This is a genomic window from Halopseudomonas xiamenensis, from assembly GCF_014219065.1.
GTDB classification, from domain to species: domain Bacteria; phylum Pseudomonadota; class Gammaproteobacteria; order Pseudomonadales; family Pseudomonadaceae; genus Halopseudomonas; species Halopseudomonas xiamenensis.
Map to the genome: position 1 here is coordinate 1 of NZ_JACLGO010000015.1, position 57327 is coordinate 57327.

Here is a 57327-nt window from a genome sequence, read left to right on the forward strand (position 1 = left end):
CTTTGCGCGGCGAATCGTTGGCTGGCGGGTAAGCAACAGCATGAAAACGGATTTCGTTCTGGATGCCTTGGAGCAAGCCCTCTACGCTCGTCAGCCGGGACAAATGGGCGGTCTGGTTCACCATAGCGATAGGGGCAGCCAATACGTCTCTATCCGTTATACGGAACGCCTCGCTGAAGCTGGAATAGAGCCCTCTGTTGGCAGCAAGGGAGACAGCTACGACAACGCCTTGGCTGAAACCATCAACGGGTTGTACAAAACTGAGCTGATTTACCGCCAGTCCTGGCGCAGCCGAGAAGCAGTGGAAATCGCAACCTTGAAATGGGTTCACTGGTTCAACCACCAGCGCCTACTGGGTTCGATCGGATATATACCGCTGGCAGAAGCTGAGGCAAACTTCTACCAGCAACACATCGGTCAGGCCATGGCTGCCTGACTTAAACGAAATAGCCTCCATAAAACGCGGTGCGATTCAGTCATGATAGAGTACAGGGAGTGTGAATGTGTTTTATCCGACTATGCGGGGTCATAGAAAACCGACCCTGCCCGCTCAAAACATTGACACTTTGCCTACTTGTGTGCAATAAGAAGAAAATCCATCACTTAATAGGTTAGGTATAAATGCGTACATGGCTCATAACAGGTGCGAATAGAGGCCTTGGCTGGCATATAGCTAACGCCGCCATTGCAGCAGGTGACAACGTAGTAGTAACCGGACGAAACCTTGAGAAAATAACTGAAGCATTTAGTGGCTATGACGCTAAGAAGGTCGTTACCCTTGCACTCGATATCGCCGAAGAAGATCAGATCAGGAATGTAGTGCAATCCGCCGTCGCCATTTTTGGGAAAATCGACATCCTGGTTAATAACGCCGGTTACGGTCAGCTGGGCCCCTTTGAGAACAACAGCCCTGCCGATATAGACAATCAATTCTCCACTAACGTATTTGGCATGTTCAACATGTGCAGGGCAGTACTACCCATAATGCGCAAAGAAACTCACGGACATATATTCAACATTGCTTCGATTGCCGGACTTGTCGGAATGCCTGGTGCCAGCGTGTACTGCGCTTCAAAATTTGCGGTAGTGGGGTTCTCAGAATCACTGGCACAGGAAGTTGCAGATTTTGACATCAAGGTCACTGTGGTGTCACCCGGCTCATTCCGTACCGATTTTCTGGATGCCAGCTCGGCTCACTTTGGCAGCGCAGATATTCCGGAGTACGCCGAGTTTTCCAGGAAAATACGGGATTCGTCCGAAAGGAACAATCATACTCAACAAGGCGACCCAGCGAAGCTTGGCAGCGTCATTGAGCAATTAGCTCTTGATCCGCAGGCACCCACTCATTTCGTCGTGGGCTCCGACGCCGTACAAATTGCGTCCGGCAGGCTGAATAGCAGAAAACTGGAGCTTGAAGCATGGCGGGAACTGGCGACGTCTACCGATACTCCGAACCAAGGGTAACCGTTACTATTTCCCAATCAGCTGCAGAAACTCCTGGCGTGTATTACCGGACTCACGGAATGCACCAAGCATAACCGAGGTATACATGCTGGAGTTCTGTTTCTCCACTCCCCGCATCATCATACACATGTGCTTGGCTTCAATAACTACCGCGACACCTCCAGCATCGGTCACCTCTTGTATAGCTTCGGCAATCTGGCGAGTCAGGTTTTCCTGTATTTGCAAACGACGAGCAAACATGTCAACAATACGTGCGATCTTGGACAATCCTATTACTTTACCTGTCGGCATATAGGCCACATGCGCCTTGCCTATAAAGGGCAACATATGGTGCTCGCAAAGAGAGTAAAGTTCGATATCCTTGACGATCACCATTTCGTCGCTATCTGACTCGAACAGCGCATTATTGACTATCTCTCCAAGGGAAAGTTTATAACCCAGGCAAAGAAACTGCATAGCTTTTGCTGCTCTTAGCGGAGTGTCCAGCAGACCACCGCGCTTTGGATTTTCTCCAAGATTCAGCAGTATTGACTCATAATTCTGTGTCAGGTTTTCAAGGCTCATCAATATTTTCTCTTACGCAAGTTTCAACATACCGCCGCCATTAAGATCCAGGCAAGTACCCGTTACATACGGATTATCCATAAGGTATCTAATTGCCTGATAAACAACCTCCGGGCCAGGCTCCACACCAAGTCCGGAACGGGAGAGAATCTGTTTCTTGAATGCCTGACTGTCACCTTCGTTGAACATGATCAGGGCCGGAGCAATGCTGTTGACTTTGATTTCTGGGGCCAAGCGCGCGGCAAAAGACCGAGTCATATTCTCCAGGCCTGCCTTGGTGGAAAGGTACGCAACATGATCGGGACTACCACCGAGCGCATCGTGATCAGTGATATGGATGATGTCGGCACCGCCCTGCCCGAACCACTTCGTGGAGGCCATATTGATCATGTACGGGGCCTGCATGTGCACCATATACATGCTCTGAAAGCCTCCGGCAGTTAACCCCTCATCCTCCAGCCAGAGAGACGCGTTATGAACAATGGCACGCAGGTGGATCGTCTTCTCTGCCAGGGTTTCAATAAATTGGGTGATGCCCTGCACACTGGAAAAATCGGCTAGCATGGCCTCAATACCTTCGTCCTGCCAATCTGGCCTGAGCCAGCGACAGGTAACGATGACATGAAAGCCGTCCTCAACCAGGCGGCGTGCGCAATGCAAGCCTACCCGTTGAGCGCCGCCAGTGATAAGCACCACCGGCTTGGTCTTGAGTCGGGCATTCTCGGGCATATCAATCGTCCTTCACTCCGCCCAGGTAGTAACCCACCGCCACGATATAGTTCTTCCGGGTTTCGAATAAAGTGACTTTCTGCTCGTTTTTACGGGTTACCGGGTTTGGCCACAGGTAGGTAATGCTGCCACTTCCGTCGCTGTCCGATGCGTCGAGGATCTGTTGGCCAATCGGATGGTTATCCGCCGAGTGCAGCTTGCGAAAATCGCTGCTGACCAGTCGCATATTGTATCCGTGAGCAACGAAACGTTGCGTGTCACGATCAATGACGAAGGCATAGAGGTCGTCCCTGAGAAACGCTGCATCCAGCTCATTGATTCGCTCGAACGTCTGCTGAGGAGCTTCATCGACAGCACCGGAAACATAGCTCAACAGTGTTTTCGCTTCTTCGATGCTTGAACGTTGTATGTAATAGCCCACCGAAAATATCTTGTCGTCCACTCGCTGATAAAACACGCGCTTGCGCTCTTCTCCACCGCCCTGCCAGTTCAGCCAGCGGTAATCGGCATAATGAATCTCATCACTTTCCGGCAACGCCAACGCCGCCTTGAACCCCTTGTTCAAGTGATCATTCAGTGCGCCGCTGACGTCCCGACCAATGAGGTTGGCCGAAGGGCCGCCGCTGGCGAGCATGATGCCTTGGGTGTCGATCACGTAAACGTAAAGCTCGTCTTCGATAAACGCGCCCTGGCGGCTGAAGGCAGCAAAGGCACGGTCTCCATTTTCCTGATAGTAATCGACAGCCTTGCGCAAAAGTGATTTAGCGCGATCGGCCTCTTCAGCGTAGCGATCTTCCGGGATGCCTTGACCAAATACGTTGGCAACAAGGAATATTGCGACAACCAGGATGATATTTCTAAAGACCAATAACACAGGCTATCTCCTTTCTTGTTTTTTTTAGCCGGCAAGCCCTGAAGAGTCCGCCCTTTTTCAAAGATTCCTGCTGATGATCTCTTTCATGATCTCCGAGGTACCACCGTAGATTCGCGCAACACGGGCATCAACCCAGGCACGCCCTATCTTGTACTCGCTCATGAAACCGTAACCACCGTGTAACTGGAGCAACTCGTCAAGCATCTTTCCCTGCATCTCGGAGCCGAGCAGTTTTGCCATCGCCGCTACATCGGCGGTCAACTCACCGGCCATGACCTTTTCCAGACAGTCGTCCACGAATACCCGCAACATTGTCGCGTTGGCTTTCACTTCAGCCAGCTTGAACCGAGTATTCTGGAAATCAAATACAGTATTACCGAACACCTTGCGCTCACGGGTATAGGTAATTGTTTCTTCGAGCAGTGTTTCAATCGACTGTGCCGCGCGCAACGCAATGATCAATCTTTCCCAAGCAAGCTGATGGGTAAGGTACTTGAATCCCCGATTCTCTTCGCCGAGCCTGTTGCTTACGGGTACACGCACGTCATCGAAAAACAGCTCGGCGGTGTCCTGACCTTTAAGACCGATCTTGTCGAGCAGTCGGCCCTTGGAAAAGCCGGTCCGGTCTGCCTCCACGCACACCAGTGTAAGATCCTTGCCGGCAGGATCCAGCTTGGTAGCCGTTACCACCAGGTCGGCGTTACCGCCATTGGTAATAAAGGTCTTCTGACCAGACACTACGTATTCATCACCTTCCTGGCGTAGTACGGTGCGCATGGATCGCAGGTCACTGCCGATTCCCGGCTCGCTCATGGCAATCACGCCGATCATCTCGCCGCTGACCATTTTGGGCAGCCATTTATGTTTCTGCTCTTCTGAACCGTAGGCGACCAGATAAGGGGCGACGATCTCCGAATGGGTAGTGAAACCCACAGCGGTGGCGTTGACACGTGCCAGTTCTTCGATCATCACTGCCGAATGCCCGAAATCACCACCCGCACCGCCGTATTCTTCAGGCACAGTTGAGCACAGCAAGCCCATTTCGCCGGCTTTCAGCCATACCGCCTTGGGCACGATACCGACCGTTTCCCATTCGTGCAGATTCGGAACGATTTCCCGCTCGATAAAGCGACGAGCCTGCTCTCTGAACATGTTGTGGTCTTCACGAAATACTCTTCGCATCGTGACGCTCTCCTTGACGGTGTGTTACTGATCTTTGTAATCGGGCTTGCGCCTTTCCACGAAAGCGTTGACCGCCTCCTGATGATCGGCGGTGTGGTGCGCCAGCGATTGATACGCGGCGGACAGCTCCAGCAACGAATCCAGCCGCATATGCTGACCCTCGCGCAACAATCGCTTGCACAGGCGCAGGGCATGGCCGGGATTCGCAGCGATGCGCTCGGCCAGCGCCAGAACCTCGGACTCGAGATCCTCGGGAGCACAGACCTTCTCCACAAGCCCCCATTCAAGCGCCTGTGCCGCATCAATGGTATCCCCGGTAAACGCCATCAGACTCGCCTTGGGAATACCGATAATCCGGGGCAGCAGCCAGGCACCGCCATCACCGGGAACAATACCGAGTTTGACGAAGCTCTCAGCGAACAGCGCCTTGCTGCTGGCATAACGAATGTCGCACATGCAGGCCAGATCCAGCCCGGCACCGATAGCAGGCCCGTTGACGGCCGCAATGATCGGAATATCCAGCTCGTAGAGCGCCAGCGGGATTTGCTGAATACCATTGCGGTAGGTATCACGCAGTTGATACGGCGAACCACCGAAAATGCCCTCTCGGCTCTGCATGTCCTTGATGTTGCCACCGGCGCAGAACGCCTTGCCGTTGCCGGTCAACACCATCACCCTGGCGCTCTGGTCACGCCTGAGCTGCGCACAGAGATCGACGAATTCCTGCATCTGCGCAGGGTCGGACAGCGCGTTGCGGGTATCCGGACTGTTCATCCTCACCACTACTACACCGCCGTTTCTTTCAACTCGAAGAAATTGCTCCATGGGTGTAATCCTTATTCTGAAATAGGAAGCTGTTCGTTGTGTGATTGCGTAATGAGCGGCCAGAAGCCTTCCGCACCGGCATTGCACACAGCCTCTCCGAGCAACTTGCTCCAATAGGTGGACGAGCCAAATTCGCTGCGCCAGGCCCACAATCTGCGGGTCAGCAAATGGAGCGAGTATTCCTGCGTAAAGCCAATCGCACCGTGCACTGAATGCCCGATACTGGTGGCCTGGCTGGCCGCATCGGAGGTGCTGACCTTGGCCGCAGCGATGCTGAACGTCGCCAACGCTGTATCAGACTGCGCAAATGCTGCTTCGGCTGCAATATTCGCAGCAGCAGCCTGTTCAGCCAGTACCGCAAGCTGTTGCTGGATGGCCTGAAACGCGGAAATGGGACGACCAAACTGTTTTCGCTCGCCTGCATAGGCCGAGGTAAGCGTCATTATTGCCGTCAAGGCACCAGCAATCTGCGCAGAGCGCAGCATCGCACCACCAGCCAACAGCACCGAAGGCGACAACCTGGCAGGCAATGGCGCCGAAGCCAAGGGCAGCGCGGCGGAAAAGTGCAATATATCGCGCGGCTCACCAGCAACGTTCACACCCTCCACAATACGTTCTGCGGCGGCCGGCTCCAGCAACACCACGTCATACCCCGCGTCGCTGGTCACGACAGTAACCACCAGTTCGGCGTTACGTCCCCAGGGGACATAACGCAGTTCACCTGACAGCGCACCAGCAGAACATGTCAGGGTGGAGTCAGTGGCAACAGTCAGGATTCCGCTGCGCGAACCGATACCGCATTGCTCGAGCAACCAGTTACCCAGCAGCATTTCGACCAGCGGCACTGGTGCGGCATGCTGACCGGCCGCACGCACGATAACAAAAAGGTCAGCCCAGCTGGCCTCGGCACCACCCGCTTCCTCCGGCGCTCCGGCAAGCGTAATGCCGTTTTCCTCGAGCGCTCGCCAAAGATCGGCTGGCCACACGTCCTGTTCGGCCGCGCGGACATATTCCGGCGTAGCGATATCACTCAACAGACGCTCTGTAGTCGACTCAAAAAGTTCTCTCATTATCGAAGCCCCAGTCCACGTGCAATGATCCCGCGGAGGATTTCACGAGTCCCCCCACGCAGCGAGAAAGAAGGAGCCATCTGGGTCAGATACGCCAGCACCTGCGCGTGGTCGGATCCTCCTCCCACCTGCGGCTGATCTTCAACCAGCAACTGCAGTATTTCGGGGAGATCCTGTTCAAACACGTTGCCCAGATCCTTGACGCAGGAAGCGGCCCAGGCCGGATTCTGCCCTTCGCTGAGTTGCTGCGTGACGGCCAGGGACATATTGCGCAAGGTGACCAATCGTGCGGTGATGCGCCCGATATCGCGCGCCTGCAACGCATCAGGCTGTTTGCCGATGGCGGCAATGGCCGTGTGTATGAGGGCGATACTGCTCAGGAAACGCTCCGGGCCGCTGCGCTCGAATGCCAGCTCGGCGGTCACCTGGCCCCAGCCGTTGCCTTCCGCGCCAATCAGCGCATCGTTATCAAGCTGGACGTTATCGAAGAACACTTCATTGAAATGCTCGTTGCCGGACAGGTCGGCAATCGGTCGTATCGTAACGCCGGGCAGGGAAAGGTCGATAATGAACTGCGACATGCCGCCGTGCCGACCGCTCTCCTCTTTGTCGCCCGTACGCACTAGGGCAATCATGTAATGCGAATGCTGGGCGTTGGTAGTCCAGACTTTTTGCCCATTGAGCAACCAGCCAGCGTCAGTCTTCTTGGCATTTGACTTGATCGACGCCAGGTCGGAGCCGGAGTTGGGCTCGCTCATACCGATACAGAAGTAGCTCTCTCCGCGGCAGATCGGCGGCAGGTATTTCTCTCTCTGCGCTTCGGTACCAAAACGCAGTATCAAGGGGGCACTCTGGCGATCCGCGATCCAGTGCGCCGAAACCGGCGCCCCAGCGGCGAGCAATTCCTCGATGATCACGTAACGGGCAAAGGGTGACGCTTCGCCACCACCGTACTGCTTCGGCAGGGCCATCCCCAACCAGCCTCTGGAACCGAGCAAACGACTGAACTGCGCGTCAAATCCCATCCAGGAGTAGGCACGCTTCACTGCGGGATAACCCTTCAGCGCTTCTGCCAGAAACGCTCTGACTTCCCGGCGAAGGGCTTCTGCCTCATCGGGAATAGTGCTGTATTTAAACTGGGAGATACTCATCAACAAGTCACTCTTGGCTACTCAAAGCACCTCGGGCGACAACCGGTGGGGCAGCCCGCTGCCACTCCAGCGAGCGCCCCGCTGGAGTGGCAATATCAGCTGCCGGTTAGATTGCCGTTTTTGCGTCTGCTGCGTTGAACATCGCATTGATGTCGCCGGATGTAACTGGCTTGCCATCCTTGCGCGTTACCTCTGCACCACCCAATCCCAGCGCGGGCTCGATGCTGACATGCGTAGCCTGAGCACGCAGAGCAGCAACCGTGCAGTTCTCACGACCCAGAATCGAGAACGGATCATAAGAAAACTCCCGCATGGCGTTGAGGTGAGTGACCTTGTCGATCTGCTGACGGGTCAGGTGCTTGAGGCCCGCCCAAACAGTCTCGGGCGACTCAGGCCAGGTGCAGTCGGAGTGCGGGTAATCGCTTTCCCAGGTGACCATGTCTTCATTCATGAAGTGCAGGTTCTGCAGGCCGAAGTTGTCTTCAATGAAGCAGGTAATGAAATGCTTGTAGAAGATATCGCTCGGCATCTTTCCACCGAAATCCGCGTTGGTCCAGGCCTTATGGTGACGGTGAGTAAAGTCAGCGCGCTCGAGCAGGTACGGCACCCAGCCAATGCTGCCCTCGGACAACGCCATACGCAGCGTGGGGAACTTCTTCCACATGGGTGCCCAGATCCAGTCAGCCGCCGCGTTGGCGATGGAGATCGGCATGGTAGTGATCCAGGCATCAATAGGCGACAGGTCCGAAGCATGCTCAGCCTTGCCCCCGGAGCCGATATGGCAGCAGATCACTACATTGTTATCTGCGCAAGCCTTCCACATTGGATCCCAATACTCATCGTGGATCGATGGATAACCCAGGCGGGCAGGATTGTCGGAGAAGGACAGCGCGTGCACACCTTGCGCTGACAGCCGCTTGATCTCTGCAACGGCTGCGTTCATGTCCCAATAGGGCACCAGCATCAGGGGGATGAAACGGCCCGGCATGGCATTACACCAGTCATACAAGTGCCAGTCGTTATAGGCGCGAATCGCCGCCAGAGCGACATCTCTGTTCGAGTGGGCCTGGAAGCGCTGTCCGGCAAAGCCGGGAAAGGTCGGAAAACACAGAGAGCCCAGCACTCCGTTAGCATTCATGTCATCCACCCGGGCCTTGACGTCCCATGTGCCACGGCGCATCTGGTCGTAGCCAAGCGGCTCCATCCCGTACTCTTCCTTCGGACGTCCTACAACGGAATTAAGCCCCATGTAACCGGTGGCTTCGTCCTCGAACACCCACACATCGCGCTCCCCCCGCTTCTCAACGCGCGGCTCGCGACCTTTGAATTTTTCTGGCATGTGGTGCTTGAACGCGTCCGGCGGCTCAATGGCGTGGTCGTCCACACTTACGAGGATGAGGTCGTCGAGTTTCATGGTTGTTCCCCTTCGCTTTTCGCGGATTGTGATTGTTGATTCATGATAGACCAAGACACATAAAACTTAAACACTTTTTTGATTTGTGTATATATAGAATTTTTGCGGGACTGGCAGCGGAGCCGGCCGGCTGCAGAAAAGGGGTAAGAATGGGAATCTGAACGAAAAAAAGGCCGCCAGCAGAGCTGGACGGCCTGTTCAAGCCTCTAGAAAGAGAGCATCAATCCCAGATAACGTGCAACTGATGCGGGCCGCGCAATTGCGCACCGGTGATCTCGGGGGCAGGCTTCAACGGGTCGAGCCGTATATTAGGCATCATGTCCAGCACAGCATTGAGCGCGCAGTTGATTTCCGTCTTGGCCACGAACTGACCGATACACATATGGGGGCCGAAACCAAAACCGAACGAGGGACGCGGACGACGGTCAATATCAAACACGTCCGCATTCTCATAGACGTCTTCATCGCGGTTGGCGGAGCTGACGATGCAGGAGACCATCGCGCCCTTTGGAATCTTGACGCCACGAATCTCGGTGTCCTCTGCGGCCTGGCGAACCTTGAACGTCGCTACTGGTTCATAGCGAATGGACTCATCGATGGCCTTGTTGACCAGGCTGCGATCATTGCGTACGCGCTCCAGCAACTCGGGATTCTCGAGCAACAACGTCATCAGGGTGCCAAACGTACGCGTGGTGGTCTCCCCGGCGGCCGGTAACAGTGAGCGCACAAAGGTAGTAATTTCGTGATCATCCAACGAGCGGCCCTCATATTCAGCCTGGATGAGACGACTGATCAGATCATCGCCTGTACCACCCTCGGCGCGACGCTCGGCGACGACCAGCTTGATCGCGTCATACAGGGCACCCACGGCTTCCATCGCTGCCTTCTTGGCAGCCTGGGCCTTGGCCGGGTCTACCTGTGGCCCAGCCAGAATGGCCAGGGCCCAAGCGGCGTACTGTTTGATCTTCTCAGGTTGGTCGTTGGGGAAGCCTATGAGCGAATAAATCACCCTGATAGGAAAATACAGAGCGAAATCCATCAGATCCGCACTCTTCTGCGGAACCAGGGGTTTGATGAATTCTTCCCGGATGACGCCGTCTATGCGATCTGCTTTCCAGCGATTGACCGTGTCCGGCATGAACACTGGCTGCAAAAGGTTGCGCATGTTCCGGTGCTGATCGCCGTCCATTGCTGTAAGGATCAGTCCGTCGAAGAACGCACCCAGACCTTCAGCGATAAACCCGCTGGTAAATTGCGAAGCGTCTCGCATTACATGCATGACGTCGTCATATTTGAACAGCGTGAAGCATGGGCGATTCGGATCCACCCCTGCTATGGATGGCACCCCCAGCTGCTCCATGAAATTACCTTCCATGACGGGGTTGGTTTTCCGCATCTTCGCGTAAACGGCGTGAAGGTCGATATCACTACCTTGATAATTGCTTGCCACATCGGCAAACACCTTCTCCAGCTCGCTTTTGGGCGCATTGGACATGATCGTCTCCCTTTAATATTCTATTAATTTTGTCAGGCTAGCTACAGGGTCTGAAATTCGGTCGCTGACTAAAGCTTAAGCTCCGCAGCAGCGTAATTGAACCCTTTTAAATATTTTGATTAACTTCCATCCCCCCACACTACCACTTGGGATTGGCTCATTCCCATAATCAATATGCCTGCTGGACATAGGTCATACGCCCGCCCGCCAGCATCAGAGCGCAATACATATTGAGCTCGGTAATCTGAGGCTCACTGAAATATGGTGCCAGCGCCACATAGTGCTTGTCGTCCAGCTCCATGTAGTCGCCGGCGAAAAGACCGGCAAATGTCAGGGCAGCCTGCTCGGCGGGAGTAAACCGATCACTGTCCGTCGCCAGGCAAGCGATATCCTCTTCGCTTACCTCCTCCGACTTTCGTGCCAGTTGGCAAACTTGGCAGGTAGTGACGCTGGCGACCTTCAGCCGCACCAGCTCGCGCACACGCTCGCTCAACAGACTGTGGAAATGAAACTGTTCTAGCAACGCGAGCCAGCCTTGCGCAAGCGCTGGACGATGCGCCCATACCTGTACTGGCACGCTGGAGCTGAGCATTCCTGACTGCAGCCCCCGCTCCAGGGTGGCTGCCAGGCTATCTGGTAAAGCCGACAGCGGAACGGGTGAAATTCGTGACATAAACCACCTCGCGCCGACCCTGGTCGGCATACTTGTCAGACCAGGCGTTCGATTAGCGTAGCGGTTCCCATGCCACCAGCGCAGCATATCGCCTGCATGGCGTAGCGACCGTTACGACGTTCCAGCTCATTCAACATTGAAGTCATGATCCGTGCGCCACTTGCACCCAGAGGGTGGCCAAGGGCAATGGCACCGCCATTTACATTCAGGCGATCTGCCGACACGCCTATTTCCCTGAGCCAGGCGATAGGTACGGATGCAAAGGCTTCGTTGATCTCGAACAGATCTACATCGTCGATCTTCAGATCGGTTTTGGCCAGAATTTTACGCGTAGCCTCAATGGGACCCGTGAGCATCAGCGTTGGATCCGCGCCCACCGTTACAGTCGCTCTGATCCGCGCCCGGGGCTTCAGGCCCAAACGGGACGCCGTCTCCGCGGACATCAGCAGCAGCGCAGCAGCACCATCAGAAATTTGCGACGAATTACCTGCCGTGACTCGCCCGTTCTCCGGACGGAAGCTGGTCTTCAGGCTAGCCAGCTTTTCAAGAGAGGTGTCGCGCCGAATAGTTTCATCGGCAGTAAGCAGCCCGGTGAAACCCTCATAGCCCTTCTCGCAGTATTCGCCTGCCGGTACTGGAACAATCTCTTGTTCGAAATACCCAGCATCCGCAGCAACGGCCGCACGACGATGGCTTTCAAGAGCGAATGCGTCCAGCTCATCACGGCTGATCTGCCATTTTTCCGCCACGCGCTCCGCTGCCTCGCCCTGGGAGGTCAGCTCGTGTCGCTCCAGCGCCATCCAGCCGAACGCTTCGCCATGTATCTCGCGGTTGCTACCCATAGGCACCCGGCTCATGCTTTCCACTCCACCGGCAATCACGATCTCTGCAGCTCCGGCTGCAATGGCGCCCACTGCAGCATGTACCGCCGCTTCACCGGAGCCGCACTTGCGGTCCAGCGTCAGGCCCGGCACAGAAGCTGGCCAACCCGCGCCCAACAGGGCCGTGCGCGCGACGTTGGCCGACTGCTCTCCGATCTGCGTCACACAACCGAAGATGACGTCATCAATATGCTCGGCGGAAAGCCCCGTGCGCTGCAACAGCTCATTGATGACCAACGAGCCCAGGTGGTCGGCACGGACGCCAGCTAGGCTGCCGCGAAAGCGGCCAACCGGCGTGCGTACTGCGTCGACAATGACGATATCATTCATAACGCACTTCCTTTGAGCCCGGAACCGGGAACTCGATTGCCTTCATGGTACTGATATACGCCGTACCCGGTCTTGCGCCCCAGCCGTCCGGCAGCGACCATCTTGATGATCAGCGGGCAAGGCCGAAACTTCTCACCCAGCGTTTCATGCAAGTAACGCAGTACGGACAGGCGCGTATCCCAGCCTGTGAGATCGCCCAGTTCGAGCGGACCCATAGGGTGATTGAAGCCCATACGGAGCGCAGTATCGATATCTTCGGCGGTAGCGGTGCCCTCCTGAAGCATATACATCGCCTCATTACCCAACAGCGCAGACATGCGACTGGTAGTCAGGCCGGGAGATTCGTTGACGATGATTGACGTCTTGCCAATCGCATCGCAAAGATCCTTGACCCTCGCGACAGTTTCATCGCTGGTAGCCAGTCCGCGAACCAGCTCGACCAGCTTCATCTTGTGCACCGGATTGAAAAAATGCATCCCTATGAAGCGCTCGGGAGCAGGAACCGATGCTGCAATTTCGGTGACACTCAGGGCCGACGTGTTACTGGCGATGATGGCGTTATCCAACATCAGACTGGCGGCCTGCATAACCACCGCCTTCTTGATTGCAAGCTGTTCGGAAACGGTCTCCACCAGCAGGTTGGCGCCTACAGCTGCCTCGGACAAGTCTGCATTGACCGTCAGCCGATCCAGGGCAGCCCGCCCCGTCTCTTCACTGACCTTGCCCAACCGGACACCATCACCCAATATTTTTTCAATACTTGCATAGGCTTTCTCGAGGGCAGCGGCATTGGTATCCACCAATACTGTCTCGAAACCTGAGCTCGCGAAGGCATGGGCAATACCGGTGCCCATCAGACCTGCGCCCACTACCACTACCTTGTTGCTTTTGTCAGCACCCATGATAAAGAGCCTCTTATACATTTTTTTCACTGACCACGTTGCGTAGCGTACCAATACCCTCGACGGAGGCTTCCACGACATCCCCTGGACTCAGGAAACGTCCGGTTCCCATGCCAACACCGGCAGGTGATCCGGTGAAGAGAATATCTCCGCAGGCGAAACTCGACCGCGCATGCACGAAAGCAATCAGCTCGCCCACATCCCAGGTCATGTCGGCCGTTGTTCCGTCCTGACGTACTTCGCCGTTTACCGCCAGTGTCAGACGCAGCTTGGGCGAGCCCTGTGGAAACTCATCCTTGGTGACAATCCACGGCCCTACACCCGTGGTGCGATCCTGGCTTTTGGCAGAAAACAGATCCATGCCAATACCTTTAGGGCCGCTACGCTGCAGATCTCGCGCACTGACGTCATTGCCCACGGTATAGCCGAGCACACAAGCAAGCGGGTTCTGCAGATCGATCTGGCTGCTGCCGATCACCGCCACAAGCTCCACCTCATGATCCAGCTCCTTGGTGAGTGGTGGGTAACGGATTGGATCATTCGCGCCAATCAAGGCACCGTAGGCCTTGAGGAAAGCGACCGGCTGGACGGGTGCGTCAAGTCCGAAATCATCCTGCAGATGCGCAAGATAGTTGGCACCCGCCACCACCACACGATTGGTCGGATCAACTGGTGGCAGGAGCACGATATCAGCCATCGTCACTGGCTTGGCAGCCAGTGACAATGCGCTGATCCCGGCACCACCGGCGACTCGGGGTGCCCATTCCTGAAAATCACCCAGGATCGGATTGACTTCGTCATGCTCGAGATCGACGACCGCCCAGAAGGGCTTGCCGCCGTTAAAAGAGCAGCGTGCCAGTTTCATCAGGCACCTACCTTACCGGCTGATTTGGCGGGGTCTCCCACCTTGCCGACCTTTGCCGGATCCAGGTGCAGCAGCTCACAGGCATTCTTCCACCGGATGCGATCCATATCTTCCTGGGAAAGCTTCAGATCCGAGGTCAGGTCATGACGTACTGCATCACTGCCGCCAAAATTGGAACCGTAAAGCACCCGGTCAGCACCAATCACTTCCACCATTGCCTGGCGCATGGGCACCTCGTGCAATTCGACGTCAAAATAGAAGTTACGCAGATACTCCAGGAAAGGCTTCTTGTTATAGGACACGTCAAGGTTCGGGTTGGTCTGCGCCATCCGACCGAGCTGATAGGGTACATAACCGCCGCCGTGCGTAATGTAGACCTTCAGGTTCGGGAAGCGATCGAATACACCACCGTTGATCATGTACCAGAAACATTTGGTTTCGTCGTAGTTCATGCCGACGATCGCGGTTGTTTCGTAACGGTCGGTATTGGCTTCCTTGCCCCAGGTCACTGACTGGTTGTAGCCGTGCACAAACATGGGCACATCCAGGTCACACAGCGCCTCCCAGACGGGATCCATTTCCGGCGAATCGAACTCCAGTCCGCCGAAGTTGGAACCACCGGCTACCAGGCCTTTGGCGCCCAGCTCGGTGACCGCCCGACGAATCTCCTTGGCCGCCTCGACGGGCACGTTCAACGGTGCATGCGCCCAGAACATAAGGCGATCAGGTGCTCCGGAGCAATACTTGGCCAGTGAGTCGTTCACCGTTCTGGCAAAGGGAACGCCAAACTCGGGTTCAGCCCAGTACATGTAGCAGTGACTTGGCACGGAGATGACCTGGGCATTCTGACCAGCGGCGTCCATCCCGGCGAGGCGGTGCTGGGGGTCAGCCCATTTGGCCATGTACTCGGCTACCTGCAGCGTTTCGCCGCGGGCGTGGGCCTCGCGCAAGGCCTTTTTCCGTTCCGGCGCGCCCAGTGTCAGAATCCATTCGCCAACACGCAGCTTTATATCGCCATCAGACTGCGATTCAAAAGCCGGCCCCCAATGCGGGTGCTGGTCGTAGTATTCCGGGTGCGGCGCATGTGCATGAAGATCGATAAGCATGAGATAAATCCCTGTTCTGATTGTTCTGGGTGAAAGCGCGCAGGCGTTGAATATCTCAATACGCCTGGCTTGCATGCGACAGCATAATACATATTGAGCATAATTCAAAAATCTGTTCAATTTTTTTGTAGTCTGAACAGGTTTCTGGCGTAAAGCATCAAGTCGATTCTACCGCTCCCAACACTGGGGGAAACCAGATAACCAATTGTTTTTTAACAGATTATTTGACCAACCATGAACAAAACGCGCAGCAGTCAGCAGCGTTTCGCGGGGAAAGGTGCAGAGAAACATACGAAAAGATTGGCGAAGCGGCTTGCTACAGATTCTGTAGCAGTGTTCAAACATCGTAAACCGGAGCACTACAGCTATAACGCAAAGCGCATTCCAGGCCCCCAGGGCCGGGGGCGGGAATGTTCCGGGGCAGCAGGTCCCCGAATTCAGCGACGGGTTCGGGAGGTGGAACCCATGATCAATGAAGCGAAAAGTCTTTTCACCCGCACGGGCAACAGCCGCCGACCAGCTCTCTCCGGAACTAGCACCTCGCTCAGCACATAACGAATAATCATTTCGCAGATCAACTCCCTGTCCAGCTTGACCCCAAGCCTCGCATCCCAGTCATCGAAGACGATATCCAGCGTATCCTGAAAACGAAGGATCGAATCATGAAAGATACGCCTGAAGAAACCCAGCGCATATTCCGGTGCCACAACCAGCAAACGCTGTGCCCGGCTTTGCTCCAGGTAGTCATCGATAAAGCTGATCAACGCATTGAGCCGCGCTTCAGGCTCCTCGACAGTGCTGATCGTATTGAGCAGAACCTGATGGAAATCATCCCGCTTGTGGCGGGAGAACGTATCAAGCAGATCCTCCTGGGAGGAAAAATAACGGTAGAAGGTACCGCGGGACACACCTGCCAGCTTGCACACCTCAAGAATGGAAATACGATCAGCACCAGAAAGCAGCACCACTTCTTCGGTGGCCCGCAAAATGCTGCTGATCGTTTCTTCAGATCGACGGTTGGGCTTCACTACCCGCGTTTTCCCCCCCGTCAGAACTGAATCCGGCCTACGCGCGGCACCCGAACGGCTTACTGACTCCCCCTTCCCCCTCATTACTTCAGTCTCTGCAGCTTCCTTATCAAGCATCATGTCCCCCTCCTGTCAGCGTCATCAAAGGCTACTCTATCAGTTTAACTGGTCACAATCAGCAATTTCTGTTCAACTCAGGCTAGAGACAACGCGAAAAATACAATATAGAATTAAATTCTGTATTAAAAATAAAACCACCAGACTCCCATAGTGAGCTGGCCGGAAGGAGATTTCGTATGAGCGGTACTGGAAATGCAGAGACGTGGTTCGTTGGAGAGCAGGACACGGTGATCGCAGCGCTGGATCGAGCTGTTGCACGCCATCCAGAACGAGTCTTCCTCGACTTTAGCGGAGAGTTATACACTTTTCGTGATGTTGATTTAATTTCTACCAAGCTTGCCCACTCCCTGTCTGAACTGGGTGTTCAGGCTGGCCATACGGTCGTCACCATGCTGGACAACAATATTGACGCTGTTGTCTGCTGGCTGGCAGTTAACAAGCTCTGCGCTGTCAGTGTGCCCATCAATACCGCCTTGCGCGGGGAGTTCCTGCGCCACCAGATAGCCGATGCCGACACCCAGCTGCTGATTTGCGAAGCGTCTTACCTGGAACGCGTAGCCGCCGTCGCCGGTCAGCTTGATGCCCTCAAGCTCGTTCTTCATCGCGATACACTTGAGACAGCTATCGACTGTGCAGTTCCCGTTGCCGCGCTTGATGAGCACAGAGGTCAGGATGCGACGCCGTTTGAAGTGAAGCCAGCGCCGTCCGATCTGTCCTGTTTGATCTACACCTCAGGCACCACCGGCCCCTCCAAAGGATGCATGGTCAGCTACAACTTCATGTGCAATCTGGCGCGCTTGCAGCTGCGTTCCGGCTCGGCAAATGAAAATGACGTCACCATCACTCCCTTGCCCCTGTTTCATATGAATGCTCTGTGCGTGACCATCATCGCCAGCATCATGGTTGGCGCCCGGGCCGCCATCCTCCCCCGCTTCTCCGTTTCCAACTTCTGGCCGGAGGTGGAACGCAGCGGTGCGACCATCGCCTCCATTCTTGGTGGCATGGGTGGGCTTCTGGCAAAAGCTCCAGACAACGATGCAATGAAGCGCTGCTACGGGCAAATTCATACTGCCCGCGGCAATCCTTACACGGAGGAAACCAAGGAAATATGGCGTTCACGCTTCGGCACACAGCTCGTTGGCGGCAACGGCTACGGCCTTACCGAAGCCTGCGTGATTACCTCGCTTGCCGCTGGCGAGTATGCCAAGCCCGGTTCATCCGGCAAGCGCATTCCGGATTTTGACGTGCGTATCGTGGACGATAATGATCATGAAGTTCCGCCCAACGTACCGGGGGAAATCGTTGTGCGCCCGCTACGCCCGGATATCATGTTCCAGGGGTACTGGCGCCGACCTGAAGCAACATTGGAACTGATGAGGAATATGTGGTTTCACACCGGAGACATCGGGAAGTTCGATGAAGACGGGTTTTTCTTCTTCGTTGATCGCAAGAAGGACTATCTGCGACGCCGTGGTGAAAACATATCCAGCTTCGAAATGGAGTCAGCCTTCGCCGTCCACCCGGCCATTTCAGAAGTGGCAGTACACGCGGTACTGTCAGACAAGGGCGAAGACGATGTGAAAGTTACCGCCATTCTGCACGAGGGCGCGCAACTCGCGGAGGAGGAGCTGTTTCACTGGGCCATGGATGCAGTGCCCTATTATGCCCTCCCCCGCTATATCGAATTTCGCAGCACCTTGCCCAAGAACCCCCAAGGCCGCGTGCTCAAATACCAGTTGCGTGATGAGGGCAAGACAGAAAACACCTGGGATCTGGAAGATACCAACATCAGCGTCAAGAAACGCTGATCTCCCCTATAGCTCTGCGCAATGCGCAGAGCTATCACTCTCATGACCGCTGCCCACAGCTCCGCAGCTGTCTGAAGCCAAGAGTATCTGAGGCATGAGTTACTACCAGGCAACAGAAGATCTGCGAGAAAGGCATTAAGGGCCTCGGATCCTTCTGATCCAGACCCTCCACACAACCGAACTCAGTACTCCTTCACGGGTATATCGGCGGGTCTTGAGTTGTAGCCCGGCAGGTGTAGGCCGCCATCCACATGAATCGACTCTCCCGTCACGAACCGCGCCATCTCGGAAGCGAGGAAGGCTACTACCGGGCCAATATCCGCTTCAGGCTCGCCGCTGCGCCCCAAGGGTCGCATGGATGCGGAGCGCTCTGCGAACCCCGGATTCTCGGCCGCCAGCTTGTGAAAGGTGGCACCCATTGCGGTCGGTGCGATGGCGTTCACTCTGATATTGAAACGCCCCCACTCGGCAGCCGCGCTGCGCGTAAGACCGAGGATCGCCGACTTGGCGGTATTATAATCGGCATGCAGCCAGGCACCGATCTCCGTATCGATGGAATAGAAATTTATGATGGCTCCACCACCCCGTTTGCGCATCAATGGCAACGCCGCGCGCATGGCCCACCAGGCTGCCCATACCGTCGTGCCCAACGTCTGCTCGAGCATCTCATCGGATTTATCTTCCATCAGCACATTGGGTGTGGGGGCAAAAGCGTTGTTGACCAGAATATCCAGCCCGCCAAAGTGCTCCTCCGCAGCCTGAACCGCATCAATTATATTCTGCTTATCCGAGACATCTGTCTTGAAGAACAAGGCCCGGCCACCCTGCGCGCGCAGATCGGAGACGACCGCTTCGCCCAGGGCCGGGTTCAGCTCGGCAACCACAACAGCCGCGCCTTGTTTGACAAAATAGCGCGCGACGCCTTCCCCGATGCCTCCGCCGGCACCGGTGATCAGGGCAACCTTGTTCTCGAGCAGTCTCATAATCAGCAGCCTTCTTAATAAACACTTTTTTTGTTAATGTTCATGTTATCCCACATTTATCGGTTCTTCCACTTCAAATCCACTTCGTTTTCCAAGGGCATATATAATGATTTTTCGTCGTCGCGTGGAAATCCACACACAGCATAACGGTGAAGTTCGAGCGGCTCTGGAAGATGACTTCCACCATTTCAGAGTCAGCATTCAACACCAGCACGGGACTGTCACCGCAGTGAAAGGTTACGCTGTCCGATACCCTTTCACAGCCTGCCCGGCCGCTGCAAAACCACTCGAGTCACTGATAGGCATGTCCCTATCCGACATAGCCCACAGCGTCACCAGGGTAACGGACAGCCGCCATCAATGTACCCATATGCTTGATCTGGCGGGACTGGCTATCGCTGCCGCAGCGCGGAGTACATTGCACCGCGTATACGACATCACCATCGCCAAACGGGTGGCTGGCCGCACGGCACCCCAGCTACTGCGGGATGGCCAGCTGGCTCTTCAATGGCAGACTCAGGGAACGCTCATAGAGAGCCCTGCCCTCTATGCCGGAGTTGATCTGAATCATGGCATGGCTGGCTGGGCGATCAAGACCCTGCCGCCGGAAGAGGCCGAAGCCGCTTTGTTATTGCGCCGCTGCACGATCATTTCACGGGGGCGTGAATTCGACCTGGACGCAGAACAACATGCCCGCAGCACCGGGCTCTGTTTTGCTCAGCAACCTGAGCGCGCCGAGCACGCCTTGCGCATGAAAGGCTCGACCCAGGATTTTACCGGCCGCGGCGATCAGCTTTGCGCCGGAGATCGGGACTGGCTCGCGGGACTTGAAGACCAGATCCGTCCTGCCACCTGACTGACCCTTCTCAAGCCGCACTTCAACCCATCAAGAAGAAGCCCGCCAAATAGGCGGGCTTCTGTACTGTCAAAGCAACCGAACAGCCTCTTACAGAAACACGGCCAGATTGGCGGTTCCGAGTACTGACTGATCCAGCAGGGCTTCACGCTTGGCCAGCTTGAAGCTACCATCCGTCTCCCGACGAATGAGATCCCGACGCTCGCAACTGATCACATCCACATGATGATCACTGAAACGACTGCGTGTCAGCAGCAGGTAGCTGGTGACGGCAAACTCATTCGGATTGGCCGTTTCACGAATCAGAACGTTGGTAATCAGGCGTCGTGTACGCGACGGTGGATCCTCAGCCCAGGCGCTCTGACCGGAAAGCCGCAGGATGCGCCCCATTACCGAACGATAATCATCATGAAAATGCATCACTGACCGCACAAAGCTCTTGGCATGATCCACGCCCAGACGGGTATGGCGTAACGGTGCGGTATAGACCAGATCGGTGGCTAGACGCGCGCCCCACTCGTTCAGGCGTAACTGGTCGAGCAGCGCCGCCTCTTCGTATAGAAAAGTGAGGATGGCACTGTATTCAGCCGATCCGACAGCTACATATTGACCCTGACTCACATCAGAGTTCTGTTCTTGAACTTGCTGCATGAGAAGCTCCTGTTCTTGTTGATCTGGGTTTATTCGGCGTTCATCAGCTCGTTCCAGTACAGCCACCAATGCCACTGAGTATCGTCCTTGGTGAAGCCTTCGTTGACGATCCCCGGGCCAGGCCAGCCTTCAGGTTTGCCGGTTTCATATACAGCCTGATACTTCAGCGTCATGTGGCGACCCATAGCCCCCTTGGCGGCCAATGTCATATGCGGCCAGGTATCAGAGTCGTCCTGTTCAACCATGCCGGAGGTGCCGAAAAGTTGAATAGTCTGCTTCAACATCTTCTCACGCAATTCTTCCGGAGCGTCTTTCTCTGCGAAAATCCAGTTGCAGAACTCAAGCTTGTTGGGGCCGCGCGGGATATAGGTATGCATGGTCATGGAGCCGACCACTGACCCATCCGGCTGTGGAATATAGACAAATCCGAAGAGAATATTCGGGAACATGCCGCCCACCTGCGGAGGCATGGACGTCAGAACCTTGAGTTGATCCTCTGTCAGGTTGTTCGACAACTGCGCGACCATATCTTTGGTCATGCCTGCAGGCGGCAGTGCATCGAGCTTCTGTTGAACGGTCAGATCGTCAGGCTCCAGGCCTGTCAGACGGCGGATTTTGCGCGCCAGGTCGATGCAGCGGAGCGCATGACCATGGGGAGAGCTGACTTCCACGCCATACATTTCTGGGGTCAGATCGGGCTCATCACTTTCCTCTTCTGCAGGCCCCTTCTTCGAATAGTTACCGACCTCTCCGAGCCAGCGGTGCAGAGTGAGCGTATGGAAACCATCCGCTGCAGACTGCTCACCGGCCGTTTTCCAGTTCGCATTGACGATAAAACGCTGTGGTGGCCCGAGAACCTCCATGCCTTTGTCGCTGCGCAGGAAAAGCATGTCGTAGTACCACTTGGCATCACCAAGAAACTCATCAAACGACGGACCATCGATATTCCAGGTGGCGAAGATCAGTCCACCATAAGAAACGGAGCGTGCTTTCTTCAGACCAAGCTCGGATTCTTCGAGTATCGTGCCGTGCATACACTCGCGCTTTACCGGTGAGCCGATAAAGTCACCGTTAGGACGGAAAGCCCAGCCGTGATAAATACATTTATGGATTGTGGCGTTACCGCAATCAGTCAGCGCTACACGCATGCCCCGGTGTGGGCAGACGTTCAGAGTGACATGAATTTCACCGTTCTTGTCACGGGCAACGATAACGGAATCGGATCCCATATCACGTACAATGAAATCATTGGGCTCAGGAATCTCTGATTCGTGACCCAACATCACCCAGGTACGACCGAAGATCTTTTCCATCTCCAACTCGTAGATTTCAGGATCAGACAACACGCGCATCTGTACTTCGCGGGTTTCCGGGTAGATTAGCTCTGAAATCTTGGTGCCGTCAGAGAGCACCGGGCTGGAATTAGTGAGCATATTCGCCTCCAATTATTAAGGATCTTATTCAGGCTTCTTCAAGCACAAAAATAAACACTTATTCAATATTTGTACACTAAATTACAGGTTCATTTGTTACGAAACTTAGTGAAATCAATTAAATCTGCGTTAACACGCACTCCCTGAGCAGCTTGAGCTACTCGTGCCGCTGCAAGCATCAGAACGGATTGCCAGGCGAGCCTACCTGTGTGCTCAGCTTACCGATGCCATCTATCTCCAGCTCCACCACATCCCCTGGCTTGAGATACCGCAACTGCTCGAGCCCGCAGCCGTTGCCTACCGTACCCGACCCCAGGAACTCGCCCACATGAAGGGTTTCGGATTGCGAGATGTGTGCAATAACGTCCTCGAACTGCCAGCGCATATCCCGGGTATTACCGCGCCCCCACTCTTCGCCGTTGACGCGTGCGATCATGTTCAGATCGTAGGGATCACCCAGCTCGTCTGCAGTGACCAGGCAAGGCCCCATGACGTTGGCCGTATCGAAATCCTTGCCCTTGGCCGGACCGAGCATGCCGCTCATCTCCTTGGCCTGGGCATCACGGGCACTGATGTCGTTGAAAATGGTGTAACCAAAGATATGTTCGCGAGCATTTTCACGCTTGATATCCTTGCCCTTCCTGCCGATGTAGCAGCCGAACTCGAGCTCGAAGTCCAGCGCCTTGCTGAAGGCGGGCCACTCGAACTGGTCATCAACGCCTACCACGGCAAACCGGTTGCATTTGTAATAGATAGGTTGACGATTAAAGGTATCAATAACCCGATCATCGGCGCTGGTACTCATCGCCTTGAGCGTCGCCTCAGGGTCAGGCGTACGCATCGCACGCAAGCGGCGCGCGGCCGCAAAACTCTGGCGCAGATGCAGCTCGAAGCAGGAACAGTCCCGCATCTGTGGCGGCGGCTGAATGGGCGCACGCAGATGCACGGCAGCCCGCTGACGTACAGCCTCGACAGGCGCTTTTGCAAGTAGCGACCGCGCCAACGACAACCCCTCCTCACCGGCCTCGGCCAGCGCCAGTACACTGCTCAGCGCGGCCGAGCGGCCACCTTTGAGAAGGGTATAGGCCTGCTGCAGATCAAGAACTGCCTGATCCTGGTCAAACAGAGCACCTGCCAGTTCCAACCCCTCGTCATTGACAAAAGTGACCAATCTCATGGGTGCAATCTCCTTGTTGTGATGCCGCTCATACCCGACCGCTCACCGGCAAACAGGCACCCGTGATGACCTGCCCTTCCGCAGTCAGCAGGAAGGCGATGACAGCGGAAAGCGCTTCAGGCGTCACCCAGCTGGAAAAGTCTTGATCCGGCATCTCCGCCCTATTGCCAGGCGTATCGATGATGCTTGGCATGACGGCATTTACCGTCACATCCCGGCTCTTGAGCTCTTCGGCCAGGGATTCGGTAAAGCGGGAAACGCCTGCCTTGGACGCTGCATAGGCCGCGACCCCACAGCCTGCCTTGAGTGCAGCGAGGGCGCTCACATTGACCACTCGCCCGTTGCTTGCCTTCAGAATATGTGGCAGCGCCGCGCGGGTACTTACCACTGCGGTTCGCACGTTCATCTGATACATGCGATCCCAGGTATCAAGCGCCCCGTCTTCAAAGGCTTCCCAGGCAAAGCCGCCCGCCACGTTGACGATCGCGTCGATATGGCCGAAGGCATCGGCAACCTGATGCATCGCTGACTCTGCTGAAGCAGGGTCGGTGAGATTGACTTCACCCAATGACAGAAAATCGGAGTGACCGGGAATGGCAGTGGGAGCCGGATTCAGATCCAGCGCGGCTACACGGGCACCGCGCTCAAGAAGCAACCTTGACAGAGCATTGCCGAGCACGCCAAAGCCGCCCGTCACGATTACTACGCGGCCTTGCAGACTAAGGTTCATCTAGAGGTCCTCTACGAGCTAATCTTATCTTTATTAACGCGAACCAAACAGCGCGGCTCGACCCAAATTATTAGAACACTTTTTTAATATATGTACAAATGATACTCTTGGCAAACTCAAGGCTGCCCCTTACAGGAACTGCGTGATGCCCAGAAAGCTGCCCGCTCTCACTGCCGATAACCACTCATTCTGGCAGGGAGGCAGGAATGGAGAATTGCTCATTCACCGATGTGAAGCGTGCAAGCGGTATTTCCATCCACCCTCCCCGATCTGCCCCACGTGCACCAGCTTTGAGGTGGCACCGCAGCGCGTATCGGGCAAGGGCGTGATAGCCAGCTTCACCATCAACCATCAGCCCTGGACACCCGAGCTCGCGGCCCCCTTTGTCATCGCCATCGTCGAGCTGCAGGAGCAGAAAGACCTCCGCTTCGTCACAAATATCGAAGACACGCCGCCCGAGCAGGTGCATATAGGAATGAAAGTGCGGGTGCGGTTCCAGCAGGAAGATGACGTCTGGTTACCCCTATTCGTGAAGGATTGAGCATGCACGACCGACAGTACGAGAAAGATGTCGCCATCACCGGCATCGGCCAATCAGAAGTGGGCCGCCCGTCTACCTTATCGGGGATGCGCCTTACTCTGGATGCCTGCCTGGAAGCAATCAATGATGCGGGCCTGCGCAAGGAGGACATAGACGGCATAGCCTGCTGGCCGGGCGACAACAATAACGGGGACAGCTTTTCGCCAGTGGGCCCGCTTGCGCTGAAAAACGCTCTCGGGCTGGAGGTCAACTGGTTTGGAGGAGGTTATGAAGGACCGGGCCCCCTGACAGGCCTGATCAATGGTGCCATGGCAATCGCCAGCGGCATGTGCCGACACGTGCTGGTGTTTCGCACCATCACTGAATCCTCAACCCGGCAACACAACAAGCAGGCCTCTGCACTGAGCAACAAGACCCTGGGCCGAGACAGCAGCTTTGCCTGGCAGTGGTATACGCCCTTCAATGTCCTGTCCGCGGCTAACCTCATGGCCATATATGCGCAGCGCCACTTTCACGACTATGGCACCACCTCCGAGCAACTGGCACAGATAGCCCTCACTTGTCGCCGCAACGCGCAGCGCAACCCCAAGGCAATCTATCGATCTCCGATGAGCATGGATGACTACATGCAGTCCCGGATGATCTCCACCCCGCTGCGCATGTTCGATTGCGACGTTCACTGCGATGCGTCGACGGCCATCATCCTGTCCCGACGGGATGTCGCCAAAGACTGCCGCAACCCCCCGATCCGTATCGAAGCTATCGGGGCAGCTCTCAATCAGCCCTGGTCATGGGATCAGATTTCCCTTACCGAAGGCGCAGCATTCGATGTGGGCCGAATGATGTGGTCTCGCACCGACCTCAAACCGAAGGATGTCGGCTCCGCTCAGTTATACGATGGTTTTTCCATCTTGACCATGATCTGGCTGGAAGCGTTGGGGTTGTGCCCAAAGGGTGAAAGCGGGCGTTTTGTAGAGGGTGGCCAGCGTATTGCGCTGGACGGGGAACTCCCGATCAATACCAACGGCGGGCAGCTCTCCGGTGGCCGCACGCACGGTCTGGGTTATGTACACGAAGCCTGCCTACAGTTGTGGAACAAGGCAGAAGGTCGGCAGATAGCCGATCATCAGGTAGCGGTAACTGCTGCCGGTGGCGGCCCGCTGGGGGGAAGTCTTCTGCTGGTGCGCGATTGAAGATTAGAACAGCACATCCTGCAATTCATTGCACAGACCGCAAAGCGCCTTGCCGAGCTCGCTGATGCCATCCTCGTCTCGCTGGCCACGGAACATGACCGCCGACACAGTGTAATCGATCGTCCTGGCCGGCGAGTATACCGGCGCGGCTACCGCCAGAATGCCAATTGAAAAATGGCCATCGTCAATTGCCCATCCGCGCTCGGCGGCGTCTGCCACCTGTTGTCGATAGGTGGCATAGGACAATTGCCCTCCCCAGCGAATTTTTTCAAACATTTCGCGTGGCTGCTCAGCATCCAGATCCAGCTCAGACGCATACAAACGACCACTCGCACCCATCAGGATGGGCACCCGCTGCCCTTCACTCATATTGATACTGACATCCGTAGGGCAGGTTGCGGAACTGACGATAACACTCCTGTCACTTCCCATCCGACGCCACAGCGTGACAGTCACTTTTGAGTCGGCTGCGAAGCTTTCCAGCAACGGCTTGGCCCGCTGCACCTTTTGCCCCTGGGTCACGAATTGCTCGACCAGACGGGCCAAGCCAAACCCCGCAGAATAGCGTTTAGAGATTGGGCTGAACTCGACCATGTCTTCGGCCACCAGCGTTCTGAGGATATTGAAGCAAGTGCTCGGGTTGATATCGAGCTTCCTGGCGATATCCACGGAGCGCGCCGGAGCGCCGGCCTGGCTCAGGAAGCGGAGTATGCGAACGGCATTGACCACCGGTTTAACAGTTACCAGGGACGATTTCGCCATATTTCTGTCACTGTCGCGTGTCACTTCAGCATCCATTTTCAAAGTTTCGCTTCTATGATTGGGGAGGTATATTGATGATGCACTGTATGACAGTATATATAATATTCTCTATCAAGAATAGAATTTTGATAACGATTTACATCAGCGCCAAATTGCTTCTACATCGGCCTGATAAATATAGCGCTTGGTTGCCGTGCCCGCGTCAACGAGGTAATGCTTGAGCGCCGCCTCCAGCGCTTGATCCGAGTGGGTAACCCTGGCTCGCTGGCGAAGATAATCCAACCAGGACTCCACGATAAAGCGCTCAACGAAACGTTCCGGGTCGGCCAGATCGCGATACAGCCGCCAATTTCGCGCCCCGTTTCGGCGTCTTGCCTTACCTACAGCGTAGGCAGCCCGGATGAACTCCGTCTGGTTTTCTGAGCCAGCCCGATAGCAGATTTCAACCGATACCGGCCCATCAGAATGCGATACTTCCCCAGCAATCAGCAGCTTGTCAGTCTGTGAAACACTCCTGTAATCGGCTTCGCTACCGAGGACGAAAATACCATTACGCGTAAGCAGCAATCCCAGAACGATGGCCGCAGCCGATATCAACAAGCTGCCGGTGGTTCCCAGATGTTCAGCCAGGAACCCCCAAACTGCGCCGCCCAGCGCCATGGCGCCCATGTACATAAGTAAATACACCGAGGCGACTCGCGCCCGAACCCAGTCAGCCGCGCAGGTCTGGATGATAGTCGCAACGGTCGCATTCACCGCCATCCAGGCAATCCCTGCGATCACCAACAGCAGCCAGACCAGCCATGCCGATTCCAGTAACGCCGCAGCAGCGGTCACCAGCGCGAAGACGAGCGCGCCCACAACCACCAGATTTCTGAGCGGGAAGTGCCTATAGAAACGAGTCAGATTGACCGCGGCAATCACCGCGCCTGCGCCCAGCGCGCCCATCAGCATGCCATAACCATCCGCCTCCATACCCAGCCGGTCTCTGGCAATCAGCGGCAGCAAAGCCCATAACGCGCTGGCGCAACTGGTAAACACGAAGACCTGTTTCAGCGAACTGGTGAGCCGCACGGAGTGGCGGATATAGCGCAGCCCGCTGCGCATACCGCCTACGAAGGTTTCAGGCGGCAGCACCTCAGGCAGCCGATGGGCCCGCCACAGCAACAGAAAGAGCATTACCGACAGAAAACACAGGACGACCAACGAGAACATGGACGCCGGGCCGGCCAATGCGATAAGCAAACCGGCCAGCGCTGGGCCTACCGCACGCGCCACGTTGGTCGAAATAGCATTCAACGCTACGGCAGCCGGGACGATATCACGCGGGATCAAGGTTAACGTCACGGCCATCCAGGCGGACATGCTCAAAGCGCTCCCCGTCCCCAGAACGAAGGTCAGTATCAGCAATGACCAGACATTGAGCGCGCCGATCAGGCTCATGACCAACAGCACGGCCGCTGCCGTCAGCATCAGTGCTTGTGTGAACAGTAGCCAGTACTTCCGGCTCACCAGATCCGCAATGACGCCACCCGGCAGACCGAAGAGAAATACCGGGAGCGTCATGGCTGTCTGGATCAGCGATACCATCCACGCTGATTCGGTCAGACCCGCCATGATCCACGCTGCGCCGACGGTATGCATCCAGATGGCGAGATTGACGACGGCGCCAGCACCCCAGAACCAACGGAACTGCGGATGCGTCAGCGGAAACCAGGTGGCCTGTTGATTCATATTTCGCTTTTTTCTCTCGTAGCAAACACCGGCGACGTCACCACGTTATGGCGTCGGAAACCCCAGTCGCCCTGCGCGTCTGGAGCTGGTCAGTTTTCGCCGGTGGCCGACCCGGTTGCGCATCAGGCCGATGCCGTCAATGGATGCTTCGACCAGATCGTCCGGCTGCAGGAACCGACCCGTCTCCAACCCCACCCCATGTGTGGAACCGGTCAGCACCACATCCCCTGGACGAAGCGCTATGCGTGCGTCCAGGTAATTGAGCAACTCATCCAGAGGAAAAATCATCTCCCGCGTATTATCTTGCTGCCGCAGCTCGCCATTCACCCGCAGCTGCATGTCCAGCTCAGGCTGACCACCACCACCGAACTCATCAAGCGTACACACCCAAGGCCCGATCGGGCTTGTAGCGTCCATGCCTTTCTGTGTGAAAAGATCCAGCCGTCCCAGTGCCCTGCCGGCGTCCCGCGCACTGACATCATTTCCGATCGTGTAGCCCATCAGACATGTCGTGGCATGTTCTGCATCGTCCAGGGGCGCACCGACAACAGCAACCAGCTCGATTTCATAATCCAGCTCGCTTGTCATCGCTGGATAGGAAATCACTCCGTCAGGATCAACGATTGCGGAATCGGGTTTCATATAGGCGAGAGGATGAGGAGGGGCGGAACTACCCAGGCGAGTCAGGTGCGATAAATAATTAAGCCCGACGCCGAAGATACGGGCACCGGGCTCGATGGGGGCTATGAGGCGAAATCTATCTGGCTCAAGCGCTGTCGGCGACAGGTCGAGGGCCCCGATATCTCCCCTGTTGACGCTGCCGGCCCAACGGGAGAACGGGGCATTTATGCGCTGACCAAAACCTGTATCAGAATGCAACAGAACCCAGTACCGCTCGCCCTTCGCATCTTCTACTCTAGCCAGTCGCACCTCTAACCCTTCTTGGCCTTGAATTCCGGATCGCCAACCTCTTCTGGCGTTTTAACGCTAGGCCCCAGAATCGGGCCAACCAGCTCGTGGCCCCACACGCTCATTTTCTCTGGATTCAGCTCGAACCCATCGTCATGCCAGGGTTCACTTTCGGCTATACATTCGAAAGCGAAGCCTGAAGGATTGAAGTGGTAGAAGGAAATATGTGGATCCTGGGAATGCTGACCCAGCGTCATCATCATCTGCAGCTCGCGCTTCTTCACGATATCGTAGGTCTCGCCCACGTCGCGCAAGCTGCCAACAAACAGACCGACGTGTTGAATCCCCATACGGCCAGGAGCGTGCCCATAGGCGATATCATGGCTGGTGAAGGTATTCAGCCTGGAGCGGAAGAACCCAGTCTTACCCTTGCCAGCACCCGAGCCATACCAATGGAAGCCCATGATATTTATAAGGAAGTCTTCCAACTCTGGTGGAAACTCGGATGTCATCAGCACGACATGGCCCAACCCTCTTCTGCCAGCAAGATAGCCGCCATGGCGACGTCCTGGCACAAAGGAATCAGGTAGCCACTTCTGCCCGTAGAACAGTTCATGCCGGAAGCCCACCGGGTCAAAGAAGCGGATCAGCTCCTTGACGCCGCGCTTCTCGCACAGCTCGGCGTCGCCCACGGTAAAGTCCACGCCGGCATCGGTAAACTTCCGGCAGGCTGCTTTGAACTCCATGCGCCCTTTGGCTTCCCAACCGAGATAGGCCAGTCGATCAACTTTGCCAGGATGAAAGGCGAGACGGTGGCGGCGATCGTCCATACGGAAATACAACGAATCCGGATCGCCTTCCGGATTCTGACCTATCGCAAAGCCCATTACCGCCGGACCATAGTCGCGCCAGGCATCAAGGTCAGTGGCTTCAAAGCCCATGTAACCCAGTCCAATAATATCCATCTGTTCCTCCTCGTTCTGCCAGGGACGGGTGGCTGGCTATATAGCCAGAAGTCCACCATCAATGACGATATCCGACCCCGTAATGAATGACGCCTCGTCCGACGCCACGAATACGGCCATCGAAACGACTTCTTCCGGCTCCCCCGGGCGATCCATCAGCACTCCGTCAAGCAGCGCCGCTCGCGCTACCGGGTTCTCCATGAACGCTGCCGTGCCTGGCGTAGCAATGAAACCGGGGCTCAGGCTCACTGCGCGGATACCTACCGGTGCGCCCTCCACTGCCAGCTGGCGGGTGAAAGAAACCACTGCGCCCTTGGCGGCGGAATGAGCAGAAATACCGGCCACCTTGGATCCACCCCACGCAGCAGTGGAGGACACGTTGATGATCACGCCCTTTTGTTCAGCCAGATGGTTCCACGCGTATTTGGTAGTGTAAAACAGCAGATCCACTTCATTGCGAATGGTAAAGTTCCAATCTTCAATGGACATGTCCTGGACAGGAGCAAAGCGGGCAGCGGAAGCGTTGTTGTACAGAATGTCGATCTTCCCACACTCGGCCACTGCGGCCTCCACCCAGGCCTTGGCCTGTTCGTGGTCGCCAAGGTCCACCGGAGCGCTACCGTACAGGGTGAAACCTTCCTCTGAAAGCAGATCGGCGGTGATCTGATGCTCGGCGGCATTGGTATCACAACCCACCACCAGGGCTCCCTCACGCGCAAAACGCAGCGCCGCAACTCTGCCCTGCCCTCCACCAGTACCCGTGATCAGAGCAACCTTACCCTTTAAACGTCCCATGAAATCTACCTCGCAACGACCATGACGGATGACCGGGCTTGCCGGTTATTCTTCAATCTTTACCAACCAGAGTGCTTCGGCTGGGCAAGCTGCAGCGCCTTCACGGGCGGCTTCCTCCAGTTCCGGCGCAATCCGGTCGTCGTCGAAATAAACCAGACCATTGTCGTCAAGCTTGTAGACTTCGGGGCAGATTGAGGCACACAGACCATAACCGCAGCAGCGACCACGATCAGCAACAGCACGGAAAACAAACTTATCTGAACTCATACCTTTATCCTCTTTATTCGTCAGGCTCAGCCAGGGACATAATGAACATAAAATTCATTTTTGTAAATTTTTAGTTAGCTAATAGTCGCCCATTTCACTAACAAAGAGGCATTCCAGCGGACCGCTACGGTTATGCCAACCAATAACCCCTTTAAAATCAGCCATTAAGCCAAATCCACTCAACATCCCTGACGACATACGCAATAAGCACAAAAACAAATAAAATGTTCATATTCCTAGGCGTCAGGGGGAGTTCTGTACTCGCTTCGCCGCATCGATAGGTGCTTGCCCGTCCGCAGGGCGAATAAACCCCTTGTCAACCGCCTCTTCGGTGGCTGCAGTCCACGCGTTCACAAATACCTGCTGAGTTGGGTACCGGGCGTCCAGCTCAGTCGCATTGTAGGGTGTGGTGGTGCCGAACAGTCCGCAGAAACCGTTACCGCCGGAGTTGCCGGTTCCACTGAGTACGGCAAGCGGTACGTCGACGAAGGGTGTACGTATGCCGCCCAGAGCATTGCCCGAAGCATCACGCTTGAGCCTCGGGCTGTAGAGAGTGAAATCGATCGCCTGCAATTGGTTCGCGGTGGCCGGAGGGTTGCCTGTTCTGCCCCACTTATCCAACGCATGGATACGAATGGATAGGGACTCCACCTACCAAACTACTGGAGGTTTCTGGGCAAAAGCAAGTTGTTCTGGATGTGTCTGCCTGGCTATTCGCGGCTGCCGAAAGGCATCGCTCACTTACCACGTCCTTCTTCAGCAATCCGTCCCAGAACATCATCCTTGCTCACCTGGAAAACATCCTCATTATCCAGGTCACAGAGCATTACCAGAAGCAGGGATCTACAGCAAAGGCCTGCACGGCGAAGTCGCAGTGCGCTGCTTCGTGGGTGCCTTGCTGGGGCTGTGGCTATGGTGGGTACGACATGGCTATCCCTGCTCTGCATTTGACGCGCTCATGAATAACGGCGTATGGCCCGCATCAACAGGCCGCATCGTCAGGCCCGAGAAGCCATAGCGACTCGGGATACAGAGCAAATCATTTAGTGAGTTCAATTGCGGCCTGATCAATTTTCAACATCGCCATGCCCAGATAACGTCCGACTCCATTGGGCATCCATCGACCACCCTGATTGAATAACTGCTCCCGGGAAAAAGCATACTGTCGTGCAGGGTCCGCAAGTTGTTTTTCCAACGCCGGATTTAGGGCGGACAAGCCGGTGAAGCTATCTAGAACCCGCTGGTCTTGATCAAGCACTTGCTGGGCAGACATGACCCACTGCTCCGCTCCAAGGCGGCTGAACGAAGCTATCTGATATCCCAGCAGCAGTTGACCTATATCACGGCTCAGAGCATGCAAACTGCTTTGCAGCTCTTCAGCATTATCGATACGCCTATAGTGCGCATCCAGTAGTTCCTGTAGGCGCGCATGGGAGTCCACCACAGGCAATAACCAGCGTGTATAGCCCGGAGACGTTCTTCGCAGTTCAACCTCCGACTGTGGTAGCTCGGCCGTGTCGGCCACGCTCGATTGCAGGCGGCTCAGTTCTGCGCTTACATCCTCAAGCCGCTGACTGGCGGCCAGGCTCTGTAAGCGGGTCATGCCCTGCAGATATGCCTGCTTATTGCGCAGCTCATAAGGGCTACCGTTTTCGTTGAAATACACCAGAATGTTGGCGCATACCGAAAAGCCCAACGAGCGCATCTCCTGTATCGCCTGCGCCGAACTCGCCTGTGTTGCATGGGCTGGCAACATCGCAACCAATAACGCAAAACCCCACGCGACCCACTTGAATCCCTTCATAAAAACCTCCAGCAAACTTGTCTGCGGCCCCTTCAGGTCCGGAAATGACTGACTGACAGCTCAAGCTCTCCTGCCAGCTCCCTTAGTGATGCCACGGCCGAGGTCACCTGATGGGAGATCAGATCCCCCTCTTCCGCCATTTTTGCGATTCGCTCTATACCCAGTGAAATATCCTTGCCGCCCTCATTCTGTATCTGCACCGCCGAAGCGATTTCACTCACCCCCGTACTGGACGCGCCGACCAGACCAGCCGCCTCCAGCAGCACATTCTCCAGTTCCTGGAGCAGCACCTGGCTGCTATCCAGTGCTGCCGCACCTTCATCCAGCACTCGCGTGACACTCCCTGACTGGCTTTCGAGTTCATCGGTAAGCTCATTGATGGAGTTGGCCGCCACGGCCGAACGCTGGGCCAGAATACGCACCTCATCAGCCACAACGCTGAAACCGCGACCACTCTCCCCCGCCCGCGCGGCCTCGATCGCGGCATTCAGTGCCAGCAGATTGGTTTGTGCGGAAAGCTCCTTGACCCGGTTGATGCTGTCAGTAATGGCAGTGGTGCTGGAGACGAAATCGCCGACCGATAGGGTGATCGCGGCGAAAGCATCCCGCACCCGGCAGATTTCATCCAGCAGCCTGGCCAAAGCTGAACGGCCATTCTCTGCCCCTCGCATACTGGCGTCGGCTGAAGACCGCAAATTTTCTGCATGCGAGGCAATGGAAGCGATACCCACGCTCATCTGCTCAACGGTGGATGAGGCCTGAATGGCCGCACCGGCCTGCTCATTGGCACCCCGTGCCACCTCATTGGAGGTGGTCACCAGCTCCTCCGCGGAGGCTCCGACCGACTCGGCAATACGCGTCACTTGCTGCACTGCCCTCTGCAGACTGATGATCAGCGCATTGAAGGCCATGGCTGTCTGGGCTATCTCGTCCCTGCCTGTCACCTCGACACGATGAGTCAGATCGCCGTCCCGCAGCTTGATAGCAGCCTGCTCGATCGCCTTGATAGAGCGCAGAATCTGATGACGCACCAGTAGCCCGACAACGAGCGCCAGTGCGATGGCGACCAGAACCGCAACCGCCAATGCCGTAGTAACTGATTTAGCAGTCGCGTCTGCCGATGTGAACGACATGCTGGCCAACTCCTTCTGCTGATCCAGATACAGGTTAAGGAGGCCGACCAAGCGCGTATAATCCGCCCTTACATAGCCTAGCTGCGATGGGGCCAGATACGGATTGTTCAGTGACGCGTCCGCGAGCTGCTCTACTCCCCCGCCAAACGCCACTGCCTGTTCCTGCAGGTTCTGGTAGAGCACCATCTCCTCTGCAGTGAGGCTCGCTGACTCAGACAGACCCTGCTCGATCCCTGCCAACATATCCTTCACACTGGCCCGCATGTCTTCCACGTAAAACTGCATTTCTTCTTCGGAGACATTACCCTCGCTCTGAATGACCTGAACCACAGCCGCGTAAGAGCCGACCATCGCTGCCTGAGAAGCGGCTGCAATGTCCAGTGCGCGCTGGTATTGACTGAAGCGGACATGCTCCACCTGGTGCAGCACAGCCTGCTGCCGCTTGAGCCCGTCATAAGCAACAGCGGAGATAACGATAAGCAGGAAAACAATCAGTGCGGGGGCAAATAAAAGCTTCGCGCCAATGGAAAAGCGGCTGAGCCATGGCATCATTATGGTACCTCGTTCCTTTTATTATTGTTGTGCTGCGGGAAAGGTGCCCGCGGTGTGGACAATCCGATCCTTATGCAATATTCTGACATCAGTATACAGTTCTGCAGTCAGAAATTGGTAGCATTTCTCCGATAAGCTGATGCCATAAAAAAAATGAAGGACAGCGTATGAATCATTCAAGCAATAGCGCCGCCATCGATTTTTCGGAATTTAGAACCAGTTGGCGGGTACTCATCCTGGCCTTGCTAGGCATTGGCATCAGCATCAATTCCTCATTGCTTTATGGCTTCGGAACCCTTGTCGTTCCGTTGGAAGAAGCCTTTGGCTGGAGCAGAAGTGCGCTGCAGGTAGCTATTACCTTTCTATTCGTGGGCGCAGTTATCTCGTTGCAACTGGTAGGCTGGTTCAATTTGCGTTTTGGGATCAAGAAAGTAACCGCAATTTCCACGTGCTTGACGGTGCTGGGTTATTTGGCGGCCACCCAGCTCGGTGAGTCGATCTGGAGCCTTTATCTGGCATTCACGATCATTCCGATATTGAGTATTGGCAACCTCGCTGTCACCTGGACTCAGTTACTCAACATGTGGTTTGAGAAGAATCGCGGTCTGGCGTTGGCTATTGGCCTCTCAGGAACCGGCCTCGCCGCAGCTACTGTCCCACCGTTGCTTTCCTGGGGCATTGGCATCTGGGGCTGGCAAGCAGCCTTTATCATGCTGGCCATGATCAACCTGCTTCTGCTGTTACCCCTCACCATCTGGTGGTTTTCGGTTCCAAAACCAAAGAGCCATAAAAGCGAAGCTGACAAGCAGGCGGCCCTGCGCAGTATTACCGGAATGACGTTCAAGGAAGGCTTCACCTCGAAGAACTTCTGGATCTGCAATATTGCCCTGGCGCTGGTGATGTCGGTGGTTATTGGGATGGTTACCAATACCATACCCATCTTGCGTGACCTCGGGCTCTCTGCAGAAGAAGCCGGCCTGGTATTCAGTGGTTTCGGTATTTCACTGGTTTTTGGACGAATCCTAGTCGGCTATCTGCTGGATCGCGTGTGGGCCCCAGGCATATCGGCCATCAGTCTGGCCATGCCTGCCATTGGCTGCCTGATCCTGCTCAGCGGAACAACCGATTTCACCTTGCTCTTGCTGGCAGCAATTGCAATTGGCTTTGGTGCAGGTGCCGAGTTCGATATTGCCGCATTTTTGGTCGCCCGCTATTTCGGGCTGAAAGAGTACGGCCGGCTGTATGGCTTTCATATCGGCTTATTGACCGCTACGGCGGCTGCGGCCCCTTTATTGTTTGCCGCCTTCTTGAGCCAGACGGGGTCGTATACAACCATGCTCGTTTACTGTCTTGTCTGCTCGATTGTGGGCCCACTGATGCTTCTGACCTTGGGTCGAGCCCCCCAATTTGAAACCCAACCCCCACTCAAGCCTGCTGTGGCCTGAAACCGTTGACTGGAGAAAAACAATGCCAACGATAACGCTGATCGAACATAACGGTACCCAACATTCCATTGTCGGTGAAGTGGGCCAATCCGTGATGCAAGCCGCCATGAATGCCATGATTCCCGGCATCCAGGGAGACTGCGGCGGTGCCTGCAGTTGCGCAACCTGCCATGCATTCGTTGACGAGGCCTGGGTGAACTCTGTACCACAAGCGGAAGAATGCGAGTCCGATATGCTTGAGTTCGCCAGTACACGCCAGGATAACAGCCGCCTTACCTGCCAGCTTGTCATTCAGGATGATATGGACGGCATAGTGCTGCGCCTGCCTGAATCTCAATACTGACGTACTCAGGAGTTGATATGTCGCTTTCGTCAGTTGTAATTGTCGGTGCCGGCCAGGCAGGTTTCCAGGTTGCCGCATCCCTGCGCCAAGGAGGCTTTTCCGGGCACATCTCGCTGATCAATAATGAACCTGGCTTGCCCTACCAACGCCCGCCGCTATCAAAAGCTTATCTACTGGGCAAAATAGCCACATCCAACCTGGCCTTTCGCCCGGAAGCTTTTTTCGATCAGCAACAGATAGAGTTGCTGCAGGACGATGCCATCACTATTGACCGGCAGAACCGGCATGTCGTTTTGGCCAGTGGCAAGAGCCTGCAATACGATCATCTGGTACTGGCTACAGGCGCGCACAACCGCCCTCTTTCGGTACCCGGCGATGACCTTCAAGGTGTATTTGGCATCAAGACCCTGGCCGACGCCGACGCGCTGGCCCCCAGGGTAAAAGACGCTCGTAACGTCGTGGTGATTGGCTCAGGCTTCATCGGTCTGGAATTTGCCGCCGTTGCCGCGGCATTGGGAGCGTCGGTTCATGTGGTGGATCTCGGGGATCGGCCCATGGCCAGGGCGGTTTCCAGCGACATGGCCGCCGTTTTCCGCCAGACACATGAATCCTGGGGCGTCCAGTTTCATTTTCATCAGGGCGTCACCCGACTCATCGGCGAAAATGGCCAGATTACCGCGATTGAAACCACTGACGGCAAGGTATTGCCCGCCGAACTCCTAGTCTACGGCATCGGTGTCATACCCAATATAACCATCGCCAATGAGGCGGGACTGGCAATCGAGAACGGTATCAAGGTCGACGCTAACCTGCTGACCTCCGATCCGCACATATCGGCCATAGGCGACGTTGCCTGTTTCCCATGCATCCAGAATGAAGGTGAGCATACCCGTATCGAATCAGTGCCTAACGCTATGGAACAGGCGCGAACCCTAGCCAGCAGGCTCTTGGGCAACGCCAAGCCATTTGATGCAGTACCCTGGTTCTGGACTGATCAAGGTAACCTGAAATTGCAGATCGCTGGCCTTTCCACCGGCTATGACAGCACGGTCAGACTGGGTTCGGAAGCAACACAGCAGTTCTCGGTACTGTGTTTCCGTAAGGGCCAGTTGGTTGCTGTCGAATCCTGCAATCGTCCCGGGGATCACCTGGCAGGAAAAAAAATTCTCTCTCGTCCACCGGAGCTTACCTCTGCCGAGGCCAGCGCACCCGGCTTCGATCTCAAAATCTGGGAACTGGCTCATCGTCCTTAGTCAGTGATTGTTTAACCCCGGACACCCACCAGGATGAAAGGGGTTTTTCAATTCAGGAGCCAGCAGTTTGGATACCCGTACCACAGCCCCTACGCAGCCCACGCTGTCGATCATTTTCATCGTCTGCTTCAACTTCATGTCATATGTGGCCAGCGGACTGCCTTTGGCGGTACTGCCCGGCTTTATCCTCAACGAACTCGAATTCGGCACTGTCTGGGCTGGTATCGTGATCGGTGCACAGTATGTGGGAACACTGCTGTCTCGACCATTGGCCGGCTTGCTTGCCGATCGCTTCGGGGCCAAATCCGCTGTCATCATTGGACTCGTCGCCCTCGTTCTTTGCGGGATACTGACCACACTGGCCATCGTGATGTATTCCTCGCCCTGGCTCAGCATTTGGCTCCTACTCGGCACCCGCGTGATCCAAGGCTTCGCTTCAGCGATGGTTTCCACTCCGTGCTGTACCTGGGCTATCGGCTTGCACGGCAAACCGCATACCGCACGGGTAATGTCTTGGAACGGCATTGCCGCCTATGGCGGTATCGCCGTCGGCGCGCCACTGGGGGTGTTGATCAGAGACCAGTTCAACCTGGCCAGCATCGGGATGTGCATCGTATTGCTCGGACTGTTTGCGCTACTGGTGGCGGTCGTCAGACGCCCCGCGCCGCTGGGGCGCGGCGAGCGACTACCCTTTCTCCACGTGTTGTGCTCGGTATTGCCCAACGGTCTGGTACTGGTCTGCAGTTCGGCCGGTTTCGGCAGTCTGACCGCCTTCATCGCGCTCTATTTTGATAGTCTCGGCTGGTCGAACGCCGCTTGGTGCCTGACGGGCTTTGGTATCGCCTTTATCTTTGCCAGGCTCGCCACGCCCAATGTGATACCACGTTTCGGTGGCTATCCTGTCGTGAAGCTATGTCTTTCAATACAAGGCTTGGGGCTGCTGCTGGTTTGGCTGGCACCCTTGCCCGAGGTCGCGATTCTCGGTGCATCCCTCACTGGGCTGGGAGTGTCCTGGGTATACCCGGGACTGGCGGTGGAAACGCTGGCACGCACCCCGGACGCCAATCGCAATTCCGCACTGAGCGCGCTTTCGCTGTTCTTCGATATAGCGGTGGGTTTGGCAGGTCCGTTGATGGGGCTGCTCGCTGCCAGTTCAGGTTTCGCCGAGGTTTTTCTCGGTTCGGCGCTGCTGGCAGGCGCCGGTTTCATACTGGTTATGGCCCTGCGCCGGGCGGCCCGCCAGCCAGTACTGACATCCTGAGCCCAAGACAGCCTGCATCCTCAGGTTCAGCAAAGAGCAAGTAGTCCACACACGTCATCTGAGTGATCGCTACGGACGCAAGTTACCGCTATATTTGGTCTTCCCTGAAAGCCTACATATCTTATCTCCCCTGCTCTCGGCTCCTGCTACGCATGGGATATGCGGCAAATAAGCCAGCACCACATATTTTCATACTCCAGCCAAAATCACTTTACAAAATAAACACAGTATATATTATGACAACATTGTCACTGTGATAAAAAATACAAGGTGAGAAATGCAAATAGCCCACGAGACATCCGAAGACCTCCACCCCACTCCCGTAACGGCCGTACGCAAGCTGTTGCCACTAATCGAAAGGCATGCCGCGCAATGTGAGCAGGAAGGCCGTGTCCTGGATGAGGTAATTGAGGCACTGGAGCAGGCCGGGCTGTTCCAGATGATGTTTCCCAAACGGGCTGGAGGATCGGGGCACAAGATCATCACTCACATCGAAACTGTGGCCGAAATAGCAAAGGCTTGCCCTGGCACCGCCTGGGCCTTCAGCCTGCTTTCCGGAGTAACCGCGTCAGTCGCATCCATGCCCCCGGCAATTTCAGAGTTGGTCTTCAAGACAGGGGCAGAGCGAGTTTGCAGCGTCGCTGCGCAAACCGGCACTGCGCAGGCAACAGAAGATGGGTATGCCATCAGTGGCCGATGGGGATACGCATCGGGCTGTCTGCACGCCGACTGGGCACTCAACGGGGTAAAAATCATCGACGAGCAGGACCAGGTAATTGATGCCGGGTTCGCCCTCATGCCACTGCAGCATCCACAGGTGCGAATCGAGAACACATGGCATGTAGCCGGAGTTTGTGGCTCCGGCAGTAACACCGTCGTTGCGGAAAATATCGTAGTCGCCCCCATTCAGATATTGCGCTATTCCGAACTGCGACGCAGCAACGCGGCTGATCCCAAGGTACTGGCTGCCATGGAGCCCAGAGATCGCTGGCCAGTCGAACCTCTTTTTCCTCTAGGCGTCCTCGCTCCTATGCTGGGCGCCGCCAGCGCCATGCTGGAAAAGGTTCGGAAGAGCTTGCCCGAACGCCAGATCATCGGCTGGCGCTACGACAGCCAGAGCGAGTCGCAGGTGTTCGTACAGCAACTGGGTGAGGCTGCAATGGAAATCGATTCCGCTTGGCTGCATATCCGCCGTGCTGCGGAGCAAATTGACAATACTGCACAGATAGCCCCATTGAACGGCTTTGAAAAAGCCTGTATTCAGGCGGACTGCGGCTATGCCATGGGTCTCCTGCGCAAAGCAGGCGAGCGTCTGATGGACATCGCCGGCCCCGCCGCGTTTGCTCAGAACAATTCCCTGCAACGCCTGTGGCGAGATCTGAATGTGGGCAGTCGTCATACCGCACTGAACACAAGACTTTCACTCGAACTCTATGGACGCGCTCTGACCGAACGGGAATCGAATCTTCTACTTTTACCCGAAATAAAGAGACAATAAAGGTTCCCCTCCGCACACGGCCGGTTCGAACTTTGACGGATAGGAATTGAGATGAACAACGAAACTGCACGCCCGACCAAGATGGACGAAGAGCTCGATTTTCGGGTGAGAGTCGCTCGCGAGAAGCGTGAACGCATGCGACAGCGCCTGCTCTTCGCAGCACTGGATGTATTTCTGGTGAGCGAACGCACTAAACCGCCAGTTATTGATGATGTCATTCTCAAGGCCGGGGTTTCTAGAGGAACCTTCTACAAATACTTCGACTCTCTGGATGAGGTGCTGGCAGAGCTCGGCCAGCAAATGGCAGATGAGATGATCGAAACCTATGAGCGGATTTTTGCGCAGCTTTCCGACCCTGCCGCCAAGGTAGTTGCCGGACCGCTTCTGTCGCTTACCCATGCCGGCATGCAACCACAGAAGGTGGCATTCACCTCAAAGGTCGATTTTGTCGGCTACCTGTCTCTCAGCAAGCGCCTCGGCAGCATTGTCACAGCCTGCCTGAATGAAGCTAAACAGAGCGGTGCCGTACACTTCGCGTCACTTGATGCCGCTACCGATTACATCATCGGGGCCACGGTCGAAGGCTCACGAAGAATGATGCATAACCAACTGTTCGATAAGGAATACCTGCATGAATTGGTATTGCTTATCATGCGTGGATTTGGCATGAGCAACGAACAGGCCACGCAGGCAATCAATATCGCATGGGAACAACTCAACAGCCATTCTGACAACTTGCCCTGGTGGCACTGACGGGGCAGCCATTTCAAGCGGGAGGAAAGAAGGAGATGCCATTAAATAAAAACCTGAAGTTCTAAACACACAAAATTACAGGCAATGGCTCGACTATAGCTGGAACTCTCTCATTGCCGGTAACAACCACCTCTCCGAACTCAAGACGTTCGCGACTGATGTCGTGATCTAGGAGTCGTGTTCCCAAAATAAAAACAAGAAAGCCGACCTCTCTTGCCTGTAAGACGGGTCAGCCAGGAGATGAAAATGAAAGCCTTGTACTCTATTGCATGTGGAACCCTCCTTGGTCTCGCGGGCGCGGCTCAAGCCACCGTCGATGCCGCTCAAATCCCAAACCATGACAGTGGGTTAACCCTCTTTGGCAGTAATCAGGCGGGCAATCACGACGGAACAATACCACCCTATAGTGGTGGCCTGACTCAGGCACCAGCCGACTTCAAACCCGATAGCGGATTCTGGACCAACCCATTCAAGGATGAAGAACCACTGCTACGCATCGATGCGCAAAATGCTGATCAGTATGCAGACAGGTTGAGTGATGGCCAGCGTCATCTGCTGAAACAGTTCCCTACCTATCATCTCAACATCTACCCGACCCATCGGACCGCGGCCTACCCTACGCATGTACTTGAAGCCACCGCCCGCAACGCGGAGCAGTGCAATACCACCAAAGATAATCTGGCAGTCGAAACAGCATGCCGAGGCGGTCTGCCCTTTCCCGCGCCGGCCAACGGCAACGAGGTCATGTGGAACCAGTTGCTTGGCTATATAGGGGATACGGCGATCCAGGCTCAGCACAACCGTTCATGGCGAATAGCGCGCAACGGCGCCAGAACCATGACGGCCGACCAGTCGACCTTCAGTGAGCGCCCTTATTACCAGACAGGACTGGGTGACCGCGATCCTCAGATGTTCTGGCGGACCTACTCGATTACCCAGAGCCCTGCCCGCAAGGCCGGGGAGATCACCGGTGTGTTCGACTACCTGGACACTGTCAGCAAACCGCGACGGGCCTGGAGCTATACCACCGGCCAACGCAGGGTAAAGCTTGCTCCGGAATTTGCCTATGACACACCAGTGGCCAGCCTGGGTGGTGGGCTCCTGTTCGATGAACTGTTTCTGTTCTCCGGCAAGATGGATCGCTTTGACTTCCAGTACAAGGGCGTCAAGGAAATGTATATCCCCTATAACAACTATGACCTGTATACCCCCGCCGGTCAGTGCGACACCGAAGGGCAGTTCGTTGGTTCGCACATCAATCCCGCTTGTGAGCGCTTCGAACTGCATCGTGTCAGAGTCGTAGAAGCTACCCTCAAGCCCGGCATGCGGCATGCCTATTCAAAGAGGACCTATTACCTCGACGAGGATCTCAGCGGAGCGGGCATGTTCGACGCTTTTGACCAGAACAGCGACCTGCACCGTGCCCTCTTCAATACCATGATCCAACTCTATGATCAGAAAATTCCATGGGCAGTCCGTAGTCATACCTACGATTTCAATAGAGGCATGCTTACCGTACTGGGTGATGCCTACACAGGCGGCTTCAAGGTCATGCCGGAACCACTCCCTGAGCGCCACCTGAACCCTGAGGCCATCACTGCACGGGAAACCGTGCGCTAACCTGACTCCCCCCTCGCTTCAGGTCAAGTGAGGGGGGGATGAGTCTTGCCACAACCGGAGGAATAAGAAATGGAGCTGATAAAGATCATCGGCCATGCAGGGATTTCCCTGGTCGCGGAAGCCGGCGGCAATTCCGACAACCAAGCGGTACTGTTGCTGCACAACCATCAGCAAACCCGCCATGAATGGGCAGCGTTGGCCCGCCGCCTGATGCATACCGGATTCTACGTTGTATCACTCGACCTGCGCGGTCATGGCGATAGTGGCTGGAATGAAGACTACTCTTTGTCCGCACTGGCGGATGACGTTCATGCCGTATTGCAGACGTTGCCAGACAAGCCAGTCATTATAGGCTCCGGACTGGGTGGCAAGGCTGCTTTGCTGGCCGCCGGCAGAGAAAATCAGCGATCTGGCATGGATATCATCAGCGCCATGATCATGATCGATGTTCACAGCCGAAGTGACATACGCCTCGACAAGCAAACGCTCTATCGGGGAGGCCGTGATCTCAAAAACCTTATTGACGAGCTGAGCAACCATATAGGCGGTGCCAGCAACACATCCATGCTGCATAAATATCTGCGTTTACGAACACCTGGTGTATGGCACTGGCACAGCGACCCTGGTATCGAGTCGACAGCAGCCGTCAGTACCTGGTCAGATATCGAACTGGAGCAGGTCACGGCTACTCTGGACATTCCAATGCTGCTGGTTCAAGGCGATGAAAGAAAATGCTGGCTTGAGCAACTGGCCAAGACCATACCCGGAGCAACACTGCTCACACAGCCTGGGACAAGGCAATGGCTGAGCACTTCGGCGGAACTGGATGGGTTTGATCTCGCGATCCTGCGGTTTATTGAGAGTAGATGCGCTCCTACCTTACCTGCCAGAGCTGATACTCGTCTATTACGCCGCACGCTTGGAGCGTTCGCCACCGGTGTCACGGTCATTACCACCACCGATGAGCATGGCAAGCCTGTCGGTCTTACTGCCAACTCGTTCACCTCGGTCTCCCTAGATCCACCGCTGGTATTGTTCTGCATTGACAAGCGTTCTGCCAGCCTAAAGATCTTCGAGAAGAGCCAAGCCTTTGGAATCAACGTACTGAATGCGGATCAGCAGGACATTTCACAGCGATTTGCCAGCAGGAACGAAGACCGCTTCGCTGATACACCATGGGAAATGTGGGAGCTCAAAGTGCCCATTATCCAAAACACAGCAGCCAGTTTCGAGTGTGCAAAACACCATGTTGTCGATGCAGGTGATCACCTAATCTTCCTCGGCCGTGTCCATCATTCTTGGCTCGACTCCCAGCGCTCCCCGCTTCTGTACTTCCAGGGTGGCTACCACCATGTACAACGCCATTGACATATACCGGTCAGGCAAAGGCCTTGTCGTGCCTGCCGATTTCTCCGCGCAACCACACGAAAACCAGTCACAAAGGACATCATCATGAACGACAGCAAAAAGCTTGAGCACTTTCTCCACGTACAGGTGGAGCACTGGAACAAAGGCGACAAAGAGGGCTTTCTCGGCTGCTATCGCGACATAGCTGAAAACGGGCTTGATATCGAATATGTGGGGTACCCAAAAGCTGATCCATGGGTAACGCTGAATGCCATGTGGGACCAGGAACGTGAAAAAATTCGTATCGATATCCTGGCCGCTATTGTTTCAGGCAACGAGGCAGCCTGTCACCATCGGAATAATCGTACTACCGGAGAACCGGCCACTCATACCATAGAGCTATACAAATTTGAGAATGGTCATCTGAGTGCCCGTTATTTTATTGGCCGATAGCGGCGACAGGCCCCAATCTTTCCCCCTGCACTGCGACACCAACCATAGTGCGGGGGCTAGCCGGGCCTCATAACCGGCTTCAATTTGTAGAACCCACCTAACAAAATATTCTTTATGCGAAATCACATTCTGGATTAAAACCGATCACCCTGCTAATCTGCATGTCCCCAACAGAGTGACTAGGTAACAATGCTACTCACAAACTTCCCCCTCAGTAGAATCCATGAATAGTTCTGGATCCACGCCATTTTTTCCTCGCTGGCTGTTTTTGCTGGCGATGCTTACGGCCCTCTCCCCTCTGTCCGTTGACTTGTATCTACCGGCTTTTCCAGCAATTGCTCAGAGCCTGGGTGTTCAGTCTGCTGACGTGCAGATAACCCTTGCCGTCTTTCTATTCGGGATGTCCGTAGGACAACTTGTTTACGGCCCCTTGAGTGATCGCTACGGACGCAAGCCACCGCTCTATTTTGGTCTCGCGCTCTTCTTGCTTGCCTCCTTCGGGTGCATGCTTGCCACAGACCTGGCGACTTTGACCGTAGCCCGGTTTTTCCAGGCCCTGGGCGGCAGCGCGGGCGTGGTTGTCAGTCGCGCAGTCATCCGCGACCGCACTACTACAGCACAGGCTGCCTGGGCCTTCTCGATGCTGATGCTGGCACTGGGACTGGCCCCTATTCTCGCCCCCGTCGCTGGCAGCCTGTTGTTGAAGGTTATGGGCTGGCGGGAGATATTTGCCATTCTGGGGATTGCCGGCACGATTCTGCTGCTGGCAGTGCACTTCAGTATGCGCGAAACGCTGTCCAGACACACCGCAGAGCGCCTTGGTGTGGCGGGCACATTCAAACGCTACGCCGATCTATTCCGCGACCGGCAGTTCATCATGTATGTGCTTATCATTGCCCTGCCCTTCGGCGCGATGTTCGCCTACGTCGCGGGTGCTCCGTACGTGATCATTGAACTCTACGAGGTGCCCGCCGTGCATTTCGGCTGGCTCTTCGGGCTGAATGCGTTCGGCATGATTGCGGGCTCCCAGTTCAATGCCCGGGTGGTAGCACGCTTCGGCCCGGCTGCATTATTGAATGCCATTCTCTGGCCGCCATTCCTGGCAGCGCTGGTCGCTCTCACAGCCACCTTGGCAGGATACGCTTCCTTACCGCTGCTGATGGCCTGCTTCTTCGTATACATGTTCTCCATGGGTATGTTGTCGCCTAATGCAGTAGCACTGGCCATGGCCAGTCAGGGTCATCGCGCAGGATCGGCGTCTGCAGTTATAGGTGCCGTACAGTTTCTCTTTGGTACCTTGGGTGCCGTTGCGGTGAGCGTCTGGGTCATGCCCAGCGCAATACCCTTGACGGGAGTCATGGTGATAATGATGGGCACCAGCCTGCTCATCCATCATTTCGGCCATCGCCACAACATTCTCATTCTGCACGGCTCAGACATCGAGCCGTCGGCCCTGAAATAGGAGGCAAAACTGACTGGCACTTGCAGTGGCCCGGCGAAGTGAACAAATCAGTCGGGTATCACAACAGTCCATTCAAGCGTTCTTCACTGGACAACAACAAGACATCTTGAGGTGCTTATGAATGAATCAACGTTGCATGGGCTGCGTGTCGTCAGCCTGGGTTCAGGCATCGCAAGCGCTGCGGCGGGTTTGCAGCTTTGCGAGGCGGGCGCGGAGGTGATCCTGGTCGAGCCGCCTGGCAATCCGGCTCGACAGGAGCAGGCGCTGTTTGCTGTGCTTAATCGGGGTAAACGCAGCGTCATCTTGGATATCAACGAGCCAAAGGGACAGCAGCGACTCGAACAGCTGCTGACATCCGCCGACGTATTCATCCACGAGTTCAGCCCGAAAGTAGCAGGCACGCTGGGGCTTGACGATGCCCAGTTGGCGCAGCGCTTCCCGGGTCTAATCGTTGCAGCCATTACCGGCTGGCCAAACAAACATCCGTTGGCTGAAGCAAAGGCACGTGAAACGCTGGTGCTGGCGCGGCTTGGCCTGCTCGATGAACAGCCAGGCCACCGTGAAGGGCCAGTATTCGTGCGCATGCCGTTTGCCAAGTCTGGACGTGCTGGTCAATGCTGCCGGAATAGCGCCCAACGCCACTGCTGAAGAAATCACCTTGGACGAGTGGGAACAGGTATTCGCGGTAAACACCCGCGGCACCTTTCTGACCAACCGCGCGGCATTCAAGCGTATGCGACAAGATGGCGGGCGGATCATCAACTTCGCCTCGGCAGCCGGCGTGGGCGGTCAGCCTGGCAAGGCGCACTATGCCGCCAGCAAGGGCGCAGTCCTAGCATGGACGCGCACCGTCGCACGCGAGTGGGGCCCGCACGGCATTACCGTTAACGCCATCGCTCCGGCGATGTGGACGCCGATGTACGACGCCACCCGCGCCAGCATGAGCGAGATCCAGCTCAAACAGCACGATGCAATTATGGCTAGCCTGATTCCCATTGGCGGCCAACTTGGTGACGCCTCCTGTGACCTGGCACCGATGCTGGTCTTTCTCGCAGGCGAAGGGTCACGTTTCATAACCGGCCAGACCCTGGTGGTTGACGGCGGCATGTTGATGCTGAGTTGACACCACGATCGAATACAGATGTCTGGTCAAGCTTGACTTCGGCGGTCTGGTTACGCCGCTTCATTGCCCCTCGCAGGAGGGGCAGATTTTACCTGGAGTAAAACGATTCATTCAATCGTCTTGTTGCAGCGCCTTCCCCTCGCCACAATGCGCATGCCGCGCCACAGCCCGCGCCACACCTGACCTGCAGCAGTAACCATACCCTGTCTGCATGCCCTCTCCTCCAACTTACTCTAATTCTTTATGCAGAACCAAATTCTGCAACGTAGATTATCACTCATTGTTCTGCTAGCTTCAGGGCATGCAATAAACAAGCGAACAGAGCACTTGTCAGTGTGGGTTTAATAACAAAAACAAAAGGTTAAATTCTAATGAGCCATACAAAACGGCTTTACACGGGTAGCGCGAATCGCCGCGTCGTCATGTACCGCACGCTGGACAGCTCAACGCTGGAATGCATTCGTTTCTGCGACCAATTCTTCCGTACCCTGCTGCGACCAATAACCAGCAACAAACAAACCTGACCATCACCAACCATGAGAGAGACTATGCGACATTTTATAGAGGTTCCTGAACGCGGCGACTTTGCTTTTCAGCAACTGGTAGGTCCACACAAGGTAACCGGACCGGCAATGGCTGGCGAAAGAGGATTCTTCGGACTGCAGTTGAGCAAGAGCGCTCCTTTTGGCTCAGTGCGCGACGAAGAAGGCAACATCTATTCCTTTGTGCGCTCCATCCTGGCGCCCAGTGGCACACCCAATCCGACAAAGTTCATTTATCAGTCCAACCATATAGATGGCAAGCACATACGTATGGATCAGGAGCGGATGGCCGCCCAGGCATTGACTCCACGACCTGTCCAGACACTCGAAGGCGATACCGTACGCTGGTCCAGCCAGCCGGACGAACCAGGCAATGCCTGGGAACTCACCGCATCCAGCGAGCGGTTAACCTGGAAGGAAGAGGGATTGTTCGAACTCGAAGGCAAGCTGATCGGCTCTGGCATGCAATGGTATATCCCGGGCGTAGAATGGGGCACTTTCTACGTTTCCCAATTATGGGATCTCAAAGGTACATGCGAAGGGCGGCCGGTTAAAGGCGCGATGGCCCTGGATCAGATGTACATGGCCGAAGGCGGCGCCATTCATTTCAAGAAAGACCTCGTTGTAAACAATAACATGCACGTTATCTGGTGGACATTCGTAACTATGTACAAGGACGGTACGTGGGATGCCGGATCCTTCATGGTCGGACACGATAACCTGGGTTATGCCATTCTGATGAACGAAAAAGGTGAGATACGCACCACCACGGACATTGAAGGAACGACGGTTCACAAGGACGGCAGCTACTTCCTGGAATCCGCCCATATCATTCTCGAGGGCGAGGAAAAATGGGAGTTCCTACCGGATCCCAAGGGTGAAATGATCGACTTCGTCGGCGGCTTCCCGATCACAGCCCAGCAGGAAGGACGGTGGCGCCGGGTGGGCGACACCCGCGAGCCTGATCGCTGGTTGGCCTGGGGCGAGTCGGATCGTCGCAACGGCTCCGCACGCAACGTGAGAGGTGCGGATCTATAACTCGGCAAATGGCGCACCGGCATCTATTCCTGACGGACATGACCCGGTGGCGCCGACGGCGTATCTCACTATCGAGCGGACTCAGACACTCCGCTCGAACACCCAAGTCTGGGATCTAACGTGGCAAAGCCGGAAACCCTGACCCATTATCGTGTTGACCACGCTGACGGTAGCTACATCGCCAATTTCAGGGGTATGGAGCTCGACCATGATCAAGCGCAGGTCATCGGGCAGCTTGTGCGGCAACAGCCCCACCTCTGCACCCTCGATATCTAGCACGAGAACGCTGGGGCGAATGCTCTCTAACAGGTCGGAAATTCTCGCAACCTCAGTCTCGACTGGCTCTCCAGACCCATGATCCAGCACCGAACTCCACCAGTATTCATCTTGCACGCGAAGCGTCAGCATCTCGCCTGAGAAGTCGTCGGCTACCACGGCCGCTGCAATCAGCTGACATTCGTGTCCATTCAGCCGAACGTTCTGTCGGATGATGTCGTGCATCACCTCGTTGGGCTCGACTATGGTGACCGGATTACCCGAATGAATGGCCGCCAGCGAACCAGTTATGCCCGCCCCGCCGCCGCACTCCAGCACCCTGTCCCCAGGCATGACCAATTTCTCGATCAGTTCAAGATCGGCCTCCTCATAATCGCCCATCGCAAAATAGTAAGCCATGCGTGCGCTGCCCCCCTTTGCCACCTGCATCTTCAACGGGCGCAACGGGTGCTCCAATACTTCAGGCTCGCCCAAACTATCGAGCCATGTACCTATACGTTCGATCTGCTCCAGATCGTCCGGCTGATCCTTCGGCCAGACGTTCAGACCTCGCTGTGAGACGATCTGCCGACGCTCTTGTATGCGCCAGTCTTCCACGAGTTGTTTGATCATAGGGAATATCCTGGATGAAATTGCTCGCCCGAGTTTTTGGGGGGAGTACGCAAACGGCAGATAACCATAAAGTAGAGCTGAGCGCGCATTTGTGCGCAGCCTGGTACGCCAACATATGCCAGATACCAGGAAACCGCAGTGTTAGCTGCGGTTTCCTAGAGTTCAGACTGGACCACCCATCATTGCTTGATGAAGTAGCGTACCAGCGTCTTGCCCTGATCGAACTTGTACAGCTCAATGGTTTCGATCACGCCACTGCCGTCACGCATAACGTTCCTGTGGTGACAGGCTGCTTCGTTGGCGGCGATGATAGAGAGCTCCACCTCCACGATGAACTTGCTGTTCTGCTGCTCCCACATGTTTTCCAGTACCGAAAAACCTTCAACCACAGGCCGGCCCAGATATTCAATCTCCAGCCCATTGGGGGCAACGCTTCTGTAGTGCGCAAAAAAGCCATCCCGGTCGCCGGCGTTCCAACACTCCAGCTGGCCATGCAGAAACGACTCGATTCCCTTGCTATCGATATTGCTCATCTTTTCACCTTGCTGATTCGTTAATCATGTACCGCGCTTCAGTCCCAGATCACGTGAACGGATTTCGCGCCCCGCAATTGCGCCCCGGCAATCTTCGGTGCGGGCATATCGGGATCCAAACGGAGGTTGGGGAACAGATCAAGAATGCCGTTGATCGCACAGGTGAGCTCCACCTTGGCAACGAACTGGCCAATGCACATATGCGGACCGAACCCGAATCCCAGCGAGGGACGGGATTTACGATCAATATCGAAAACATCCGGATCGTCGAACGCCTCCTCATCCCGGTTGGCGGAAATCACCATGCATTGAACCATCGAGCCTTTCGGCACCATAACACCCCCAATCTCGACATCCTTGGAGGCCTGGCGGACCTTGAAGGTCGAAACTGGCTCGTAACGCACAGTCTCGTCGATCAACTTACCAATCAGCTTACGGTCATTGCGGACTCGCTCCTGCAACTCAGGCCGCTCCAGCAGTAACGTCATCACCGAACTGAATGTCCGCGTCGTGGTTTCTCCTGCAGCGGGCAGGAGTGAACGGACGAAAGTTGTGACCTCATGATCATCCAGCGCCCGCCCCTCATATTCCGCATTGATGAGCCTGCTGATCAGATCAGTGCCTTGAGAGCCCTCGGCACGCTTGGCAACAACCACTTCCTTGATTGCATCGTAAAGGCTCTTCACTGCCTGGCCCGCCAGAGCACCAAAAATCCTGGCCTTTTCCGGGTCGATCTGGTTGGCTGCCACAAGAGCCAAAGCCCAGCTGGCATACTTCTTGAATTTCTCTGGATCGTCGGCCGGAAAGCCCATGAGTTCATACATGACACGAATGGGGAAATAGAGACCAAAATCCATCAGATTGGCTTTCTTGTCTGGCGCCATCGGAAGCAGAAACTCTTCGCGGATGACCCGTTCAATCTCGGGCCGCCATTTATCCACCGTTTGCGGCATGAATACCGGCTGGAGCAGTGCCCGGGTACGACGGTGCTGTTCACCATCCATTGCAAGAACAATCAATCCGTCAAAAAAGGCGCCCATTCCTTCGGCAATAAAGCCGCTCGTAAAAGTCTCCGCGTCGCGCAGTACCGCAATCACGTCCTTGTATTTGAATAGCGTCACCGCGCACTTCGGTGCCTTAGCACTCGCGTTGGTCGGTACTTTCAAGTAGGTATCGACAAAGTCGCCCTGCATGACCGGTTCGTTAAGGAGCTTTTCCCGGCAAAGTGCATGAATATCGACGTCTGTACCGAGGTAGGTGTCCGAGACCGCATGGTAGGCGGCTTCAATATCAAGTTCCTGAAATGTAAGTGACATAGCATATTCTCCTGATTAAGAATTTAATTCTTGTTGTTTATTGCTAAGGTTTCTTGGCTAAATAACTGGTCACCCGTTTAGCTGCCAGCCGGCCGGCCATACCATTCACACCGCCCCCAGGGTGACTACCAGCGCTGCCGAGGTATAAGCCCGCCACCGGCAGAGTGTCGCCGCCCAACCCGTGAGCCGGACGCATAGTGCTTGAACGCATCGTGGTGGTATCGATATGCACTACGCAGCCGTTTACCGTGTTCAGCCGGGCGGTAAAGTCGGGGGCAGCTTCAATCCGCCGCCCGATGACATGACCTTTTATGCCTTCCACATAATCGGAAAGTTGATCGATGACCTGATCCGCCACATCCTCTCTGATGGCGTCCCAGCCACCGGTCGGATTAACCGGCATGACCGGTGGATAGATGTAAACAACGTCCTGGCCTTCAGGCGCCTGTGAAGGGTCTGCCGCACTTGGCGCCGCCATGGTTACATATGGCAGCTGCGGTACTTCTCCTCGGGAGCTCGCGGCGAAATTTTCCAGCACCGCTTCTTCGGTACCGATCAGCAGGCAAGTATTGCGTAGATCCAAGCCATCACCTCGTGCCGCTTCGAAGCGCGGCACGGAAATCCGCCCATCCAGAGCGAGATCAATCTTGAGCGGGCCCGAGCCTTTGGCATTTGCCGGTGCCATGGCGATCCGGGTCAACAGGTGCCCGGGCATTTCGCCAGCCGTCACCATCTCCAGCGCGACCCTGGGATGGCAGCCAGCAATAACCGAGCGGGCCGTGAACTCGCGTCCATCGGCCAACTTGACACCCTTCACCGTATTTTGACTGGAAACGATCTCTGTCACGGTCGCAGAGGTAATGACCTCCCCACCCAACTCCACGAGCCTGGAGGACATTGCATTGCTCAACTGCTGCATACCGCCTCGCACGCGGCCGACACCGAAGCGGTGAAGAAAGCCGAGCAAGGCATAGTAGATGCCGCCACCATCAGCTGTGATATCGCCGGCCAGGCCAGTCAAGGCACACATCGCAGAAATGGTTACCGGATGCTCAAAGCGTTCACGGGCAGCCTGATGAGCGGAGCCTGTCATCAGCGCCATCAACTCCGGCTTGAGTTTGCGATTCTTGAGGGCGCTACCCACAACTTTCAATTTTGTCGTCAAGTTCAGCTTGGCCGGATCCACGCGCATCATCGGAAGCGCAATTTCCAGAAACATGTCAACAACAGACATGAACTCCAGAAATGCGTCGGCATCTTCTGTGCTATAGCGGCGGATCTCAGCGGCCGTCTTCAGGCGATCTCGCCAAAAGACCAGTGAGCTTCCGTCCGGGTGGAGATATACATATCCCGGTGCCAGCTCGATCATCTCGAATCCGTGGCGCTCCAAGTCCAACTCCTGGGGTACGTGGGCGTGGACACGCATCGACATCATATCCAAAGCGCAAGGATGCACCAGATGTTCGGGTGCCTCAGGGATCAGGAACCCCGACGATGCCATTCCGCCCACTTTGTCGAGCGCCTCCAGCAACAGGACCTTTTTTCCTTCCAGGCCGAGGTAACAGCCCGCCGACAGCCCGTTAGTGCCGCCGCCCACTATGATCACGTCAAAATCAGTCTTGTTATTCATGGCAGTATCCTATTCAAGCTGAAGAGCACCCTATAACAAAGGCCTACTCCGTGCTGCGCTACCGTTTTACCCCAGGTAAAACGATTGGAGCAGTTCGCGGCTGTCACTGAGGGAGCTGATACCATAGCACTTAAAATTCTTGGTGCAGAACTTTAATCTGCATATGGAATTAAAAAGCAATCTCTGCTAGGGTTCTCCTGGGCACTGCTATTTAAGCTTGGACGACAGATCTGACGTCGTTCCGGGGCTGTGAAAAAGCAATCCGCCGCTGAAAAAATAAAAATAAAGGACGACAAAATGAGAACAGATCTGGATCAGTCAGACCCACTATCCTGCTCAGTGCATTTATCAGCGTTTTTTGCGTTGGTGAATCAAGGCAGACCGCATTATTCCTTCACGGCCCTAAATCAGACACTTCCCATCCACAGCGACCTCGGAGCCCTGGCACCTGCAGCTGGCGGTTGGAACAGCAAGACTCCCTCTAACAACTTCAATAATGGAGCACTGTCATGAAACTGAGGATCGCAATTGGTCTATTACTGAGCGGGATATCTGCTGCCGCCCTTGCCGCCGTTAGTCCGGACGAGGCACAACAGCTAGGACAGAACCTCACATTTATCGGCGCAATCCAGGCAGCTAACGCCGACGGAAGCATTCCCGCTTATGAAGGCGGACTGCGCACAGCTCCGGAAGGCTTCCAACCTGACAGCGGCACCTGGGCGGATCCGTTCAAAGATGAAAAGCCCCTGTATCGCATCACCTCGGCCAACATGGCTGAGTATGCCGACCTGCTGAGTGCCGGACAGAAGGAAGTGCTGCAACGCAATCCGGAATACTACATGGACATTTACCCTTCGCACCGGACGGCAGCCTATCCACAGGAAGTGATGAGCGCGACTATCCGTAATGCGGGCACGTGCGAAACACATAAAGAAGGTCTCGCTCTGAAAGCCGATTGCCGCGGAGGGCTCCCATTCCCTATCGCAAAAAACGGCAATGAGATGATGTGGAATCTGTTGGTGCGATACAACGACGGTAAATACGGCACCACCACCTCTTCTTCCAATACCTGGTTGGTGGATCGCAACGGAAGCATTACTCGCACAGCGAACCAATCGACCTTCGTGGAGCGCCCTTATTATCAGCTTGACGTGCCCGGCCGCGATCCCGAGATGTTCTACCGTGTTTATTCTCTGACCAAAGCGCCAGCGCGCAAGGCTGGCGAACTGACCGGCATGATGGACTTCCTTGACCCTACAGCGCAGCCGCGCCGAGCGTGGAGCTACACACCAGGTCAGCGCCGCGTGAAGCTGGCCCCGGAGTTCAACTACGACACGCCGGTAGGCAGCATGGGTGGCCTCGAATTGTTCGACGAGCTCTTCATGTTCTCCGGCTCGCAGGATCGATTTGATTACAAACTGGTTGGTAGAAAGGAGATGCTGATTCCTTACAATGCCTACAAGTTCTACTTCGGCTGCGATGATCAGTTCCGAGCCGCACACGCAAATCCTGAATGCGAACGCTGGGAGAAACACCGTGTGTGGGAAGTAGAAGCAACGCTCAAGCCCGGCATGCGCCACGTTTACAGTAAGCGCATCTACTATCTTGATGAAGATACCTATGGTGCCGGTCTTTACGACGCATGGGATCAGAATGGTCAGCTGTACCGCGCTATGATGCTTGGTGGTGTGCAGTTCTACGACCATGACATTCCTTATATCGTTAAGCACACCATGTTCGATTTCAACAAGGGCATGTACGGCATCGTCAACGATGGCATGGATGGCGGCTACCGCGTGATGACGGAACCCCGGAGAGAGCGTGACATGAATCCGGAAGCAATCGTATCCCGCGAATCACAACGCTGACTGCACGTCCCAGAACCCTTCAGTTGCCTGCGCAGCTGAAGGGTTTCTTTCTATCATAGGAATCGACCCATGCGGCAAATCAAACTGACGTGGGACGTCAGCCATCTCACGCCCTATTCCATACCAGTTAATGTATCGGGCTCGTTGTTTGCCCCCGACCAGCCAACACCCTCCGATCAACCGCTCGATCTGCTGGTATGCCTGCATGGTGGCAGTTGCTCCAGTGAGTATTACCATCCAGAGCATATTGATCCCTCGTACAGTTTTGCCAGATACATGACCGAACGGGGCTATCTGGTGTTAGCCCTGGACACGCTCGGAATGGGCCGCAGCAGCAAACCCGAGCCCGAGAATCAACTGACACTGGAGATGATTGCCGCTGCCAGCGACTTTGTAACACGGCAAGCTGCTTCCTCTCTACAAGACGGCGAATGGCTTCAACTGCCGCCGAACAGCACACTGCGAGCGTCTGGCCTGGGCCATTCCATGGGCGGAATGCTGTCGGTCTATCAACAGGGCCGTTTTCAAAGCTTTGAGCGGCTGATTGTTGCTGGATGGAGCAACCTGCCACTGGATCTGAGCGACGCCGATATCGCCAGCATGCGCGCAGGTCTCTCCGACGGTGGCTATATCCCAACAGACCGTCAGCCGCTGCAAACATTGTTCCATCTCCCCGACGTGCCAGCCGAGGTAATAGCCGCTGATAACAAACACGCGGGCTTGACACCCGTCACCCTGGCGCTGGCCGCCCTATCCCCCGGCACGGTAACAAGGGAAGCCGCAGTCATCCGCTGCCCGGTTCTGCTGCTCTTTGGTGAAGTGGACGTCAGCGCCGATCCACAACGTGAAACCACCTTCTATCCGACCGCAAGCAGCATCGATCTGAAGCGTATCGAGCAATCAGCTCATATGCATAACCTGGCCCAATCCAGGCAAATCGCATGGCACGCCATCCATGAATGGCTGCTGGCACACTAGGAGACAATTCGGCTCTGCCCGCAGCCCCGCTGAGCAGCGCCGTACCAAGCCCTGCCACCTCTCAGCGCGGCTGCTTCCGCTCTATTCCCCGGAGGCTCTCACGTCCGCACAGCATGTAATCCAGCGATATATCCGGGTCTTTCAACGATAGACATTGGCGTTGTTCCCGCTCATGCAGTGGCGTCTACTGAAGACGTCGAACAACAAAAATAAAACTCACGGAGATGTTTCATGTTCAAGCCAGAGTTGACACCTATCAGCACAGCCGTAGGGCTTTCAGCTTTGCTTTTCTGTGCAAGCCAGGCCCAGGCCGCAGAATTCGAAACTGGCAATCCCGATCTGATCGGTCGCTGGGACAACACCATCCGTTACAACCTCGGTATACGCGCAGAAAGCCGCGACACCGCGCTTGGTAACAACGCAACCTACGACGAATCAAACTACAAATTCGATCGGGGTGACGTGGTCACCAATCGCCTGGACGTCATGAGCGAACTCGAGCTCGCCTACAAACAAAACCACGGCCTGCGAATAAGCGGTGCCGCCTGGTATGACGCTGCCTATTCCAACACCGACGTCAAGACCAACCCCGGCAATGTCTATTACCCCGGCGCAACCGCTGGCCCAAGCACTCCCAGTTACCGCGACGGACGCTACTCATCTCACACCGCACGATATCATCAGGGCCTGAGCGGCGAGCTGCTGGATGCATTCGTGTTTACCCGTTTTCATGTCGGAGATGTGCCCGTCAGCTTGCGAGCTGGCCGCCACGCTTTGTACTGGGGCAATGGTCTGTTGATTGCCGGCCACGCCGTATCCTATGCACAGGCTCCGCTTGACGGCCGTAAAGCGCTCGCCAATCCAGGCACGGAAACGCGAGAGATCTTCCTGCCGTTGGCGCAAATTTCCGGTCAAGCACAGGTTACCGACCGGTTTTCCATTGCCGCTCAATACTTTCTTGAATGGGATCCCACCCGTGCCCCTGAAGGCGGAACCTACCTTGCATCGGC

General features: G+C 55.6%; 55 protein-coding genes (1 of these 55 only partly in view). 22 read left to right on the plus strand and 33 right to left on the minus strand.

The genetic code is table 11. The annotated features are described in order from the left end of the window. Both H6X51_RS11270 and H6X51_RS11275 read left to right on the plus strand, forming a co-directional pair. Positions 1-436 (plus strand): DDE-type integrase/transposase/recombinase (locus H6X51_RS11270; protein WP_185267626.1); only part of this gene is annotated, 436 nt, incomplete at its 5' end. A 185-nt stretch (positions 437-621) separates the two neighbouring features. Continuing rightward, positions 622-1464, plus strand: a complete 843-nt coding sequence (locus H6X51_RS11275; RefSeq protein ID WP_185267627.1) for an SDR family NAD(P)-dependent oxidoreductase — start codon at positions 622-624, stop codon at positions 1462-1464. Between the two features lie 6 nt (positions 1465-1470). Here H6X51_RS11275 and folE read toward each other — a convergent pair whose 3' ends face one another. From folE to H6X51_RS11350, 15 genes are all read right to left on the minus strand, one after another. Next, positions 1471-2028 carry a GTP cyclohydrolase I FolE gene (gene folE / locus H6X51_RS11280; RefSeq protein WP_185267628.1) on the minus strand — a complete coding sequence of 186 codons (558 nt, stop codon included), beginning with the start codon at positions 2026-2028 and terminating at the stop codon, positions 1471-1473. A 12-nt stretch (positions 2029-2040) separates the two neighbouring features. Next, on the minus strand, positions 2041-2757 hold the full coding sequence (folM, locus tag H6X51_RS11285) for a dihydromonapterin reductase (protein WP_185267629.1): 717 nt from the start codon (positions 2755-2757) through the stop codon (positions 2041-2043). Between the two features lies 1 nt (position 2758). Then, positions 2759-3631, minus strand: a complete 873-nt coding sequence (locus tag H6X51_RS11290; RefSeq protein WP_185267630.1) for a cache domain-containing protein — start codon at positions 3629-3631, stop codon at positions 2759-2761. A 57-nt stretch (positions 3632-3688) separates the two neighbouring features. Further along, on the minus strand, positions 3689-4813 hold the full coding sequence (locus H6X51_RS11295; RefSeq protein WP_185267631.1) for an acyl-CoA dehydrogenase family protein: 1125 nt from the start codon (positions 4811-4813) through the stop codon (positions 3689-3691). Between the two features lie 24 nt (positions 4814-4837). After that, entirely contained in the window at positions 4838-5638 is an 801-nt protein-coding gene (locus H6X51_RS11300; RefSeq protein WP_185267632.1) for a crotonase/enoyl-CoA hydratase family protein, read from the minus strand. 11 nt (positions 5639-5649) lie between these two features. Continuing rightward, the gene (locus H6X51_RS11305; protein WP_185267633.1) at positions 5650-6708 is read right to left on the minus strand and encodes an acyl-CoA dehydrogenase family protein; all 1059 of its coding nucleotides are present in this window, start codon (positions 6706-6708) and stop codon (positions 5650-5652) included. Further along, positions 6708-7859 (minus strand): acyl-CoA dehydrogenase family protein, encoded by a 1152-nt coding sequence (locus H6X51_RS11310; protein ID WP_185267634.1) that lies wholly within the window; start codon positions 7857-7859, stop codon positions 6708-6710. Before H6X51_RS11310 ends, H6X51_RS11305 begins: the two co-directional genes overlap by 1 nt. Positions 7860-7965: 106 nt before the next feature. Then, the gene (locus H6X51_RS11315; RefSeq protein ID WP_185267635.1) at positions 7966-9273 is read right to left on the minus strand and encodes an amidohydrolase family protein; all 1308 of its coding nucleotides are present in this window, start codon (positions 9271-9273) and stop codon (positions 7966-7968) included. Between the two features lie 220 nt (positions 9274-9493). Continuing rightward, complete coding sequence (locus tag H6X51_RS11320) at positions 9494-10768, minus strand: cytochrome P450 (RefSeq protein ID WP_185267636.1); 1275 nt, start codon at positions 10766-10768, stop codon at positions 9494-9496. Positions 10769-10937: 169 nt separating this feature from the next. Then, on the minus strand, positions 10938-11441 hold the full coding sequence (locus tag H6X51_RS11325; RefSeq protein ID WP_185267637.1) for a carboxymuconolactone decarboxylase family protein: 504 nt from the start codon (positions 11439-11441) through the stop codon (positions 10938-10940). Between the two features lie 35 nt (positions 11442-11476). Further along, positions 11477-12652 carry a thiolase family protein gene (locus H6X51_RS11330; protein ID WP_185267638.1) on the minus strand — a complete coding sequence of 392 codons (1176 nt, stop codon included), beginning with the start codon at positions 12650-12652 and terminating at the stop codon, positions 11477-11479. After that, a complete protein-coding gene (locus tag H6X51_RS11335) occupies positions 12649-13554 on the minus strand; it encodes a 3-hydroxyacyl-CoA dehydrogenase (RefSeq protein ID WP_185267639.1) in 906 nt (301 codons plus the stop codon). Before H6X51_RS11335 ends, H6X51_RS11330 begins: the two co-directional genes overlap by 4 nt. A gap of 13 nt (positions 13555-13567) precedes the next feature. After that, on the minus strand, positions 13568-14419 hold the full coding sequence (locus H6X51_RS11340; RefSeq protein ID WP_074779589.1) for a fumarylacetoacetate hydrolase family protein: 852 nt from the start codon (positions 14417-14419) through the stop codon (positions 13568-13570). Beyond that, on the minus strand, positions 14419-15525 hold the full coding sequence (locus H6X51_RS11345) for an amidohydrolase family protein (RefSeq protein ID WP_185267640.1): 1107 nt from the start codon (positions 15523-15525) through the stop codon (positions 14419-14421). The genes H6X51_RS11340 and H6X51_RS11345 overlap by 1 nt, the downstream gene beginning before the upstream one ends. Before the next feature lie 437 nt (positions 15526-15962). Then, a complete protein-coding gene (locus H6X51_RS11350) occupies positions 15963-16673 on the minus strand; it encodes a TetR/AcrR family transcriptional regulator (RefSeq protein WP_074779593.1) in 711 nt (236 codons plus the stop codon). A gap of 176 nt (positions 16674-16849) precedes the next feature. Between H6X51_RS11350 and H6X51_RS11355 the strand changes: the two genes are divergently transcribed. Continuing rightward, the gene (locus tag H6X51_RS11355; protein WP_074779595.1) at positions 16850-18481 is read left to right on the plus strand and encodes an ATP-dependent acyl-CoA ligase; all 1632 of its coding nucleotides are present in this window, start codon (positions 16850-16852) and stop codon (positions 18479-18481) included. A 182-nt stretch (positions 18482-18663) separates the two neighbouring features. Here H6X51_RS11355 and H6X51_RS11360 read toward each other — a convergent pair whose 3' ends face one another. Then, the gene (locus H6X51_RS11360; RefSeq protein ID WP_074779597.1) at positions 18664-19464 is read right to left on the minus strand and encodes an SDR family NAD(P)-dependent oxidoreductase; all 801 of its coding nucleotides are present in this window, start codon (positions 19462-19464) and stop codon (positions 18664-18666) included. A 106-nt stretch (positions 19465-19570) separates the two neighbouring features. Here H6X51_RS11360 and H6X51_RS11365 point away from each other — a divergent pair, with 106 nt between their 5' ends. Beyond that, positions 19571-20320, plus strand: coding sequence for a DUF2889 domain-containing protein (locus H6X51_RS11365; protein ID WP_074779599.1), 750 nt, complete (start codon positions 19571-19573; stop codon positions 20318-20320). A 90-nt stretch (positions 20321-20410) separates the two neighbouring features. Here H6X51_RS11365 and H6X51_RS11370 read toward each other — a convergent pair whose 3' ends face one another. The 4 genes from H6X51_RS11370 to H6X51_RS11385 form a co-directional block, all read right to left on the minus strand. Continuing rightward, positions 20411-20971 carry a 3-phenylpropionate/cinnamic acid dioxygenase subunit beta gene (locus H6X51_RS11370; RefSeq protein WP_074779601.1) on the minus strand — a complete coding sequence of 187 codons (561 nt, stop codon included), beginning with the start codon at positions 20969-20971 and terminating at the stop codon, positions 20411-20413. Positions 20972-21000: 29 nt separating this feature from the next. Next, the gene (locus H6X51_RS11375; RefSeq protein WP_185267641.1) at positions 21001-22404 is read right to left on the minus strand and encodes an aromatic ring-hydroxylating dioxygenase subunit alpha; all 1404 of its coding nucleotides are present in this window, start codon (positions 22402-22404) and stop codon (positions 21001-21003) included. Positions 22405-22582: 178 nt separating this feature from the next. Then, a complete protein-coding gene (locus tag H6X51_RS11380) occupies positions 22583-23581 on the minus strand; it encodes a fumarylacetoacetate hydrolase family protein (RefSeq protein WP_074779606.1) in 999 nt (332 codons plus the stop codon). Between the two features lie 28 nt (positions 23582-23609). Beyond that, positions 23610-24311: an SDR family NAD(P)-dependent oxidoreductase gene (locus H6X51_RS11385; protein WP_185267642.1), complete on the minus strand. Its 702-nt coding sequence runs from the start codon at positions 24309-24311 to the stop codon at positions 23610-23612. Between the two features lie 145 nt (positions 24312-24456). Here H6X51_RS11385 and H6X51_RS11390 point away from each other — a divergent pair, with 145 nt between their 5' ends. Together H6X51_RS11390 and H6X51_RS11395 are read left to right on the plus strand one after the other, a co-directional pair. Then, positions 24457-24852: a Zn-ribbon domain-containing OB-fold protein gene (locus H6X51_RS11390; protein WP_074779610.1), complete on the plus strand. Its 396-nt coding sequence runs from the start codon at positions 24457-24459 to the stop codon at positions 24850-24852. Between the two features lie 2 nt (positions 24853-24854). Beyond that, complete coding sequence (locus H6X51_RS11395) at positions 24855-26045, plus strand: thiolase family protein (protein WP_185267643.1); 1191 nt, start codon at positions 24855-24857, stop codon at positions 26043-26045. 3 nt (positions 26046-26048) lie between these two features. Here the strand turns inward: H6X51_RS11395 and H6X51_RS11400 are convergent, their stop codons facing one another. The 9 genes from H6X51_RS11400 to H6X51_RS11440 all read right to left on the minus strand — a co-directional run bounded on the left by H6X51_RS11400 (position 26049) and on the right by H6X51_RS11440 (position 34966). Then, the gene (locus tag H6X51_RS11400) at positions 26049-26843 is read right to left on the minus strand and encodes an IclR family transcriptional regulator (RefSeq protein ID WP_185267668.1); all 795 of its coding nucleotides are present in this window, start codon (positions 26841-26843) and stop codon (positions 26049-26051) included. A gap of 105 nt (positions 26844-26948) precedes the next feature. After that, complete coding sequence (locus tag H6X51_RS11405; protein ID WP_074779616.1) at positions 26949-28541, minus strand: MFS transporter; 1593 nt, start codon at positions 28539-28541, stop codon at positions 26949-26951. A gap of 45 nt (positions 28542-28586) precedes the next feature. Further along, positions 28587-29471, minus strand: coding sequence for a fumarylacetoacetate hydrolase family protein (locus H6X51_RS11410; protein ID WP_074779618.1), 885 nt, complete (start codon positions 29469-29471; stop codon positions 28587-28589). 2 nt (positions 29472-29473) lie between these two features. Then, positions 29474-30415: a VOC family protein gene (locus H6X51_RS11415; RefSeq protein WP_185267644.1), complete on the minus strand. Its 942-nt coding sequence runs from the start codon at positions 30413-30415 to the stop codon at positions 29474-29476. 36 nt (positions 30416-30451) lie between these two features. Next, positions 30452-31210, minus strand: coding sequence for an SDR family NAD(P)-dependent oxidoreductase (locus H6X51_RS11420; RefSeq protein WP_074779623.1), 759 nt, complete (start codon positions 31208-31210; stop codon positions 30452-30454). A 45-nt stretch (positions 31211-31255) separates the two neighbouring features. Further along, positions 31256-31477, minus strand: a complete 222-nt coding sequence (locus H6X51_RS11425) for a ferredoxin (RefSeq protein WP_074779625.1) — start codon at positions 31475-31477, stop codon at positions 31256-31258. Positions 31478-31720: 243 nt separating this feature from the next. Further along, on the minus strand, positions 31721-32128 hold the full coding sequence (locus H6X51_RS11430; RefSeq protein ID WP_185267645.1) for an alpha/beta hydrolase domain-containing protein: 408 nt from the start codon (positions 32126-32128) through the stop codon (positions 31721-31723). A gap of 388 nt (positions 32129-32516) precedes the next feature. Then, the gene (locus tag H6X51_RS11435; protein ID WP_074779629.1) at positions 32517-33281 is read right to left on the minus strand and encodes a hypothetical protein; all 765 of its coding nucleotides are present in this window, start codon (positions 33279-33281) and stop codon (positions 32517-32519) included. A gap of 32 nt (positions 33282-33313) precedes the next feature. Beyond that, positions 33314-34966, minus strand: coding sequence for a methyl-accepting chemotaxis protein (locus H6X51_RS11440; RefSeq protein WP_328795663.1), 1653 nt, complete (start codon positions 34964-34966; stop codon positions 33314-33316). A 167-nt stretch (positions 34967-35133) separates the two neighbouring features. On the opposite strand from H6X51_RS11440, the gene H6X51_RS11445 reads away from it, so the two are divergent. From H6X51_RS11445 to H6X51_RS11505, 13 genes are all read left to right on the plus strand, one after another. Beyond that, positions 35134-36411, plus strand: a complete 1278-nt coding sequence (locus tag H6X51_RS11445) for an MFS transporter (RefSeq protein ID WP_074779631.1) — start codon at positions 35134-35136, stop codon at positions 36409-36411. Positions 36412-36433: 22 nt separating this feature from the next. Continuing rightward, positions 36434-36754, plus strand: coding sequence for a 2Fe-2S iron-sulfur cluster-binding protein (locus H6X51_RS11450; protein ID WP_074779633.1), 321 nt, complete (start codon positions 36434-36436; stop codon positions 36752-36754). A gap of 17 nt (positions 36755-36771) precedes the next feature. After that, on the plus strand, positions 36772-38007 hold the full coding sequence (locus tag H6X51_RS11455) for an NAD(P)/FAD-dependent oxidoreductase (RefSeq protein ID WP_074779635.1): 1236 nt from the start codon (positions 36772-36774) through the stop codon (positions 38005-38007). Positions 38008-38074: 67 nt separating this feature from the next. Then, entirely contained in the window at positions 38075-39268 is a 1194-nt protein-coding gene (locus H6X51_RS11460) for an MFS transporter (RefSeq protein WP_074779637.1), read from the plus strand. Positions 39269-39545: 277 nt separating this feature from the next. Beyond that, positions 39546-40766, plus strand: a complete 1221-nt coding sequence (locus tag H6X51_RS11465) for an acyl-CoA dehydrogenase family protein (RefSeq protein WP_074779639.1) — start codon at positions 39546-39548, stop codon at positions 40764-40766. Between the two features lie 51 nt (positions 40767-40817). Continuing rightward, entirely contained in the window at positions 40818-41519 is a 702-nt protein-coding gene (locus H6X51_RS11470) for a TetR/AcrR family transcriptional regulator (protein WP_074779641.1), read from the plus strand. A gap of 240 nt (positions 41520-41759) precedes the next feature. Next, on the plus strand, positions 41760-43139 hold the full coding sequence (locus H6X51_RS11475; protein WP_074779643.1) for a DUF1329 domain-containing protein: 1380 nt from the start codon (positions 41760-41762) through the stop codon (positions 43137-43139). Between the two features lie 69 nt (positions 43140-43208). Beyond that, positions 43209-44507, plus strand: coding sequence for an alpha/beta fold hydrolase (locus H6X51_RS11480; RefSeq protein WP_185267646.1), 1299 nt, complete (start codon positions 43209-43211; stop codon positions 44505-44507). 84 nt (positions 44508-44591) lie between these two features. After that, a complete protein-coding gene (locus H6X51_RS11485) occupies positions 44592-44939 on the plus strand; it encodes a nuclear transport factor 2-like protein (RefSeq protein WP_074779648.1) in 348 nt (115 codons plus the stop codon). Positions 44940-45162: 223 nt separating this feature from the next. Next, positions 45163-46401, plus strand: a complete 1239-nt coding sequence (locus H6X51_RS11490) for a multidrug effflux MFS transporter (RefSeq protein WP_074779650.1) — start codon at positions 45163-45165, stop codon at positions 46399-46401. A gap of 117 nt (positions 46402-46518) precedes the next feature. Then, entirely contained in the window at positions 46519-47049 is a 531-nt protein-coding gene (locus H6X51_RS11495) for a CoA transferase (protein ID WP_074779652.1), read from the plus strand. Next, on the plus strand, positions 46991-47524 hold the full coding sequence (locus H6X51_RS11500; RefSeq protein WP_235818265.1) for an SDR family NAD(P)-dependent oxidoreductase: 534 nt from the start codon (positions 46991-46993) through the stop codon (positions 47522-47524). The genes H6X51_RS11495 and H6X51_RS11500 overlap by 59 nt, the downstream gene beginning before the upstream one ends. A gap of 548 nt (positions 47525-48072) precedes the next feature. Then, positions 48073-49104: a hypothetical protein gene (locus tag H6X51_RS11505; protein WP_074779656.1), complete on the plus strand. Its 1032-nt coding sequence runs from the start codon at positions 48073-48075 to the stop codon at positions 49102-49104. A gap of 81 nt (positions 49105-49185) precedes the next feature. Here the strand turns inward: H6X51_RS11505 and H6X51_RS11510 are convergent, their stop codons facing one another. From H6X51_RS11510 to H6X51_RS11525, 4 genes are all read right to left on the minus strand, one after another. After that, the gene (locus H6X51_RS11510) at positions 49186-49992 is read right to left on the minus strand and encodes an FkbM family methyltransferase (protein WP_074779658.1); all 807 of its coding nucleotides are present in this window, start codon (positions 49990-49992) and stop codon (positions 49186-49188) included. A gap of 179 nt (positions 49993-50171) precedes the next feature. Then, on the minus strand, positions 50172-50525 hold the full coding sequence (locus H6X51_RS11515; protein ID WP_074779660.1) for a hypothetical protein: 354 nt from the start codon (positions 50523-50525) through the stop codon (positions 50172-50174). A 38-nt stretch (positions 50526-50563) separates the two neighbouring features. Next, positions 50564-51841 carry a cytochrome P450 gene (locus H6X51_RS11520; RefSeq protein WP_185267647.1) on the minus strand — a complete coding sequence of 426 codons (1278 nt, stop codon included), beginning with the start codon at positions 51839-51841 and terminating at the stop codon, positions 50564-50566. Positions 51842-51884: 43 nt separating this feature from the next. Next, positions 51885-53471 carry a phytoene desaturase family protein gene (locus H6X51_RS11525; protein WP_074779664.1) on the minus strand — a complete coding sequence of 529 codons (1587 nt, stop codon included), beginning with the start codon at positions 53469-53471 and terminating at the stop codon, positions 51885-51887. Positions 53472-53980: 509 nt separating this feature from the next. Here H6X51_RS11525 and H6X51_RS11530 point away from each other — a divergent pair. From H6X51_RS11530 to H6X51_RS11540, 3 genes are all read left to right on the plus strand, one after another. Continuing rightward, positions 53981-55339: a DUF1329 domain-containing protein gene (locus H6X51_RS11530; protein WP_074779666.1), complete on the plus strand. Its 1359-nt coding sequence runs from the start codon at positions 53981-53983 to the stop codon at positions 55337-55339. Positions 55340-55408: 69 nt separating this feature from the next. Then, positions 55409-56317: an alpha/beta hydrolase gene (locus tag H6X51_RS11535; protein WP_074779668.1), complete on the plus strand. Its 909-nt coding sequence runs from the start codon at positions 55409-55411 to the stop codon at positions 56315-56317. Between the two features lie 231 nt (positions 56318-56548). Then, positions 56549-57327, plus strand: the start of a protein-coding gene (locus tag H6X51_RS11540; protein ID WP_074779670.1) for a DUF1302 domain-containing protein. 883 nt of this gene lie beyond the right edge of the window; 779 of the gene's 1662 nt are visible here — the first part of the coding sequence; its start codon is at positions 56549-56551; the stop codon falls past the right edge of the window.

What these genes read in the sequence shown, in the direction of transcription:
- H6X51_RS11365 (WP_074779599.1), top strand. Translation starts at nt 19,571, where the DNA reads ATGATTTTTCGTCGTCGCGTGGAAATCCACACACAGCATAACGGTGAA.
- H6X51_RS11435 (WP_074779629.1), bottom strand. Translation starts at nt 33,281, where the DNA reads ATGAAGGGATTCAAGTGGGTCGCGTGGGGTTTTGCGTTATTGGTTGCG.
- H6X51_RS11310 (WP_185267634.1), bottom strand. Translation starts at nt 7,859, where the DNA reads ATGAGTATCTCCCAGTTTAAATACAGCACTATTCCCGATGAGGCAGAA.
- H6X51_RS11350 (WP_074779593.1), bottom strand. Translation starts at nt 16,673, where the DNA reads ATGATGCTTGATAAGGAAGCTGCAGAGACTGAAGTAATGAGGGGGAAG.
- H6X51_RS11295 (WP_185267631.1), bottom strand. Translation starts at nt 4,813, where the DNA reads ATGCGAAGAGTATTTCGTGAAGACCACAACATGTTCAGAGAGCAGGCT.
- H6X51_RS11450 (WP_074779633.1), top strand. Translation starts at nt 36,434, where the DNA reads ATGCCAACGATAACGCTGATCGAACATAACGGTACCCAACATTCCATT.
- H6X51_RS11490 (WP_074779650.1), top strand. Translation starts at nt 45,163, where the DNA reads ATGAATAGTTCTGGATCCACGCCATTTTTTCCTCGCTGGCTGTTTTTG.
- H6X51_RS11495 (WP_074779652.1), top strand. Translation starts at nt 46,519, where the DNA reads ATGAATGAATCAACGTTGCATGGGCTGCGTGTCGTCAGCCTGGGTTCA.
- H6X51_RS11335 (WP_185267639.1), bottom strand. Translation starts at nt 13,554, where the DNA reads ATGGGTGCTGACAAAAGCAACAAGGTAGTGGTAGTGGGCGCAGGTCTG.
- H6X51_RS11480 (WP_185267646.1), top strand. Translation starts at nt 43,209, where the DNA reads ATGGAGCTGATAAAGATCATCGGCCATGCAGGGATTTCCCTGGTCGCG.
- H6X51_RS11305 (WP_185267633.1), bottom strand. Translation starts at nt 6,708, where the DNA reads ATGAGAGAACTTTTTGAGTCGACTACAGAGCGTCTGTTGAGTGATATC.
- H6X51_RS11520 (WP_185267647.1), bottom strand. Translation starts at nt 51,841, where the DNA reads ATGTCACTTACATTTCAGGAACTTGATATTGAAGCCGCCTACCATGCG.
- H6X51_RS11275 (WP_185267627.1), top strand. Translation starts at nt 622, where the DNA reads ATGCGTACATGGCTCATAACAGGTGCGAATAGAGGCCTTGGCTGGCAT.
- H6X51_RS11505 (WP_074779656.1), top strand. Translation starts at nt 48,073, where the DNA reads ATGCGACATTTTATAGAGGTTCCTGAACGCGGCGACTTTGCTTTTCAG.
- H6X51_RS11440 (WP_328795663.1), bottom strand. Translation starts at nt 34,966, where the DNA reads ATGATGCCATGGCTCAGCCGCTTTTCCATTGGCGCGAAGCTTTTATTT.
- H6X51_RS11465 (WP_074779639.1), top strand. Translation starts at nt 39,546, where the DNA reads ATGCAAATAGCCCACGAGACATCCGAAGACCTCCACCCCACTCCCGTA.
- H6X51_RS11400 (WP_185267668.1), bottom strand. Translation starts at nt 26,843, where the DNA reads ATGGATGCTGAAGTGACACGCGACAGTGACAGAAATATGGCGAAATCG.
- H6X51_RS11340 (WP_074779589.1), bottom strand. Translation starts at nt 14,419, where the DNA reads ATGAAACTGGCACGCTGCTCTTTTAACGGCGGCAAGCCCTTCTGGGCG.
- H6X51_RS11405 (WP_074779616.1), bottom strand. Translation starts at nt 28,541, where the DNA reads ATGAATCAACAGGCCACCTGGTTTCCGCTGACGCATCCGCAGTTCCGT.
- H6X51_RS11515 (WP_074779660.1), bottom strand. Translation starts at nt 50,525, where the DNA reads ATGAGCAATATCGATAGCAAGGGAATCGAGTCGTTTCTGCATGGCCAG.
- H6X51_RS11390 (WP_074779610.1), top strand. Translation starts at nt 24,457, where the DNA reads ATGCCCAGAAAGCTGCCCGCTCTCACTGCCGATAACCACTCATTCTGG.
- H6X51_RS11475 (WP_074779643.1), top strand. Translation starts at nt 41,760, where the DNA reads ATGAAAATGAAAGCCTTGTACTCTATTGCATGTGGAACCCTCCTTGGT.
- H6X51_RS11315 (WP_185267635.1), bottom strand. Translation starts at nt 9,273, where the DNA reads ATGAAACTCGACGACCTCATCCTCGTAAGTGTGGACGACCACGCCATT.
- H6X51_RS11415 (WP_185267644.1), bottom strand. Translation starts at nt 30,415, where the DNA reads ATGGATATTATTGGACTGGGTTACATGGGCTTTGAAGCCACTGACCTT.
- H6X51_RS11425 (WP_074779625.1), bottom strand. Translation starts at nt 31,477, where the DNA reads ATGAGTTCAGATAAGTTTGTTTTCCGTGCTGTTGCTGATCGTGGTCGC.
- H6X51_RS11345 (WP_185267640.1), bottom strand. Translation starts at nt 15,525, where the DNA reads ATGCTTATCGATCTTCATGCACATGCGCCGCACCCGGAATACTACGAC.
- H6X51_RS11325 (WP_185267637.1), bottom strand. Translation starts at nt 11,441, where the DNA reads ATGTCACGAATTTCACCCGTTCCGCTGTCGGCTTTACCAGATAGCCTG.
- H6X51_RS11455 (WP_074779635.1), top strand. Translation starts at nt 36,772, where the DNA reads ATGTCGCTTTCGTCAGTTGTAATTGTCGGTGCCGGCCAGGCAGGTTTC.
- H6X51_RS11485 (WP_074779648.1), top strand. Translation starts at nt 44,592, where the DNA reads ATGAACGACAGCAAAAAGCTTGAGCACTTTCTCCACGTACAGGTGGAG.
- H6X51_RS11360 (WP_074779597.1), bottom strand. Translation starts at nt 19,464, where the DNA reads ATGAGACTGCTCGAGAACAAGGTTGCCCTGATCACCGGTGCCGGCGGA.
- H6X51_RS11330 (WP_185267638.1), bottom strand. Translation starts at nt 12,652, where the DNA reads ATGAATGATATCGTCATTGTCGACGCAGTACGCACGCCGGTTGGCCGC.
- H6X51_RS11535 (WP_074779668.1), top strand. Translation starts at nt 55,409, where the DNA reads ATGCGGCAAATCAAACTGACGTGGGACGTCAGCCATCTCACGCCCTAT.
- H6X51_RS11530 (WP_074779666.1), top strand. Translation starts at nt 53,981, where the DNA reads ATGAAACTGAGGATCGCAATTGGTCTATTACTGAGCGGGATATCTGCT.
- H6X51_RS11320 (WP_185267636.1), bottom strand. Translation starts at nt 10,768, where the DNA reads ATGTCCAATGCGCCCAAAAGCGAGCTGGAGAAGGTGTTTGCCGATGTG.
- H6X51_RS11525 (WP_074779664.1), bottom strand. Translation starts at nt 53,471, where the DNA reads ATGAATAACAAGACTGATTTTGACGTGATCATAGTGGGCGGCGGCACT.
- folE (WP_185267628.1), bottom strand. Translation starts at nt 2,028, where the DNA reads ATGAGCCTTGAAAACCTGACACAGAATTATGAGTCAATACTGCTGAAT.
- H6X51_RS11445 (WP_074779631.1), top strand. Translation starts at nt 35,134, where the DNA reads ATGAATCATTCAAGCAATAGCGCCGCCATCGATTTTTCGGAATTTAGA.
- H6X51_RS11395 (WP_185267643.1), top strand. Translation starts at nt 24,855, where the DNA reads ATGCACGACCGACAGTACGAGAAAGATGTCGCCATCACCGGCATCGGC.
- H6X51_RS11385 (WP_185267642.1), bottom strand. Translation starts at nt 24,311, where the DNA reads ATGAACCTTAGTCTGCAAGGCCGCGTAGTAATCGTGACGGGCGGCTTT.
- H6X51_RS11355 (WP_074779595.1), top strand. Translation starts at nt 16,850, where the DNA reads ATGAGCGGTACTGGAAATGCAGAGACGTGGTTCGTTGGAGAGCAGGAC.
- H6X51_RS11375 (WP_185267641.1), bottom strand. Translation starts at nt 22,404, where the DNA reads ATGCTCACTAATTCCAGCCCGGTGCTCTCTGACGGCACCAAGATTTCA.
- H6X51_RS11370 (WP_074779601.1), bottom strand. Translation starts at nt 20,971, where the DNA reads ATGCAGCAAGTTCAAGAACAGAACTCTGATGTGAGTCAGGGTCAATAT.
- H6X51_RS11510 (WP_074779658.1), bottom strand. Translation starts at nt 49,992, where the DNA reads ATGATCAAACAACTCGTGGAAGACTGGCGCATACAAGAGCGTCGGCAG.
- H6X51_RS11300 (WP_185267632.1), bottom strand. Translation starts at nt 5,638, where the DNA reads ATGGAGCAATTTCTTCGAGTTGAAAGAAACGGCGGTGTAGTAGTGGTG.
- H6X51_RS11380 (WP_074779606.1), bottom strand. Translation starts at nt 23,581, where the DNA reads ATGAGATTGGTCACTTTTGTCAATGACGAGGGGTTGGAACTGGCAGGT.
- H6X51_RS11420 (WP_074779623.1), bottom strand. Translation starts at nt 31,210, where the DNA reads ATGGGACGTTTAAAGGGTAAGGTTGCTCTGATCACGGGTACTGGTGGA.
- folM (WP_185267629.1), bottom strand. Translation starts at nt 2,757, where the DNA reads ATGCCCGAGAATGCCCGACTCAAGACCAAGCCGGTGGTGCTTATCACT.
- H6X51_RS11470 (WP_074779641.1), top strand. Translation starts at nt 40,818, where the DNA reads ATGAACAACGAAACTGCACGCCCGACCAAGATGGACGAAGAGCTCGAT.